The following is a 55,632-nucleotide window of genomic DNA, read 5'->3' as shown; positions in this document are numbered from 1 at the left end:
GGCCCGAGCGCCACACTTCGACGAAGTCGTTCGGGTCGACGGCGCCCTTGGCGACTTCCTTGTGGAAGGTGCCGGAGGTGTAGCCGTTCTTGAAATCGCCGATGCCGGAGGAATCGTCCACCGCCACGTCGACCTTGCCGTCGCGCACGGCCAGCACGTTGTTCTCATGGCCGCCGTTGAACTGGGTCGAGGCGAAGTAGGTTTCGTTGGAAGCGCCGGTGTCCTTCGGAATCTGGGTCAGCGGGATCAGATAGCCGGAGGTCGAATCCGGATCGGCATAGCCGAGCTTCTTGCCCTTGGCCGACTTGATGTCGGTGATGCCGGAAGACTTCAGCGCCAGGCCGATCGAGTAGTAGCCGGTCGAGCCGTCGGTCTGCTTGGTGGTGAGGATCGGCGTGACCGCCTTCGGGTCCTTGAGATAGACGCTGGCGTAACCGGAAGCGCCGAGCTCGGCGAAGTCGAGCGTGCCGCCGAGCAGGCCCTGGATAACGCCGTCATAGTCGGCGGCCGGGAACAGCGACACCTTTTCGAAGCCGAATTCCGACTTCAGGTGATCGGCGAGGCACTGGTAGTTGCGCAGGCGGTCGGTCTCGTTCTCACCGCCGAGGATGCCGACGCGGAATTCCTTGATATCAGCGGCATGCGCGGCGCTGGCCGCCATGGCGAGCAGCGAAACCGCCCCAAAAACCATCTTCCTGAACATTTTGTCTCTCTCCTGTTGCTCCGGCTGCGCGCCGGCGGCGTTCTGATTTTTTCAAGTCTTGCCTTTGACGCTGGCGGGCGATCCGGGTTGCTCTGCTGAAATCCACGATTTGCCCGCACCGGCTGGGGCCGGGACGGTGGATTCAGTAGCCAGGAAAGGCTGGTTCAAGCGGTCCGGCGGATGCGGTGATCTTCGGCTTGATGGTCACGGCGGTCGACGTGATGGCTTCCGAGATCTCGGCGCCGCTGGCATCGGCGCCATAGACCGTGCGCACGGCATCGCGGTCGAGGTCTTCCGGAGCGCCGTCGAAGACGACCTTGCCGGCGGCCATGCCGATGATACGGGTGCAATAGGCGCGCGCCGTGTCCAGCGTGTGCAGGTTGGTGACGACGGTGATGCCTTCGCGCAGATTGATGTCGCGCAGCGAATCCATCACCACCTTGGCGTTGAGCGGGTCGAGCGAGGCGATCGGCTCGTCTGCCAGAATCACCTTCGGCTGCTGCATCATGGCGCGGGCGATCGCCACGCGCTGCTGCTGGCCGCCCGACAGCGTGCCGGCCGGCTGCAGCGCGGTGCGGGCGATGTCGAGGCGCTCGAGCGCGGCCACGGCCTCGGCGCATTCGATGCGCGTGAACATGCCGAGCAGATTGGAAATCGTCGAGCGATGGTTGAGGCGCCCGAGCAGCACGTTGGTCAGCACGTCGAGACGTGGCACGAGGTTGAACTGCTGGAAGATCATGGCGCAGTCGCGCTGCCAGCGGCGCAGCGGCGAGCCCTGCAGGCTGGAAACCTCCGCGCCCTCAAAAAAAATCGACCCCTGGCTCGGATCGATGAGACGGTTGATCATGCGCAAAAGCGTCGACTTACCGGCGCCGGAACGGCCGATGATGCCGACCATCTGGCCGCGCGGGATCGAGATGTTGATATCGCTGACGGCGGTGTTCTTGCCAAATCGTCGGGTTACGCCGCGGATCTCAAGCGTGGCCGATGATGCTGACATACCAAAACTCCAGTCCGTCGCGCTTTTGCAGGTCTGTTAACCTTCGCTAGCGCAGGCCGATGAAGCTGGGGTGTCGGATTGATGTCAGTTTTGTTACGAGTCACAGGCTTGGAGATTCAGCAATTCCTCGAAATGCTTCATGTCCTTGAAGCTGCAGAAGGCCGGAGGCTCGAGCTCGATCACAGGAGCCTCGCGTTCGAGGAACGACAGGCAGTCATCGAACAGATCCTGCCAGGCTGCGGCTCGCTCGTCGGCTAGACGGCGGATCTGATAGGCGAAGGTGATGTGGAAGACATAAGCGTCGTGGTCCGGATGGCGGTAGCCGAACGGCACCGACAAGGCGTCGCGCCACAGGCGCAGGATGCGCTCGTCCTCAGCGGAAGCACCGGCAACCGTAAGGCCGTTCGGCGTGATGCCGACGGTCTTGATACGAAACGGAGGGCAGGCCTCGAAGCCCTCCAGGCGCTGCAGATAGAGGCGGGTCATGTCGTCGATGCTGGTGTCGGGCGGCACGTCGGAGGGCCAGTAGGGGAGCCGGCGCCGGTATTCGATGATGCCCTGGAACAGGGTCATGTGCAGGCTTGAGACCGGCGTGAAGGCGAGGCGGTCCGCGTCCGGCATGGCGCGGATGCGCTCGCGCACCTCGATGATCGCAGCTTGCGAAGGCGAGCCGCCGACGAGGTGACTGACGACCGTGTTGCCGGGCTCGGGGAGGAAGTTGCCCGAGGTATCGTAACGGGTGCCGAGATGCACCGGCGCCGTCGGGTTGGTGCCTTCGAAAAATCCGGCGAGCGAGGGTCTGACTGTGGCGAGCATCGCGATCTCCTTGGGGAGATGGCGTCCTGTCCGAGTCATGTGTCAACGGTGTGAATGGTGAATGGTGAATGGTGAATGGTGAGAAAGAAGGGCTTCGTTGCATTCACTATTGACCATTCACCGCGCCTAGCCGCCATGCTTCTCCAAAAACGCCTCCGCCGACAGCTCGCGGAAATCGTCGAGCGCGGCGCGCAGCCTTGCATGGTCCCAGTCCCACCAGGCTAAAGCCTGGTAGCGCTCGGCGGTGCGGCGGTCGAAGCGCTCGCGGATCGGCTTCGCCGGCACGCCGCCGACGATTGTGTAGGGCGCGACGTCCTTTGTCACCACGGCGCCCGCGCCGACGGCCGCGCCATCGCCGACGGTGACGCCGGGCAGGATGGTCGAGCCATGGCCGAGCCAGGTGTCGTGGCCGATGGTGACGCGTTTGGCGCGGCGCTCGGCGAAGAACGCGCTTTCATGCTCGGCGTCGTCCCAATAGTCCGATGCGCGGTAGGTGAAGTGGTGCAGCGTCGGCCGCCATGTCGGGTGATTGGTGGCGTTGATGCGCACGCTTGCCGCGATGTTGGAGAACTTGCCAATGGTCGCGCACCACACGGCGCAGTCCTGCATCATATAGGAATAGTCGCCGAGCTCGCATTCGGCGACGCGGCTGCGCTCGGCGATCTCGGTCCAGCGGCCGAGCGTCGAGTTCTCGACCTGCGCCGTTGGATGGATCAGCGGCGCCTCCGAAAGCTTCTTCATGCGGCGATCTTTCCGGCGGCGAAGGCGGTTACGTCGATGACGCGGTCGGCGACAGCCTCACGCACGTCGAGGTCGTGAAAGATGCCGAGCAGGGCAACGCCCGCCGCCTTCTTGGCGGCGATGAGCTCGACCACGACATCGCGGTTCTTCGCGTCGAGCGAAGCGGTCGGCTCGTCGAGCAGCAGGATCGGATGCTCGGTGATGAAGCCGCGCGCGATGTTGACGCGCTGCTGCTCGCCGCCCGAGAAGGTCGCGGGCGGCAAGGCCCAGAGCTTTTCCGGCAGGTTGAGCTGCGCCAACAGGGCACGCGCTCTCGCCCGCGCGGTCTCGCGATCCTCGCCGCGCTCGACCAGCGGCTCGGCGACGACGTCGAGCGCGGAAACGCGCGGGACGGTGCGCAGGAACTGGCTGACATAGCCGATGGTATGGCGGCGCACGGAAAGCACGGTGCGCGGGCTGGCCGAGGCGAGGTCGATCAGCCCGCCCCCATGCTGGACGATGATCTGGCCTTCATCGACGGCGTAGTTGCCGTAGAGCATCTTCAGGATCGAGCTTTTTCCGGCACCCGACGGACCGCCGAGCACCGCGCACTCGCCGGCGCGGATCGAGAAGGAGACACCCGTCATCACCGGCAGCGTGACGCCGTCGCGTAGATGCATGGTGAAGCTTTTGGCGACATCGGAGACAACGAGAGGAGTGGCCATCATCACACCTGCAGGATGGAAGAAACGAGAAGCTGCGTATAAGGCGCGCGCGGATCGTCGAGCACGCGGTCGGTGAGGCCGCTTTCGACGACGCGCCCGTCCTTCATCACCATCATGCGTTGCGACAGGAGCCGCGCCACGGCGAGGTCGTGGGTGACGACGATCGCCGCCAGCCCGAGATCGGTGACCAGCCCGCGCAACAGGTCGAGCAGGCGGGCCTGCACCGAGACGTCGAGGCCGCCGGTCGGCTCGTCCATGAAGACGAGGCGCGGTCCGGTGACCAGGTTGCGGGCGATCTGCAGGCGCTGGCGCATGCCGCCGGAAAAGGCGCGCGGCTCATCGTCGATGCGGTCCTCATCGATCTCGACGCGCGAAAGCCAATCGACGGCGGTGGCGCGGATCCTGCCGTAGTGGCGGTCGCCGACCGCCATCAGCCGCTCGCCGACATTGGCGCCGGCCGACACTGTCATGCGCAGCCCGTCCGCCGGGTTCTGGTGGACGAAGCCCCAGTCGGTGCGCATCAGGAAGCGGCGCTCGGCCTCGCTCATGCGGTAGAGCTCGCGCCATTGGCCGTCGCGCATGCGATAGCTGGCCGTGCCGGAGGAGGGCAGCAGGCGGGTCGACAGGCAGTTGAGCAGCGTGGTCTTGCCGGAGCCGGATTCGCCGACCACCGCCAGAACCTCGCCCGGCCAGAGGTCGAAGGTGACGTTCTCGCAGCCGATGCGCGAGCCGTAGAATTTGGACAGCGCCGAGACGCGGAGCAGCGGTTCGTCGGTCATTCGGCCTCCTTACCCTCCCCCTTGTGGGGAGGATCGGCGCGCACCGCCGGGGTGGGGATTGAAGAAAGAGAAGATTGGCCGTTTTCCCCACCGGCGCCTTCGGCGCGACCTCCCCACGAGGGGGAGGTAGAGTCGGCGCGGCGCTTCTCGCAATGGTCGGTATCGGAGCAGACGAACATGTGGCCGCCATGGTCGTCGAGGATGACCTCGTCGAGATAGACATTCCCGGCGCCGCAGAGCGCGCAGGGCTGGTCGAAGGTCTGCACCTCGAAGGGATGGTCCTCGAAGTCGAGGCTGACGACGTCGGTGAAGGGCGGCACCGCATAGATGCGTTTCTCGCGGCCGGCGCCGAACAATTGCAAGGCGGGCGAGCGGTGCATCTTCGGATTGTCGAATTTCGGCGTCGGCGAAGGATCCATCACGTAGCGGCCCTCGACCTTGACCGGATAGGCGTAGGTGGTGGCGATGCGGCCGTGCCTGGCAATGTCCTCATAGAGCTTCACATGCATGAGGCCGTATTCCTCCAGCGCGTGCATCTTGCGCGTCTCGGTCTCGCGCGGCTCGAGGAAGCGCAGCGGCTCTGGGATCGGCACCTGGAAGACCAGCACCTGGCCCGCGGTCAGCGGATGCTCGGGGATGCGGTGGCGGGTCTGGATGATGGTGGCGGTTGCCGTGTCGGTGGTGACGGCGACATTGGCGACCTTCTTGAAGAAGGCGCGGATCGAGACGGCGTTGGTGGTGTCGTCGGCGCCCTGGTCGATGACCTTGAGCACGTCGTCGGGGCCAATGATCGAAGCGGTGACCTGCACGCCACCGGTGCCCCAGCCATAAGGCATCGGCATCTCGCGCGAGGCGAAGGGCACCTGGTAGCCGGGAATGGCGATGCCCTTCAGGATGGCGCGGCGGATCATCCGCTTGGTCTGTTCGTCGAGATAGGCGAAGTTGTAGGTGGCGATGTCGGTCATGGCGATCACGTCCGCTCTCTGCTATGAAATTGGCGCCCAAGACGCGGAAGGACGCCCGAATGGACTCTACCGGTTGGTTGCATCTTGGCGTGCTGCTGCTGGTGTTCGCCGGCTTCGCGACCTTTGCGCTGCGGAAAATGGTTCTCCCCGCGCCAAGGGAACCTCCGTACGGCGAGTCCTTCGGTGGCGGCGACTATACTGGCGGCTTCGACGGCGGGCATTCCGGTAGCGGACACTGAAGTCATTCCGCCGCCTCGCGCTTCTCCTCGGCGGCCTTGTCCTCGTTTTCCCGCGCTTCGTATTCGGCGCGCATGCGGCGAACCAGGCCGAGCTCGGCCTGGAAGTCGACATAATGCGGCAGCTTCAGATGCTCGACGAAACCGGTGGCCTGGACATTGTCGGAATGCGAGATGACGAATTCCTCGTCCTGCGCGGCGGCGACGACATCCTCGCCAAGCTCCGTGGCGCGCAGCGCCCGGTCGCACAGCGCCATCGCCATCGCCTTGCGCTCGCTCTGGCCGAAGACCAGGCCGTAGCCGCGCGTGAACTGCGGCGGCGCCTTGGCCGAGCCCTTGAACTGGTTGACCATCTGGCATTCGGTGACGCGGATGGAGCCGAGCGGCACGGCGAAGGGCAGCTCCGGCACGTCGAGCTCCAGCTCGACCTCGCCGATGCGTATCTCGCCGACAAAGGGATGGTTGCGGGCGTAGCCGCGCTGCGTCGAATAGCCGAGCGCCAGCAGAAAACCTTCGTCGCCGCGCGACAACGCCTGCAGGCGGATGTCGCGCGCCATCGGGAATTGCAGCGGCTCGCGCGTGATGTCGCCGGGCACGTAGTCAAGCGGCATCTCGCCATCGGCCTCGATCAGGCCTTCATGGGCGAGGATCGCCGAAACGCGCGGCATGGACTCCGGTTCGGCCGGACGCTGCGCCGGCATCTCGACCTCGGCGCCGGCGGCAAGCTCTGGATCGAGCAGGCGGTGCGTATAGTCGAAGGTCGGGCCGAGCACCTGGCCGCCCGGCAGGTCCTTGTAGGTGGCCGAGACACGACGCTCGACCTGCATGGCGCCGGTGTCGACCGGATTGGTGTAGCCGAAGCGCGGCAGCGTGGTGCGGTAGGCGCGCACCAGAAAGATCGCCTCGATCATATCGCCGCGCGCCTGGGTAACGGCGAGAGCCGCGAGCTCGCGATCATAGAGCGAGCCTTCGCTCATCACCCGGTCGACGCCGAGCGCCAGCTGCTCGACGATCTGGTCGAGGCGCAGCGCCGGTACCGAGCGGTCGCCGCGGCGGCGGTCGGCAAGCAGGCGATGCGCATTGGCAATGGCGGCTTCGCCGCCTTTCACCGCGACATACATGTCATGCCTCCATCGTCTTGATGCGGGTGGTGCGCGGCAGGCAGGCGAGGCTGCCGGGCGCCGCCAGAATGATGTCGACGCCGCGCGGGAAACGCTGGTTGTTCTGCTTCCACTGCTCGACGAAATGGCGCGGCATGCCAGGAGGCGCGATCATCGACGTCTTTTCGATCCCCGGACCTTCGAGCAGCAGCGACGGGCCCGAGGCAAGATCGTCGACCAAGAGGATCAGCGTCGTCGAGCGGTCGGGATATTCTTGCGTGCCTTGCGCAAAACCATCGAGCGCCGCCATCTCCTTCGGATTGGCGATCAGGGCGAAATGTGCGTCGGCCGGCGTGTTTGCCGAGGGCGCGCCGGTGTGGAAGCCGAGCCAGGCCTTGACCGCGGCTTCCGTCTGCAGCGGCGGGTCGAGCCAGACCGGCGTGTCGTTGTCGCAGAGCGAGAGCGCCACGGCGCCGGCCGTCGCCGACAGCGGCGCCGGCGGGCGGGCGAGCTGCGGCAGCGGCTGGACGGTGCCAGGGCGGGCCATCGCGTCCATGATGGCGCGGAACACCGCCTGGGCGTTGAAGACCGGCTCCGCGAAGCCGCCGTCGATCGATTGCGTGGCGATATCCATCAGTCCTCTCCGCGCACCATGGTGAAGAAATCCACTTTCGTGGCCGCCGTTTCGACGCGCTTTGTCTCGCGCGCCGCAGCAAGCGCCGCGCGCAAGGGCGCGGCGAGCTTTGTCTCGACCGCTTCGCGGTGCGCTGGGTCCTGCCACAGCGCGTCGGCGATCGCCGCTAGCTTGGCTTTTCCCTTGTCGCGGCCAAGCCCATAGGAGTGGCCGACCTGGCCGGAGGGCAGCCGCACCGTGGCGCGGGTGACCGTCGCTTCGCCGACATTGAACGGTGCGCCACCGCCGCCGATCCGCCCGCGCACCGTCACCAGTCCGGTTTCGGGACCGCGCAAAAGCTCGGCTTCGGAGGGCAGGTCCGACTCGTTCCACAGGCGGGCGATCTCGTCGGCCGCGGCATGCGCCAGCGTCACCATCAAGGCTTTCCGCCCGGCCTGCTCGCGCGCTTCCTGTCCTCGCATGGCATCGCTCCTTGCAGAGAGAAATTTGTCTATTGATATAGACAACTATACAAATTATACTCACTTGGTATCGGGAGTCCATGACGGGTGGATGACAACGGGTGCAAAAGATAAGGGTGAGGACGTTGGGGGCGGGGAAATGACCGGGCTGGCAAGCAGCATCGAGAGGCGCAACGGCGTATCGCTATGGCGGCAGATCGCCGACAGGATCCTGCAGGCGATCGCCAATGGCGATTTCGCCGAGAATGCCGCGCTGCCGCCTGAAGTCGCGCTGGCCGAGCGCTACGGTGTCAACCGCCATACGGTGCGCAGCGCCATTGCAGCACTGGTGCAGGAAGGCGTGCTGAGGGCCGAGCAGGGACGCGGCACCTTCGTGTTGTCGCGCAAGCGGCTGTCCTATCCGATCGGCGCGCGGACGCGCTTCTCGACCGGGCTGCAGGGGCAGACGAGCGAGCGGCATATCGCGCTGCTGTCGTCGTCGACCGAGCCGGCCGGCCGGCGCATCGCCGAGGCGCTGGGCATCGCCAAAGGCGCTGCCGTCATCCGCCTGGAGACGCGCGGCGAGGCCGACGGTCATGCGGTGTCGCGCGCGACGACCTGGTTCGATGCCAAGCGCTTCGCCGGAATCGAGGCGGCAATGGCGGAAACGGGATCGATCACCGCCTCACTGAAGCGCTTCGGCATCAACGATTATCTCAGGCATTCGACCGTGCTGTCGGCGCGCCACGCCGATGCCGACGACCTTGCAGCCCTCGATCTGCAGCCCGGCGCGATCGTGCTGGTCACCGTCGCCGTCAACGTCACGCTCGACGGTGAGCCGATCCAATTCGCGGAATCGCGCTTTCCCGCGGAGCGGGTGGAGCTTAGGCTGTCGGCCGGCGATTAGGTCTACGATGTCTTCGGACGGCAATCCAGGAGGTCGTCATCCACGGGCGGAGCGACGCGAAGCGGAGCGCAGACCCGAGGATCCATTCCGTAACCTCGATCGTAGAGCGCAGCGGAGCAGAATTCTGGATCGCTGCAACGCGTCGGCGTCACGGAATGGATCCTCGGGTCTGCGCTGCGTCGCTACGCTCCTTGCTCCGCCCGTGGATGACGAAGGGGATAGGCGCTTCGGCCAATCACCAAGACTGCAATTTGCTAGGGCGGACAACGGTCCAATTCGTGAAACCTGGACGCGGGCCTTCCTCACCCGACCTCAATGACCGCCTTGATCAGTCCTGACTTCTCGTGCGTCCATCGGGCAAGGTCGCGCGGCGTTCCGGCGAGCGTGGTGCGATGGGTGACGAGCTTGTTCAACGGCACGGCGCCGTTGCGGATCGAATCTGCGACATGGTCGAAATCGGACTTCAGCGCGTTGCGGCTGCCGACCAGCATCATCTCGCGCTTATGGAATTCAGGGTCGGAGAAGGTGATGTCGTCCTTGACGACGCTGACCAGCACCAGCGTGCCGCCATGCGCGACGTGGGCGAAGGCCGACTGCACGGACTGGGTGTTGCCAGTCGCGTCGAACACGAGGTCGAACCCTTCGCCGGCTGTTGCCTGTTGGACCAGCTCGGCAGCCGGCGTCTTCGAGCTGTCCAGCGGGGCAAAGCCGAGCTGCTTCTCGGCGAATCCGAGACGTTCGGCGCTCATGTCGAGCAGGCTGACATCCAGACCGGCAATGCGCGCGAAGATCGCCGTGCCGAGACCGATCGGGCCGGCGCCGATGACCAGCGTGCGCTGGCCGGGCAGCCCGAGCGATCGGCGCACGGCATGCGCGCCGATGGCCAGGAATTCGACCGCCGCGGCGTCGGCCAGCGACAGGCCGTTCGTCGGGTAGAGGTTCTGCGCCGGCACCAGGATTTCGTCGCACATGGCGCCGTCGCGATGGACGCCCAGCACCTCGATCTTCACGCAGCAGTTCGGCTTGCCGCGCCGGCAGGCAATGCATTTGCCGCATGAAAGATAGGGGTTGATGACGACCGGCTCGCCGACGCTGATCTCGACGCCTTCGCCCTTCTCGACGATCGTGCCGGCAACCTCATGGCCCATGATGCGCGGATAGGCCAGAAACGGGTGCTTGCCTTCGAAGATGTGGTAGTCGGTTCCGCAGATGCCGACATGGCTGACCGCAACGCGCGCCCAGCCGGGCGGCGGTGCGCCGGGCCCGGCGCGGTCTTCGAGGATAAGCTCGCCGGGCGAACGGCAGACAACGGCTTTCATATCGCAAATCCAGGCAAAGAGCGCCGGCGCCGCTCGAGCGGGGCCGGCGCGTTAGTTTCACGTAGGAGTCATTTGCCGCGACGACGCAGGCCGTCGAAGTAGACGATGACGATGATCAGCAGGCCGGTGATGACGCGCTGCCAGAAGGTGTTGACGTTGAGCAGGTTGGCGCCGTTGTTGATCGTCGAAAGGATGAAGGAGCCGATCAGCGGTCCATGCACGGAGCCGATGGCGCCGAACAGCGACGTGCCGCCGATCACCGACGAGGCGATGGCCTGAAGCTCATAGGTGTCGCCCTGCGTCGGATTACCGATGCCGATGCGCGAGGCCAAGAGCACGCCGACGATGGCGGCAAGCAGGCCGGACAGGACGTAGGCCATGAAGATGGTGCGCGGCACGTTGACGCCGGACAGGCGCGCGGCCTCGGCGTTGGAGCCGACCGAGAACAGGTAGCGGCCCCAGCGCGTATGGTGCAGGAACACGTAGGACGGGATGGCGACCAGGATCACCATCCAGAACAGGTAGGGAATGCCCGCGAGCGAGCCGCGCGAGAAAGCCTGGAACGAGTCGCTGTTGATGGAGATCGAGTTGCCGTTCGTCATCAGGAGGCCGATGCCGCGCAGCGAGGTCATGGTGGCCAAGGTGATGATGAAGGGCGGCAGGCCCATCTTGACGATGCCGAAGCCGTGGAAGAGGCCGATGGCGACGCCCACCAGCAGCGTGATCAGCACCGCGGCCCAGATCGGCCAGCCGGCGTTGATCAAAAGCGCGACAATGACGGTGGTGAAGCCGACCACCGCGCCGACCGACAGATCGATGCCGCCGGTGATGATGACGAAGGTCTGGCCGACGGCGAGGATGGCGATCAGCGATCCCTGACGCAGAAGGTTGGTGATGTTGAGCGTCGTGGCGAAGGACGGCGTGGCGACGGCCAGCACGATCCACATCAGGAGCAAAAGGCCAAGCAGCGTCAGGCCGAACAGGGCGTTGAAATTGCGCTTGGGTTTTTCGGCGGGGATCGCCTCGGTGCTCATTTTTGTCCTCCCGACTTTTCTTGTTTCTCGGCCAGTGCCTGACCCAAAATGTCCTCGTGGCTGGCGGTGCGGAAACCATGGGTCGCGACCAGCTTGCCGCGCCGGAACACGTGCAGCGTGTCTGCAAGCTCATAGACTTCCGGCAGATAGGACGAGATCAGGATGATGCCGGCGCCCTTGGACAGGAGCGTCGAGAACAGGCGGTAGATCTCGGCCTTAGTGCCGACATCGACGCCCACCGTCGGCTCGTCGAAGATGAACAGCTTGGCGCCATGCGCCAGCCATTTGCCGATGACGATCTTCTGCTGGTTGCCGCCTGAGAGGCTGGAGGCGAGCGCATTGCGCGTCGGCGTCTTGATGCGCAGGTCGGCGATCTGGCGGTCGGCCTCGGCTTTCTCCTTGGCGCCGGAAATCAGAAAATTGCTGGAGATGCGCTTGTAGATCGGCAGGTTGAGGTTCGTGCCGACCGGCAAATTGAGGCACAGGCCCTGGTCGCGGCGGCTTTCCGGAGCCAGCGCCATGCCGAGCCGGATCGCGTCGTGCTCGGAGTTGACCTGGACCTCCTTGCCTTGCCAGAGAATCTGGCCGGCCGACTTCCTGTGGCGGCCGTAAAGCGTGGTGACGAACTCGCTGCGGCCGGCGCCGATCAGGCCGTAGAGGCCGACGATCTCGCCGGCACGGACGGTCACCGAGACATTCTCGAAGCCTTTGCCCGAAAGGTTCTTCGTCTCGACAATCGTGGCGCCGGGGGTGAAATGCTCCTTGTGGTAGATCTGCTCGATCGAGCGGTTGATCATCAGCTTGACCAGTTCGGGCTCGTCGGTCTCGGCGATGTTGCGGGTGCCGACCAGAGTGCCGTCGCGCAGCACGGAAACGCGGTCGGCGAGCTCGAACACTTCCTCCATGCGGTGGCTGATATAGATGATGGTGACGCCTTCGCCTTTGAGCCGACGGATCAGCTTGAAGAGCTGGTCGGCCTCCTTGCGGGTGAGGTAGGCGGTCGGTTCGTCGAAGATCAGAAATTTCGTGCCGCGCACCGTAGCGCGGGCGGCGGCGATCAGCTGCTGCTGGCCGATGGTGAGATCGCCGAGCATGACATGCGCTGGCAAGTCGAAGCCCAGCCCGTCAATGATCTTCTGCGCGTCCTTCACCATGGCGCGCTGCTGCAGCAGGCCGAAGCGTGACTCCTCCTCGCCGAGGAACATGTTGGCGGCGACGGTGAGATGGCGGCACAGCACCACCTCCTGGTGGACGGCGTTGATGCCCAGCGCCATCGCCTCATGCGGCGTGGCCAAGGCGGTCGGCTTGCCTTCCCAGATCACCTCGCCGGAGGTGCGCGGCATGACGCCGGTCAGGAGTTTTATCAGGGTCGACTTGCCGGCGCCGTTCTCGCCGACGATGGCGTGGATCTCGCCCGCCTTGAAGGCAAGGTGCACGGGCTTCAGCGCATGCGTGCCGGGATAGCGCTTTTCCAGGCCGTTGAGCTCGAGGATCGTCCTGCCCGGTTCCAGCGTGGGGGCCGGATGCAATTCCTGCGCCGTCGACGTCATGACAATCCTCCCAGATTGGCCTCAACCATTGGGTACGCAGCGATGCGTCTGGCGCGCATCTTGAAGGCGGAGCCTAAATCGGGCCGGCGAATTTCCAAATAGCCCCGATGGATGTTTCCGGGGCGCGAGGCCCCGGAAACGACTGTCGCGATGCTGCTCACTTGAGCTTCGGGTTGAGCAGCGCGTCGATCTTGGGATCCTTCATGTTGTCCTTGGTGACGAGGTTCGCGCCGGTGTCGACATTGGCCTCGACCTTCTCGCCCTTCGAGGCGGCCAAGGCGGTCTTGATGCCGTCATACCCCATCCGGTACGGATCCTGGACGACCAGGCCCGAGATGACGCCGTCATTGAGGAACTTGATCAGCTTCTCGTCGCTGTCGAAGCCGATCAGCGCCACCTTGCCGCCGAGATTGTTTTCGGCGATCGCCTGGCCGACGCCCTGCGCCATGATCAGGTTCGAGGCGAAGATGCCCTTGAGGTCCGGATTGGCGGTGATCAGATCGGTCGCGATGTTGAGGCCGGTGGTGGCCTGGCCGTCGGCATATTTGTCGGCGACAAGCTCGAGGCCAGGATATTTGGCCTTGATCTGTTCGATGAAGCCTTGCTTGCGCTGCTCGAGCGAGCCGGCACCGGGAAGTGCCGTGATCAGAGCGACCTTGCCTTCCACCTTGCCGCCGTTGGCGGCGCCGATGGCGGCGGCGAGGCCGTCAGCGGCGACGCGGCCGCCCTGCACGTTGTCGGTGGTCAGGAAGGAGGTGAAGGCCTTGGAATCGGCGCCGGAGTCGATGCCGATGACCTTGACCTTGGAGGCAGCCTCGTCGATCGGCTTGCCGAGCGCCTTGAACTCGGTCGGCGAGATGACGACAGCCGCCGGGTTGCTGGCGACGGCGTTTTCCAGGATCGAGATCTGGCCATTGACGTCGGTTTCGGCCTGGGCGCCGAGTTCCGGCACGTTGACGCCGAGATCCTTGCCGGCCTTGCGGGCGCCGGCCAGAACGATCTGCCAGTAGAAGGATGTGGTATCCTTGACGATGATCGGAATGGTCACGTCGGCCGCCGAGGCGGGCGCGGAATGCATCGCGCCGGCGAGCATCGAAGCGGCGGCCAAAGCCACGAAGGCGCGGCGGTTGAGAAGGCTGGTCACGAATTTCATTAGGTTCCTCCCTAAGTCGCCTGGTGAAGGTTGCGGAAGCTCCATCTGGATAGGCGCGGCCCAAACAGAACTTTATCAATAAAAAACAGATACCGTTTTTTGATAGAGCATTGCCGTGACCGATGCAAGCGATGTCTGCTGTCGTGCGCGATGCGGGCTAGGGTCCGTTCGGCTCTTCCCTGGCAGTGCTCGGATGCTCCCGTTCCTCCTTATCGACATGGAACAATAATTTCATAATTCTGTCAACATGGAATATTTATTCCATGAAAAAAGCCTGCACTGTAGTGAAGGTCGCCTCCTGTTGTCGGTGGCGCTTCCGACGCGATAACTGCGTTTGATTAAAGCGTCGCGCCGAGATGCCACGGCACGAATTCGTTGTCGCCGTAGCCGAACGCCTCGCTCTTGGTCTTGCGGCCGGACGCCGTCTCGATGATCAGCTCGAAGATCTCGCGGCCCATGCCGGCGATGGTCTTCTCGCCCGAGGCGATAACCCCGCAATTGACGTCCATGTCCTCTTCCATCTGGTGATACATGGTCGAATTGGTGGCGACCTTGATCGACGGCGTCGGCCGGCAGCCAAAGCAGGAGCCGCGGCCGGTGGTGAAGACGATGACATTGGCGCCGCCGGCGACCTGGCCGGTGGCCGAAACCGGGTCGTAGCCGGGCGTGTCCATGAACACCAGGCCGCTGCCTGAGACTTTCTCGGCATAGCCGAAAACGCCGTTGAGCGGCGTCTGGCCGCCCTTGGCGACCGCGCCCAGTGATTTCTCGAGGATCGTGGTCAGGCCGCCGCGCTTGTTGCCGGGCGAGGGATTGTTGTCGATCGAGGCGCCGTGCTTGGCGGTATGGTCCTCCCACCACTTCACAAAGCCGTCAAGCTTGGCGGCGATTTCGGGTGAGGCGGCGCGGTAGGCCAGCAGATGCTCGGCGCCGTAGATCTCGGTCGTCTCCGACAAGATGCCGATGCCGCCGCAGTCTGCCAGGATATCGACGGCGGCGCCCAATGCCGGATTTGCCGTGATGCCGGACATGCCGTCCGAGCCGCCGCATTGCAGCCCGACGACGATCTCCGAGACCGGGATCGGCTCACGCTGCAGCTGGCCCACTTCCTCGGCGATCTCGGCCAGAACGCCCATCGCGCGCTCGACCGATTTGCGCGAGCCGCCGGCTTCCTGGATGTTGAAATGCCGCTTTCCCGCGGCCACGCCCTTCTGGCCGTAAAGCGTGAGCTGGTTGACCTCGCAGCCCAGGCCCACCATCAGCACGCCGCCGAAATTCGGATGGCGCGCATAGCCGGCTAAAGTGCGGTGCAGAACCATCATGCCGTCGCCGGTGGCGCTCATGCCGCAGCCCTGGCCGTGCACGATCGGCACGAAGCCGTCGATGCCGGGATATTTCGGCAGAAGCGTGCGGTTGGCTTCGTCCGCAATGGCATGGCAGACGGTCGACGAGCAATTGACGCTGGCGATGATGCCGATGAAGTTGCGCGTGCCGGAGCGCCCGTCGGCGCGGCGGTAGCCCATGAAGGTGCGCTTGCGGTCGGCCTCGGTGGCATGCTCGGCCTCGCTCGGCGGCACCACCGGCAAGCGGCCGCTCTCGAAAACCAGATTGTGCGAATGAACATGCTCGCCGGGCGCAATGTCTTGCGTGGCGCGGCCGATCGCCTGCGCGTATTTCACAACCGCTTCGCCCGCCGGGATCGGCTTGATCGCCACCTTGTGGCCCGGCTCGATCACGGCAGTCGCGGTTGCGCCGCCCGGCAATTGCGTTCCAATCTCGATGCGCCCGTTGGCAACGGCGACATTATCGGAGGGTGAGAGAAGGATGGTGTTTGCAACGTTCACGGGCGGCTGTCCTGGGTGATCCTGGGAATGCGGGCGGATTGACTTGCGCCCGTTTAAAGGTAATGTCTTTTATCGGGAAAAAACAATTTTGCGTCAATTGTTTTTTCGCTCGGTTGGCGCTCGTCTTTTGGACGCCCGCGCCGCCCGTTCGGCAAGCCGGCGAAAAACGTTCCGCTTTCGGAGGCTTGCGCCAGAGCAATTCCAGGAAAAGTGCGTAGCGGCTTTCCGTCCGGAATTGCGCAGAAACAAAGATTTAGCGCAGTTCGGCGATTCCGAGAAACGCTGAGCTGCTCTAGGAACACCGATCATATCGCGTTTCCGGCAGGCCGCCGCAAGCGTTGGGGGATACGGGGCATGTCGAAAAGCAACAATGTCTACAAGGACGCCTTCAACCGCTGCCTCAGGTTGCTCGACGAGACCAAGAGCCTGCCTTCGGAACCGGAACTCGGCACGCTGCTCGGCGTCAGCCGCACCACGGTGCGCAGCATCCTTGCGCGCATGGAAGAAACCGGCCTGATCGACTGGAACAAGCGCAACAAGACGGTGCTCAGGGCGCCGCGGCCGGAGGATTTCTTCCCCGAGGAGGAGACCGACTCGCTGGCGGAGATCATCGAGCGCTCCTTCATGCGTCGCCTGCTTGCGGGCGGCGCGGAAGCCGGCATGCAGATCAACGAGCTGGAGCTGGCGCGCGAGATCGGCGTCGGCACCACCAGCGTGCGCGAATTCCTGATCCGCTTCTCGCGCTTCGGACTAATCGAGAAGCGGCGCAACAGCCACTGGGTGCTGAAGGGTTTCACACGCGCCTTCGCGCTGGAGCTGACCGAGATCCGCGAGATTTTCGAGCTGCGTTCGGCGGCGGCTTTCGCCGCCCTGCCGGAAGATAGCGCTGTATGGGCCGATCTTGACCGGCTGGAGCTCGAGCATCGCCAGCTCGCGAGCGAGATCGCCACGCGCTTCAACGAATTCTCCGAGCTCGACGAGCGCTTCCACCGGCTGATCCACCGCGCCTCGCACAATCGCTTCATCGTCGACTTCTACGATGTCATCGCTATGATCTTCCACTACCACTATCAGTGGAACAAGGCTGAGGAGCGCCAGCGCAACGAGGTCGCTATCCAGGAGCATCTCGCCTATATCGCGGCGCTGAAATCGCGCGATCCCGGCAAGGTGGACGCCGCCTGTCGCAAGCACCTGAAGTCGGCGCGCCAGACGCTGCTGACCTCAATTCCCGAAGGGCGGCAGATGCAGCCCGCCTGACAGGCCGGCCGCGATCCACGACGACTTATCGCGCCGCGTTGCCGCAGCGCGGTTTTGCCGATTTCCCGCGCGCATTCCCCGTGCTACCGTCGACGCGTTTCCGGGAGAGGCTTTGCGTTGCATATCCGGCTGAGACGATGGAGCATGCCGGCCGCGTTCGTCGCGGCGCTGCTTCTATTGCTTCAGTCCTCTCTCGGCGCTTTCGCCTTCGGCGCGTCTTCGCAGGTCGACGCCTTCGGCAACGTCATCTGCACGCATGAAGGGGCTGTAAAACTCCCCGGCGGCGATCCCCACCAACAACATCTGCCGGCCTGCTGCTCGCTCGGCTGCAACACGGTTTCGGCGGCGCATCTGCCGCCGCCGGAGGCCGGCGCCCTGGCCAGGATCCAGCTTTTCGAGGCCGTCGCCTTCCAGCTTCCGGCCTTCCGGCACCAGGATTTCGCCCGCGACCGCTCTCCGGCCAATCCGCGCGCGCCGCCGGCGATGGTCTGATCCGCGGAACCTTCCGCAGACCTATTCATCCAAAGATCAGACTGTTCGCGGCCGCATTCCGGCGCGATCCCGTACTCATGGAGCAACCATGTCCAATCTTCTTCCCAAGGCGGAAGCCTTCGCCCTTCGCGGCGCGCCGCCGTTTCACCTCCCGCTGCGCGTTTGCCTTGCCGTGCTCAGCCTTTTTCTTCTCCTGGCCTGCATTCCCGCCGCCTTGGCGCATGAGTTCAAGATCGGCGATCTCGAGATCGAGCATCCCTGGTCGCGGGCGACGCCGCCGGGCGCCAAGGTGGGCGGCGGCTATTTCACCGTGATCAACAAGGGCAGCGCGCAGGACCGGCTGCTGTCGATCTCCTCCGACATCTCCGAAAAGGCTGAACTGCATGAGATGGGCGTCAAGGACGGCGTCATGACCATGCGGCCGGTCGAGGGCGGGCTGGAGATCCCGGCCGGCGGCAAGGTCGCGCTGAAGCCGGGCGCTTATCACCTGATGTTCACCGGCCTGAAGCGGCAGCCGAAGCAGGGCGAGAAATTCCCCGCGACGCTGACCTTCGAGAAGGCGGGCAGCGTCAACGTCGAGTTCGCCGTCGAAGGCATCGGCGAGACGGGCAGTGGCGATATGGGCGACATGGATCACGCCGAGTAATCCGCCAATTCGAAATCAGAGGCACAATTTATGAAAAAGTATATTTTGGCGGCGGGCGCGCTTTGCGCGCTCGGGACCAACGCCGCGCTCGCCCACATCACGCTCGAAACGCAGGAAGCGGCCGTCGGCTCGACCTACAAGGCCGTCTTGCGCGTGCCGCATGGCTGCGAGGGCAAGGCAACGACCGCGGTGCGTGTGCAGATCCCCGAAGGCGTCATCGCGGTGAAGCCGATGCCCAAGCCCGGCTGGACGCTGCAGGTCAAGAAGGGCAAATACGAGAAATCCTACCAGCTCTATGGCGAGGCCTTGACCACCGGCGTGAAGGAAGTCGACTGGAGCGGCGGCAATCTGCCGGACGAATTCTATGACGAATTCGTCTTCCGCGCCTCGCTGGCGGCCGATCTGCCGGCCGGCCAGATGCTCTATTTCCCGGTGGTGCAGGAATGCGGCGATGCCGCCGAGCGCTGGATCGAGATCCCGGCGGCCGGCCAGGACGAGGACGCCTTGGAAACGCCTGCGCCCGGCATCAAATTGCTGCCGAAGAAATGATCTCTGTTGGCGCGCTCCCTCGGGGCGCGCCACCATTTCCAGTCATGACGGCATGAACGCAGCACTGCCTTCCTCGATGAACCGCATGCTTGCCGGCTCGCTTGCCTGGCTCGCGGCAATGCTCGTGGCGATGGTGCTGCTCGTCGTGCCCGGCCGCGCTTTGGCGCATGCGGCGCTGGTCGCAACCGATCCGGCCGACGGCGCCGTGCTGACGCAAAGTCCCGGCAAATTCTCGCTGACCTTCAGCGAGCCCGTCTCGCCGCTGGTGCTGACGCTTGTGCGGCCGGACGGCTCGCAGCTTACGCTGACGTCCTTCCGTCTCAAGGACCAGACGGTCGAGATCGACAATCCCGAAACGCTCAAATCCGGCACGCATGTGCTGAGTTGGCGGGTCGTTTCGGTCGACGGTCATCCGGTCGGCGGCTCGGCGCTGTTTTCAATGGGCGCGCCAAGCGCGGCACCAGTGGCGGGTGAGGCCGTCGACTGGACGCTGCGGGCAGCGATCTGGCTCGGCAAGCTGTTTCTCTATGCCGGACTTTTTCTGGGCATCGGCGGCGCGTTCGCACTTGCCTGGCTCGCCGAGGACCGGCGCCGCGGCCAACGCTTCGTCATCGCGGCCCTTCTTATCGGTCTCGTCGGAGCGCCGCTTTCGCTCGGCCTGCAGGGGCTGGATGCGCTCGGCGCGCCGCTCGCCCGGTTTGCGACACCGGCTGTCTGGAAGACCGCGCTCGAGACGAGCTTCGTCTGGACGGTGCTGCTCGGCCTGATCGCGCTCGGCTCGGCTTTGCTTTCTCTTGCCGGACCGTCGGGCTTGCGCAAGCTGGCGGCGTCCGTAGCACTGCTCGGTGTTGGCGCGGCCCTTGCCGCGAGCGGTCACGCCAGCGCCGCCGAACCGCAATGGCTGACGCGGCCGCTGGTATTCCTGCACGGCACCGCGATCGCCTTCTGGGCGGGTGCGCTGGCGCCGCTCGGCCTCGCGCTGCGGCAGCAGCCGGCGAAAGCGAAGGTCTTTCTGAGGCACTTCTCGCGCGCGATCCTGCCGGTCGTGGCTGTCCTTGCCGCCAGCGGCATCGTGCTGGCGATCATCCAAGTGCAGCAGCCGGCGGCGCTGATCCATACCGCTTATGGCCGGCTGCTGCTGCTCAAGCTCACCCTGCTGCTCTTCCTGTTCACGTTGGCCTCCATCAACCGCTGGACGTTGACCGCCCCGGCTGTGGCCGGCGACACCGAGGTGCAGCGGCGGATGGTGCGCTCGATCGGCATCGAGGTGGTCATCGTGCTCGCCATCTTCGGCGTCGCCGCCGGCTGGCGCTTCACCCCGCCGCCACGCGCGCTGGCGATCGCCGCCGCGCAACCGGTTTCGATCCACATCCACACGCTGAAGGCGATGGCCGATCTCGGCATCACGCCGGGCCATGCCGGCGAGGTTGCCGCTTCGATGATGATCATGACCGGCGAATTCGGGCCGCTCGACGCCAAGGAGGTGACGCTGGTGCTGTCGAAGCCGGATTCCGGCATCGAGCCGATCAAGCGGCCGGCGAGAAAATCCGGCGACGGCACCTGGCGTATCGACAATCTCGTCATCCCGCTGCCGGGCCGCTGGGACGCCCGGCTCGATATTCTCGTTTCGGACTTCGAGGTGGTGAAGATCGAGGCGCCGATCGATATCCGCGCAGAGTGAAATTAAGAGTGAAGGTGAATAGTGAATGGTGAATAGCAGGCGATTTTCGTTTCCGCGTCGCGACGGCGTTCGCCTGTCCATTTCACTATTCACCATTCACCATTCGCCCTCTGTCTTCACCTCGGTCTCACCGACCTCGACACAATTCGGCGAGACGGTTGACGCAGCCGCCAAGGCCCGTCATTCATCTGGGAAAGGCGTTCTCCAGGACGCAACCCACAACAAGCATCCGAACGCAGGGAAGAAACGATGGAAAAAGCCGAAATCGGCCTGATCGGCCTTGGCACGATGGGTTCCAACCTGGCGCTCAACATCGCCGAGCACGGGCACCGCATCGCCGTCTTCAACCGCACGCCGTCGCGCACCGACGCCTTTGTCGACAGTGCCGGTTCGCTGAAGGACATGGTCGTTCCCTGCTACAGCCTGGAGGAGCTCGCCGCCGCGATCCGGCCTCCGCGGCCGATCATCATCATGGTGCTGGCCGGCAAGCCGGTCGACGAGCAGATCGCGGCGCTGCGCGGCGTGCTGTCGGCCAACGACATCGTGATCGATGCCGGCAACGCCAATTTCCGCGACACGATGCGCCGCTTCTCGGAGCTGTCCGGCTCGGGCCTGACCTTTATCGGCATGGGCGTGTCGGGCGGCGAGGAGGGCGCGCGGCACGGCCCCTCGATCATGGTCGGCGGCACTGAGGAGTCCTGGAAGCGCGTCGAGAAAGTGCTGACGGCGATCTCGGCCAAGTTCAAGGGCGAGCCCTGCGCCGCCTGGCTCGGCACCGACGGCGCCGGCCATTTCGTCAAGACCATCCACAACGGCATCGAATATGCCGACATGCAGATGATCGCCGAGATCTACGGCATCTTGCGCGACGGCCTCGGCATGGCGCCGAAGGAGATCGGCAAGGTCTTCGAAGAATGGAACAAGGGCCGGCTCAATTCCTACCTGATCGAGATCACCGCAAAAGTTCTCGCCGCCGACGATCCCAAGACCGGCAAGCCGGTTGCCGACATCATCCTCGACCGCGCCGGGCAGAAGGGCACCGGCAAATGGTCGGTCATCGAAGCGCAGCAGCTCGGCATTCCGGCGACGGCGATCGAGGCGGCGGTCGCGGCGCGCGTGCTGTCCTCGATCAAGGATGAGCGGCAGGCGGCGGAAAAGGCCTATGGCAATATCGGCGTCGAAAAGATTTCCGGCGACAGCGGCGCGCTGCTCAAGGACCTGGAGTTGGCATTGTTCGCCGGCAAGATCGCGGCTTACGCGCAAGGTTTCGCGGTGATGAGCGGCGCCTCCAAGGAATTCAACTGGAATCTGCCCATGCCGACCATCGCCAAGATCTGGCGCGCCGGCTGCATCATCCGCTCGCAGATGCTGGACACGATGGCCGAGGCCTTCGGCTCAGGCAGCGCTTCCACCAATCTGCTGATGGCGCCGGCCTTCATCGCCATGATGAAGGAGGCGCATCCGTCGCTGAGGCGCATCGTGGCGCGCGCCTCCGAGGCCGGCTCGCCGGTGCCGGCGCTGTCGTCGGCGCTCGCCTATTTCGACAGCTACCGCCAAGGACGCGGCACCTCGAACCTGATTCAGGCGCAGCGCGACTTCTTCGGCGCGCACGGCTTCGAGCGCATCGGGGAAGAGGGGGCGTTTCATGGCCCATGGGGCAGTGGGGCCGCCTAGGGCCAGGTGAGGCCGGCCTGCAAATGGCGGCTTCCTGCGCTTCCGGTGCTCACGTACTTTAAATACGCTCCGCTCCGGTTCTCGGAAGCCACCATTTTCGACTCGGCCTGACCTGCCCCTCAAGTCGCGCCAGTCAGCCGCGATAGGGCAAAACCTCGCTCGGCGTGCTGAGCGATTGCAGCGTGCCTGGATCGGCGCCACCGATCCAGCCGAGCACGGCGCGGGCGAGCTCGGAGCCGGCGAGCCGGAAGTTCTCGTTGACGACAAGCAGCTCCCGCCGGAACAGATGCAGCAGTTCCGACGATTGTTTCGACACCACGTCGACGTCGCGGCCGAGCTTCAGCCCGGCGTCCTCTATGCCGGCCACGATGGCGAGCGTGGCGGCGGCGGCGCTGCTGACGAAGCCGTCCGGACGGTCCTTGCGCCGCATCAATTGCGCGGTCCGCATCCTGATCTGCTCGATCGACTGATCGATGGAGACGGTGTTGAACGGCACCTCGCTGGCACCCACCTCGCTCAGCGCATCGGCAAAGCCGGCGACCGTATGGCCGTGATAGGTGAGGCCGACCGGGGGCGTCACCAGGGCAAGCCGGTTGCGGCCCCTGCCGGCGAGGTAGCGGACGGCTTCGCCGGCAAAGGCATAATTGTCGAAGTCGTGATAGGGATGCACCAGCCCCATGTCGGTGCGACCATGCGTGGCGAAGGGAATGCCGCGCTCCAGCATATAGCGCGCCCGTGGATCGTTGGGCTGGGTGCGCGAGATGATGACGCCGTCGGCCGAGCCCGTCTCGACCAGATAGCGCACGGGGTCCAGCGGATCCTGCGAGCGCGAATAGGGCGTGACGATCAGATGGTAGGGCGTGTCGGCGATCACCTCGGTGACGCCGTAGATGATGTCCGAGACGAAGCTCATGAGCTCGTGCTCGGTGTTCAGCACAAGCGATATCACGTTGGTCTTGCCGGTTCTCAAGCGCACGCCGGCGCGGTTCGGGCGATAGCCGATCTGCTTGGCGACGAGCTGGACGCGACGCCTGGTCTCGGCGCCGATCTCGGGCGCATCCTTCAGCGCCCGCGAGACTGTCGTGACGCCCAGCCCGGTCATGAAGGCAAGCGTCTTCAACGTCGGCCGTTCCTTGCCCGACGTGTCGTCGTCGCCCTTCTTCGTTATCCGTCTATCCATCGTCCCGCCCGTCAGGCGCATAGCAGTCGCGGGGCCGACCGGCAATCGTGCGGCGGTGACATTTGCGCGACCTTCAGTTTGCGGCTCGGCTCAATATACTGAAACGTTACAGATTGCCAATCTTCGTGATCAATCGGCGAGATCGCGCCATCGGCATCGTGGATGCGGAGAGGGGCCGAAAGTCGCTGGAATCACAAAGAAATGTCGGCCCGAGCCTGCTTTTGGCATCAATCGACTGATCCGACACCGGCATTGCCACTTAGGAAGAAAGATTTTGTTCGCGTCGCGAAAAAATCTTGGCCGGCCTCAAGGCGAGGGGTTGCCTAGGCGGATCATTTGCCGTATCGAAAATCTGTAACGTTTCAGATTCTGGGAGGAGCCGAAATGCGATACAAATTCCTGACTGCCGCCTTTGCCGCGACAGTTGCGCTCAATTTCGCCGGTCCGGCGGCCGCAACCGACCTGGAAGTCACCCATTGGTGGACTTCCGGCGGCGAGGCGGCAGCGGTGGCCGAGCTTGCCAAGGCATTCGACGCGACGGGCAACCACTGGGTCGACGGCGCCATTGCAGGCTCCGGCGGCACGGCGCGGCCGATCATGATCAGCCGCATCACCGGGGGCGATCCAATGGGCGCAACCCAGTTCAACCACGGCCGCCAGGCGGAGGAACTGGTGCAGGCCGGGCTGATGCGCGACCTCACCGATATCGCCACCAAGGACAAGTGGACGGAGATCGTGCGGCCGAAGAGCCTGCTCGATAGTTGCACCATCGACGGCAAGATCTATTGCGTGCCGGTCAATATCCATTCCTGGCAGTGGCTGTGGCTGTCCAACGAGGCCTTCCAGAAGGCCGGCCTGCCTGTGCCGAAGGACTGGAATGAATTCGTGGCGGATGCGCCGGCGCTGGAAAAGGCGGGCATCATTCCGCTCGCGGTCGGCGGACAGGCCTGGCAAGCCTCGGGCGCCTTCGACGTGCTGATGGCCGCGACCGGGGGCACCGACACGTTCCTCAAGGTCTACAAGGACAAGGACGCCACCTTCGCGGCAGGCCCGGAGATCGCCAAGGTGTTCAAGGCGGCGGACGACGCCCGCAAGATGGCCAAGAACACCAATGTGCAGGACTGGAACCAGGCCACCAATCTGGTCATCACCGGCAAGGCCGCCGGCCAGATCATGGGCGACTGGGCGCAGGGCGAGTTCCAGGTTGCCGGCAAGACGGCCGGCAAGGACTATACCTGCCTGCCCGGCCTCGGCCTGAACGAAGTCATCGCCACGGGCGGCGACGCCTTCTACTTCCCGCTGCTGAAAGATGCCGACAAGTCCAAGGCGCAGGCGGTGCTCGCCGAGACCTTGCTCGATCCGAAGACCCAGGTCGCCTTCAACCTCAAGAAGGGCTCGCTGCCGGTGCGTGGCGACGTCGACCTCAACGCGGCGAACGACTGCATGAAGAAGGGCCTCGCCATCCTCGCCAAGGGCGCCGTCATGCCGTGGACGGACCAACTGCTTTCGCAGGACAGCCAGAAGCAGAAGGAGGACCTGTTCTCCGAGTTCTTCGCCAAACCGGACATGACAGTCGAAGAAGCGCAGAAGCGCTTCGCCGCCATCATCGCTTCGGCCGATTGATCTACCGGCGCCCCGCCAGCTCCCGGTCCCTGCCTAACGGGGGTCGGGAGCATGATGTCCTCATTGCCCCAGCCCGGCTGTCGAGATGAGCAATAGCGAACGTCCCAACCAGCTTTTCCGTAACCTCAATGCGAAGATCGCATCGATTCCGATGGTGCTCACCGCGCTTGTGGTGTTCGTCGGCGGCACGGCCTGGACGGTTCTCTACTCCTTCACCAATTCGAAGCTGCTGCCACGGCTCAACTTCGTCGGCCTCGACCAGTATCATCGGTTGTGGGCGACGCCGCGCTGGCTGATCTCGATCGAGAACCTCCTGATCTACGGCGTGATCTCGCTGGTGTTCTCGCTGGTGATCGGCTTCGTCCTGGCGGCGCTCCTCGACCAGAAGATCCGCTTCGAGGATACGTTCCGCACCATCTTCCTCTATCCCTTCGCGCTCTCCTTCATCGTCACCGGGCTGGTCTGGCAATGGCTGCTCAACCCGGATTTCGGCATCCAGCGCGTCGTGCGCGACCTTGGCTGGACGAGCTTCAGCTTCGACCCGCTTTATAATTCCAGCATCGTCATCTACGGCATTTCCATCGCCGCGCTCTGGCAGGGCACGGGGTTGATCATGTGCCTGATGCTTGCCGGCCTGCGCGGCATCGACGAAGACATATGGAAGGCGGCGCGGGTGGACGGCATCCCGATGTGGAAGACCTACCTGTTCATCGTCATCCCGATGATGCGGCCGGTCTTCATCACCACGCTGGTCATCATCGCCGCCGGCATCGTCAAGGTCTATGACCTCGTCGTGGCGCAGACCAGCGGCGGGCCGGGAATCGCCTCCGAAGTGCCGGCAAAATACGTCTACGACTACATGTTCTTCGCCCAGAATCTCGGCCAGGGTTTCGCCGCCTCGACCATGATGCTGCTCTCGGTGATGATCGTCATCGTGCCATGGGCCTATCTCGAATTCGGAGGCCGCCGGCGTGGTTGATGTCGCTGCCTCCCCATCCGATGCGGGCGTCCTTCGGCGCGACGAAGCCGGGCCTGCCGGCGCGAAGCCGCGGCATGCGCTCTCGCGCCGCAACATCTTTCTCTACGGCACGCTGATCGTCGTGGCGCTCTATTACCTTTTGCCGCTCTACGTGATGATCGTCACGTCGCTGAAGGGCATGCCGGAAATCCGCCTCGGCAACATCTTCTCGCCGCCGGTGGAAATCACCTTCGAACCCTGGGTGAAAGCCTGGGCGACCGCCTGCACCGGCCTCAACTGCGACGGGCTCTCGCGCGGTTTCTGGAATTCGGTGCGCATCACCGTGCCGTCGGTGCTGCTGTCGATCGCGATCGCCTCGGTGAACGGCTATGCCTTGGCCAACTGGCGCTTCAAGGGCGCCGACACCTTCTTCATCATCCTGATCGTCGGCGCCTTCATCCCCTACCAGGTGATGATCTACCCGATCGTCATCATCCTGCGCGAGATCGGCATATACGGCACCCTGACCGGCCTTGTGATCGTGCATTCGATCTTCGGCATGCCGATCCTGACGCTCTTGTTCCGCAACTATTTCACGTCGATGCCGGAGGAACTGTTCCGCGCGGCGCGCGTCGACGGCGCCGGCTTCTGGGGCATTTATCTGCGCATCATGCTGCCGATGTCGCTGCCGATCTTCGTCGTCGCCATCATCCTGCAGGTCACCGGCATCTGGAACGACTTCCTGTTCGGCGTCGTCTACACGCGCCCCGACACCTATCCGATGACGGTGCAGCTCAACAACATCGTCAATTCGGTGCAAGGCGTGAAGGAATACAATGTCAACATGGCGGCCACCATCCTGACCGGCCTTGTGCCGCTCATGGTCTATTTCATTTCCGGCAAGCTCTTCGTGCGCGGCATCGCGGCCGGCGCAGTGAAAGGATGATGATGGCAGCGGCAATCGCCAATCCCAGCGTTTCAATCCAGGACCTGTCGCTCAATTTCGGTGTGATGTCGGTGCTGAAGACGCTCAATCTCGACGTCGCCGAGGGCGAGTTCATCGTGCTTCTGGGACCGTCCGGCTGCGGCAAATCCACCTTGCTCAACTGCATAGCCGGCCTGCTCGACATTTCGGAAGGTCGCATCTTCATCAAGGGCAAGAACGTCACCTGGGAGGAGCCTAAGGACCGCGGCATCGGCATGGTGTTCCAGTCCTACGCGCTCTATCCGCAGATGACGGTCGAGAAGAACCTGTCCTTCGGTCTGCGCGTTGCCGGCCTGGCCAAGGACGAGATCGCCAAGCGCATCGCACGCGCCGCCGAGATCCTGCAGATCGAGCCGCTGTTGCAGCGCAAGCCCTCGGCGCTCTCCGGCGGCCAGCGGCAGCGCGTGGCGATCGGGCGCGCGCTGGTGCGCGACGTCGACGTCTTCCTGTTCGACGAGCCGCTCTCCAATCTCGATGCCAAGCTGCGGGCGGAACTGCGGGTCGAGATCAAGCTGCTGCACCGCAAGCTCGAAAACACCATGATCTACGTCACCCACGATCAGATTGAGGCAATGACGCTCGCCGACCGCATCGCCGTGATGAAGGGCGGCGTCATCCAGCAGCTCGACGCGCCGCAGACCATCTACAACCGTCCGGTCAATCGCTTCGTTGCCGGCTTCCTCGGCTCGCCGGCGATGAACTTTGTCGACGGCCATTTGGAAAACGCGGATGGCGGCTGGCATTTTCTCGCCGATGGTCTGAAGATTCCACTCAGTACCTATAATTTCGATCGGCAGCCGGAACCCGGACCAGCCGTGTTCGGCATCAGGCCCGAACATGTGAGTCTGAACAGCGGCGCCGGCTGGCCATTCTCGGCGGCCAGCAAAGTCGAAGTGGTGGAACCTATGGGCTCCGACACGCTGGTCTGGCTGCAGCTCGCCCAACAGAAATTCAGCGTCCGGGTTACCTCGGAGCGCACGCCCCGGAATGATGAGGCGGTGACCGTCGGCTTCGATCCGATGCGCGCTTCGCTCTTCGATGCCCAGACCGGCAACCGCCTTTAACCTCCCAAGCAGAACGGACAGGACATGAACTGGTCATTCCAACTCTACAGCGCTCGCAATTTTCAACCATGGAACGACGTGGTGAAAATGCTCGGCGAGCTCGGCTACAGCCAGGTCGAAGGCTTTGGCGGCGTCTATGACGACCCGAAGGCGTTTCGCGCCGAGCTCGACAAGAACGGGCTTGCGATGCCGACCGGGCATTTCTCGATCGAGGCGCTGGAGAACGATTTCGACGGCGTGCGCAAGATCGCCGACGCGCTCGGCATCAGGCTTGTGATCTGCCCCTATCTGATGCCCGATCAGCGCCCGTCCGACGCCGCCGGCTGGCGCGGCTTCGGCGAGCGCCTCGCCAAGGTGGGCGAGGTGGCAAAAAAGGCCGGCTACGGCTTTGCCTGGCACAACCATGATTTCGAGTTCAAGGCGCTTGCGGACGGCTCGCTGCCGCAGGACCACATCCTGTCCGCGGCACCGGACATCGGCTGGGAAATGGACGTCGCCTGGGTGGTGCGCGGCGGCGCCGATCCGCTGCCCTGGATCGAGAAGCATGGCAAGCGGATCGTTGCCGTCCACGTCAAGGACATGGCGAAGCCGGGCGAGGGGCTGGACGAGGACGGCTGGTCCGATGTCGGTCACGGCACGATCGACTGGGCGGGCCTGTTCAAGACGTTGCGCGCCAAGAGCGCGGCGCAGTATTTCGTCATGGAGCAGGACAACCCCAACGACATCGAGCGCTATGCCCGCCGCTCAATCGCAGCAGCCAAGAGCTGGCAGGAGTAATCGAAATGGCAGAGAAACTTGGCATCGGCGTCATTGGCTGCGGCAACATCTCGAAGGCGTATTTTTCGCTGGCGCCGCTGTTCCGCGGCATCAAGATGCGCGCCTGCGCGGATATCAACATGGAGGCCGCGAAAGCGCGGGCGAAGGAGTTCAAGCTGCGCGCCGAGACGGTCAACGACCTGCTCAAGGACGACGAGATCGACATCATCGTCAACCTGACGGTTCCGGCGGTGCACTACGAAATCTCCAAAGCAGTGCTCGACGCCGGCAAGCATGTCTATTCAGAAAAGCCGTTCGTCTTGTCGATCGAGGAAGGGCTCGATCTCAAGAAACGGGCCGAGAAGAAGGGCCTGCGCATCGGTTCGGCGCCGGATACGTTCCTCGGCGGCGCGCACCAACTGGTCCGCGATCTCATCGATAGCGGCAAGCTGGGCGCGATCACAAGCGGCACCTGCCATGTGATGGGCCACGGCATGGAGCACTGGCACCCCAACCCGGATTTCTTCTTCCAGCCGGGCGCCGGCCCGGTACTCGACATCGGGCCATACTATGTCACCAACCTGATCCAGTTGATCGGGCCGGTGAAGCAGGTGGCCGCCTTCGCAACGACGCCGGCCAAGGAGCGCACCATCAGCTCCAAACCGCGGGCGGGCGAGAAGATCCCGGTGAACACGCCGACCACCATCCATGCGCTGCTCGAATTCGCGAATGGCGCGGTGATCACGCTCAACACCTCCTGGGACGTCTGGAGCCATGGCCACGCGCCGATGGAGCTCTACGGAGAATTGGGCACCGTCTTCGTGCCGGATCCGAATTTCTTCGGCGGCGATGTACGCTTCACCGACTCGGCCAAGCCGGTGAAGAAGCTGCCCAAGTGGAACCATCCGTTCGGCGTGCCGAACGAGATGCACGGCCAGGGCATGATGGCTAATTATCGCACCGCCGGCCTTGCCGACATGGCAATCGCGATTGGCGAAGGGCGGCCGCACCGCTGCTCGATGGAGCTGGCGCTGCACGCCGTCGATGTCATGACCGGCATCCTGCGCTCGGGCGAAAGCGGCAAATATGTCGCCATGCAGACGACCTGCGAGCGGCCGGCCGCGCTGGGCGTCAAGGACGCGAAGACGTTGCTGGCGAAGAAAAAGTAGGTGGCAACCCCTCTCCCCGTTCAGGCGGGGAGAGGGTAAGGGTTAGGGGCAAGCATCGATTCAAATCAGGTTGGCGATGGTCGCCGCGCCGTTTCGATCCCAAGGATTCCCTATGCCCTATGTCGCCGCCGAAAACCGCTACGAGAAGATGATCTATAACCGCTGCGGACGGTCCGGCCTGAAGCTGCCGGCGATCTCGCTTGGGCTATGGCACAATTTCGGCAACGATACGCCGCACAGGACCAAGCAGGCGATCGTGCGCAAGGCCTTCGACCTCGGCATCACGCATTTCGACCTCGCCAACAATTACGGCCCGCCGCCCGGCTCGGCGGAAACCGCGTTCGGCGAGATTCTGCGCACCGATTTCGCCGCCTACCGCGACGAGATGATCATCTCGACCAAGGCCGGTTACGAGATGTGGGCCGGTCCGTACGGCGAATGGGGCAGCCGCAAATATGTGCTCGCCAGCCTCGACCAGAGCCTCAAGCGCATGGGGCTCGACTATGTCGACATCTTCTATTCGCACCGTTTCGATCCCGAGACGCCGCTCGAAGAAACGATGGGCGCGCTCGACCACGCGGTGCGCTCGGGCAAGGCGCTCTATGCCGGCATCTCGTCCTACAATTCGCAGCGCACGCGGGAAGCAGCCGACATTTTGCGCCAGCTCGGCACGCCATGCCTCATCCACCAGCCGAGCTATTCGATGCTCAACCGCTGGGTCGAGGAGGATGGGCTGCTCGACACGCTGGAGGGGCTCGGCATCGGCTCGATCGTGTTCTCGCCGCTGGCGCAGGGCATGCTGACCGACAAATATCTCGGCGGCATCCCCGAGGGCAGCCGCGCATCCCAGGGCAAGTCGTTGCGACCGGCCTTCATCAACGACAAGTCGATCGCCAACATCAAGGCGCTCAACGCCATTGCCGGCCGCCGCGGCCAGACCTTGGCACAGATGGCGCTGGCCTGGGTGCTGCGCAAAGGCCGCGTGACCACGGCGCTGATCGGGGCCAGCCGGCCGGAACAGGTCGAGGATTGCGTCGGCTCGCTCAAGGCGCTCGAGTTCTCCGACGCCGAGCTCGCCGAGATCGACAGCCACGCCCGCGAGTCCGACATCAACCTCTGGGCGGCTTCGGCCGAACGCAAGGGGCGGCCGCGCAAGTAGCGATCAGCTGGCGAACCATCTCGTCGGGGCGCGCATCAGAAGGGATGCGCAGCTGCGGAAACAGTGGCAAAATCGCTAGTTCGTCGTTATCTCAGGGGAATTGAAGTCGTTCGCGAGATCTGCCGCGAGCGTCGATTGGGCGAACAAGATGACGGCAAGAGATGCGCTGACCAAGAACCAGCTCTGCGTGCTCGAGAAGCTCGAGGCGTCCAGCGGACCGCTCAGCGCCTATACTTTGCTCGACCAGCTGCGCGAGCGCGGTTTCCGCGCGCCGCTGCAGGTCTACCGGGCGCTCGACACGCTGGTGAAGTCCGGCTTCGTGCACCGGCTCGAAAGCCTAAACTCCTTCGTCGCCTGCGCCGAGCCGCACGACCACAGTCATTCAATGACGGCCTTCGCCATCTGCGACAATTGCGGCCAGGTGACCGAGATGTCCGACCACGATGTCGATCACCGGCTGGACGAATGGGTGCGCTCGACGGGATTTGCCGCCAAGAAGGCGGTGATCGAGTTTCGCGGTGTGTGCGCCAAGTGCAGGGCTGAGGCTGCTTGAGGCTCAGGTAGCCGGTTGATGCCGGCGCGAGGCACCCCCCTCTGTCCTGCCGGACATCTCCCCCGCAAGGGGGGAGATTAGCTGTCATCTCGGGTTTCGCTAACCTCCAACGTTACAGAACCAGCGGAGCGCGGAAGCTGCCAATCTCCCCCCTTGCGGGGGAGATGGCCGGCAGGCCAGAGGGGGGTGTGAAGGATCGCGGCGCTTGTCGCCCGACACCGTTAATGCGCCTCATCCCAATTATCCGCGGCCCGCGCATCGACATGCAGCGGCACCGACATCGAGACCGCCGGCATCGGCGCATTCTCCATCACCTTGCGCACCACGGGGATCGTCGCCTCCACCTCCGCTTCCACCGTCTCGAAGATCAGCTCGTCATGCACCTGCAACAGCATGCGGGCGGAGAGCTTCGCCTTGTCCAGCGCTTCTTCCATATGCACCATGGCGCGGCGAATAATGTCGGCGGCGGTGCCCTGGAGTCTGGCGTTGATCGAGGCGCGCTCGTTGAAAGCGCGCACCGACGGGTTGGAAGCCCTTATCTCCGGATAGTGGATGCGGCGGCCGAAGATCGTCTCGACGAAACCGTTCTCCCGCGCATAGGCCTTGGTCTCCTCGATATAGTCCCGGATGCCCGGAAAACGCTCGAAATAGCGTTTGATGTAGGCGCCCGCCTCCTCGCGCGGGATCGACAGCTGGTTGGCGAGGCCGAAGGCCGAGATGCCGTAGATGATGCCGAAATTGATCGCCTTGGCGCGCCGGCGCACTTCCGAAGGCATGCCTTCGACCGGCACATTGAACATTTCCGACGCGGTGATGGCATGAATGTCGGCGCCGTCGGCGAAGGCCTGCTTGAGCTGTGGGATCTCGGCGACATGGGCAAGCACGCGCAATTCGATCTGGCTGTAGTCGGCCGAGACCAGCTTGTGGCCTTTCTCAGCAATGAAGGCGGTCCTGATCTTGCGGCCTTCCGCCGTGCGCACCGGGATGTTCTGCAGATTGGGATCGGAGGATGACAGCCGCCCGGTGGTGGTTGCTGCCAGCGCATAGGAAGTGTGGACGCGATTGGTGCCGGGGTTGATGAAACCGGGCAGCGCGTCGGTATAGGTCGACTTCAGCTTGGTGAGCTGGCGCCAGTCGACGATCTTGCGCGGCAGCTCGTGGCCCTCGGCGGCGAGATCTTCTAAAAGCTGGGCCGAGGTCGACCATTGGCCGGTCTTGGTCTTCGAGCCGCCTGGCAGCCCCATCTTGCCGAACAATATGTCGCCGAGCTGTTTTGGCGAGCCGATGTTGATGCGCTCGCCGACGATCCCGTAGATCTCTTCCTCGACGCGGGCCGCGCCTTGAGCCAGCTCGCCGGAAAGCCGCGACAGGATCTGGCGGTCGACCGAGATGCCGCGCTGCTCCATGCGGGCAAGCACGGGCACAAGCGGCCTTTCCAGACGCTCATAGACGGAAACGAGGCCCTTGGCGGCAAGCCTCGGCTTCAGCACCCGCCAGAGCTGCAGCGCCAGGTCGGCCTGCTCGGCAGCGTAGGCGGTCGCGCGTTCGATATCGACCTGATCGAAGCCGATGGCGCTCTTGCCCGAGCCGGCGAGCTCCTTCTTCGAGGCCGGCGCGTGGCCGAGCCACTTCTCCGACAGCGAGACGAGGTCGTGACCGCCGGATGTGCCGGCATCGAGCACGTAGGAGATCAGCATCGTGTCGTCGAACGGACCGATCTCGATGCCGTGCCGGCTCATCACGACAATGTCGTATTTCATATCCTGGACGATCTTGAGGACCGATCGGTCCTCAAGCAGCGGCTTCAGCAGCGCCAGCGCCTTGCGGACCGGGATCTGGTTCTCCAGCATGCCGCCGCCGAGCAGGTCGCCATTGCCGCTCTTGTGGGCAAGCGGCACATAGACGGCGCGGCCAGGCGCGAGCGCCATGGACAGGCCGATCAGGTCCGCCCGCATCGGGTCGGACGAGCTGGTCTCGGCGTCGAACGCAAGGACACCGGCCTCGCGGGCTTCGGCTATCCAGGCCTCGAGCGCGGCCGTGTCGCGAATGGGCGCATAGGCCGAAGGGTCGATCTTGCGGGCGGCTGCCTGCTCCAGCCGCAGGGCAGAGAGGAGCGATGGGGTATCGCCTTGCGGCGGCGCGTCCTCGCCCCTGACCGGCGCAGCCGGTTTTATGGCGTCGCCCTGTGTGGACGCGATCGGCCTTGGCACCGGCGGCGCGCCGGCGCCGACATCGGGGCCATGCGCGGTATCGGCGCGCTCGATGGTGACGGCGGTGGCCTGGACGTCGCCAATGTCGGTTGCGGTCGCTTCGGCGACGCGTCGGGTCAGTGTGGTGAACTCCATCGTCTTCAGGAAGCCGATCAGCTTCGGGCCATCCGGCGCATGCAGGACAAGATCGTCCAGCCCTTCCTTCAGCGGCACGTCGTTCTTCAACGTCACCAACTCGCGCGAGATGCGCGCCTTGTCGGCATTGGCGATGATGGTCTCGCGCCGTTTCTCCTGCTTGATCTCCGAAGCGCGCGCCAGCAGCCCGTCAAGGTCGCCGAACTGTTCCAGCAATTGCGCCGCGGTCTTCGGGCCGATACCCGGCACCCCCGGAACATTGTCGACCGAGTCGCCGGTCAGCGCCTGCAGGTCGATCATCTTTTCGGGCGGCACGCCCCATTTCTCGATCACCTCGGGAATGCCGATCTGGCGATCCTTCATCGGGTCGTACATGCCGACCGTCGGACCGACCAACTGCATCAGATCCTTGTCGGAGGAGATGATGGTGGTATCAGCGCCGGCTTCGCAAGCCAGCCGGCAATAAGTCGCGATGATATCGTCGGCTTCAAAACCCTCTGTCTCTATGCAAGGGACATTGAAGGCTGCGGTCGCCTGGCGGATCAGCCCGAATTGCGGGATCAGGTCTTCCGGCGGCGCAGAGCGGTTGGCCTTGTATTCGGGGTAGAGATCGCTGCGGAAGGTTTTCGACGAATAATCGAAGATGACGGCGAAATGCGTCGGCACCACGCCGACATCGGTGTTGCGGGCGTCCTGCATCAGCTTCCACACCATGTTGCAGAAGCCGAGCACGGCGCTGGTCGGCAGGCCGTCGGATTTGCGGTTGAGCGGCGGCAGCGCGTGATAGGCGCGGAAAATGTAGCCGGAGCCGTCGACGAGGAAGAGGTGATCGCCTTTTTTCATGCCGGCAGGGATAGCGCGGCCCGGCTTCGCGGTCCATGGCTAAGGCTGTGGAACCCACCGGTTCGGGCAACACCCCTGACACATCCTGTCCGGCTGGAAATTTGCCGCTCACGGGTATGTTACAAAAGTGTAATTTTCGTGCCCTTGAATCGCCATGTTCACAGACCCAAATACACGTCATCGGCAGTTTTTCGCCGAAGTCCGGAGTAAGGCCCGTCCCCCGCCTATCCCGGGCAAACTGCGGCAGCCTATCCCCCCTCTCCGGGCTGCCGCAACGTTTCGAGTAGAGACCGCCGTGGTTCCCCCTCCACCACGGCGGTTCTTTTTTGCCTTCATGCAAGCCTTTGCCGCTTGGTCCAATGATCGCGGGCTTTTCGTTTTCGGCATGGCCCTTTAGGGTCTGCCCAAAATCGAAAGGCAAAAAGCATGTCCAGAATTTCCCCCGTCCTCGACCGTCTCGACCAGAATCTCGACCAGAGCCTGGAGCGGCTGTTCGGCCTGCTCGGCATCAAGTCGATCTCCACCGATCCGGCCTTTGCCGCCGATTGCCGCGCGGGCGCCGAATGGCTGGTCGCCGAGCTCAAGCTGATCGGCTTCGACGCCAGTGTGCGCGATACGCCCGGACATCCGATGGTGGTGGCGCATCATGAGGGACCGGCGGGCGCGCCGCATGTGCTGTTCTACGGCCACTATGACGTCCAGCCGGTCGATCCGATCGAATTGTGGGAAACCGATCCGTTCGCGCCGTCGATCAAGGAGATCGAGCCCGGCCGCAAAGTGATCACCGGCCGCGGCTCGGCCGACGACAAGGGGCAGCTGATGACCTTCGTCGAGGCCTGCCGCGCGTGGAAGCAGGTGCATGGCAACCTGCCTTGCCGCGTCACCATCCTGTTCGAAGGCGAGGAGGAATCCGGCTCGCCGTCGCTGAAGCCGTTCCTAGAAGCCAACGCGGCCGAGCTGAAGGCGGATTTCGCGCTGGTCTGCGACACCAGCATGTGGAACCGCGAGACGCCGTCGATCTGCGTGTCGCTGCGCGGCATGGTTGGCGAGGAGATCACCGTCAAGGCGGCCAACCGCGACCTGCATTCGGGCCTCTATGGCGGTCCCGCCGCCAATCCGATCCGCATCCTGGCCAAGGTGTTGGCCGACATCCACGACAAGGACGGTCGCGTCACCATTGCGGGCTTCTATGACGGCGTCGAGGAGACGCCTTCGCAGGTGCTGAAATCCTGGGACGGGCTCGGCGAGACGGCCGAGACCTTCCTCGGACCGGTCGGCCTCTCCATTCCGGCCGGCGAAAAGGGACGCTCGGTGCTCGAGCTCACCTGGGCGCGGCCGACGGCGGAATTCAACGGCATCATCGGCGGTTATACCGGCAAGGGTTTCAAGACGGTGATCGCGGCGCAAGCGTCGGCGAAAGTGTCGTTCCGGCTCGTTCACAAGCAGGATCCGAAGAAGATCCGCGCCGCCTTCCAGACCTTCGTGCGCGAGCGCATCCCGGCCGATTGCTCGGTCGAATTCCACCCGCATGGCGGCTCGCCGGCGATCCAGCTTTCCTACGACTCTCCATTCCTAGCCAAGGCCAAGGATGCGCTGTCCGACGAATGGGAGAAGCAGGCGGTCACCACCGGCGGCGGCGGCTCCATTCCCGTGGTCGGCGATTTCCAGACCTATCTCGGCATGGAATCGCTGCTGGTCGGCTTCGGCCTCGACGACGACCGCATCCATTCGCCGAACGAGAAGTATGAGCTGACCTCGTTCCATAAGGGGCAGCGGTCCTGGGCGCGCATTCTCGACGCGCTGACCCGCTGAGCGAAAATCACGAAAACCTTGAAATTCAACTTTCTGTTGATTTTTCTTCGGATCGCGGCGAGGACGAATTAGCTAGCGCGAAGTGCCGCGGCGTTGCGAGGATGCGCAACGCCGCAGCCGCGACCGGGAGAAGAGAATGACCGATATCCGTTTCCACAAAAACGATCTGCCCGACCTGTCGCGATACAATGTCGGGGCGGTGGCCATCGACACGGAAACGCTGGGGCTCAACCCGCATCGCGACCGGCTCTGTGTGGTGCAGATTTCGCCCGGCGACGGCAGCGCCGATGTCATCCAGATCGCACCAGGCCAGAAGGAGGCGCCGAACCTCGCCAGCCTGCTGCGAAACAACACGATCACCAAGCTGTTTCACTATGGCCGCTTCGACATCGCCGTGCTCTACCATGCCTTCGGCGTGATGGCCGAGCCGGTGTTCTGCACCAAGATCGCCTCACGGCTCACCCGCACCTATACCGACCGCCACGGGCTGAAGGATCTCTGTGGCGAACTGCTCGGCATCGGGCTGTCCAAGGTGCAGCAATCCTCCGACTGGGCGGCCGAGACGCTCTCGCCCGAACAGCTCGAATATGCCGCCTCGGACGTGCTCTACCTGCACAGGTTGCGCGAGGTGCTGGGCGCGCGCCTGGCGCGCGAGAACCGCACCAAGGAGGCGGACGCCTGCTTCCGTTTCCTGCCGACGCGCGCCAAGCTCGACCTGATGGGCTGGGCGGAGGAAGATATTTTCGCGCATAGTTGAGGGACGAAGGTCCGTCGACCCAGCCCGTGGAGAAGTGAAATGGCAGAGCGCAAACCGATCGCGAGCGCGCCCAAGGACGGCTCCAAGGTAACGATCATGTGGAAGGACCGCGACGGCGTCGTCAACGAATCCGTCGGGCAATATCGCGACGGCGGCTGGTGGGTCTACACCGACAGCGACACGCAGAAGAAAGTCGAACCGACGAGCTGGCGGCCGGCAACCGATGATGGGGACGACGGCCAGTAGGCGATCCTCACCTGACAATTTCAGGGCGGGTGCGAGGCTTGGCCGCAACAAGGGGGCGCAATGAGACAGAACACGCTCTATCTCATCATCGGGGCGCTGGTCGCGGTTGTCATCGCGCTCGGCATCTATGTCTATCGCGAGCAGACCAGGCCGAAAGGCGTCGAGCTCAAGATCGACGACAAAGGCATTTCGATCCAGCAGAATTGACCATGTGGCCAGCCGGGAGACCGGCGCGGTGAGGGGCTAGACCGGCTTTGCGAGACGACATTGCGCCGGGGGGATTTCGGCCGGAGATACAGGGGCTGCGCGGGCTTGCCGTCGCCTTTGTGGTGATTTTCCACATCTGGCCGGCAGCGCTTCCCGGCGGCTATGTCGGGGTCGATATCTTCTTCGTCATCTCCGGCTTCCTCATCACCGGCCTGCTCACCCGCATGGCGCTCAGCGAAGACGGCATCTCGCTGGTCGGCTTTTACACGCGTCGGGTCAGGCGGCTGCTGCCGGCGGCGATCGTCGCGCTCCTGGTCACGCTCGCTGGAACGCTGCTGTTCGTGTCGGACGCATGGTGGGAAGAAACCGCCAAACAAGTGATCGCAAGCGCGCTCTACATGCAGAACTGGCGGCTTGCCGAACAGGCCGTGGATTATCTCGGCGCCGAGGACGCGCCGAGCCCCGTGCAGCATTTCTGGTCGCTGTCGATCGAGGAGCAGTTCTACATCGTCTGGCCGCTGCTGATGATGACGGCGCTGTGGTGGGCCAGGCGTCGCGGATATTCGCCGATGCAGACGCTCGTCTTTCTGCTCGGCGTGGTCATGGCGGGCTCGCTCGCGGCTTCCGTCGCTCTCACCCGATCCGATCCGGCTTGGGCCTATTTCGTCACCCACACGCGGGTCTGGGAGCTGGCCCTCGGCGGGCTGCTGGCGCTGACCTCCGACCGCTTCCGGCCAAACGGCCGCGTGCGGACAGCGATGGTTCTCGCCGGCATCTTGGCGGCGCTCGCATCGGCGATGCTGTTTTCAAGGTCGACCGATTTTCCGGGTTTCAAGGCGCTGCTGCCGACACTCGGCACGATCTTGATCATTGCGGCCGGCAGCGTACGCATGGGCCGCTTCCGCGGCCTCGACATCGCCATGCTGCGCTATATCGGCGATCGCTCCTATTCGATCTACCTGTGGCATTGGCCGCTGATCATTTTTTACGCCGCGCAGCGCGGCGCGATCGGCCTTGTTGATGGTGTTCTGCTGATCGTCGTCACCCTGATGGTTTCCGAACTCTCCTACCGCTTCGTCGAACAGCCCTATCGCCATTCGCGCTCGTCCCGGGCATGGCGGCCACTGATCGACGGCACGGTGGCGGTGGGGTTGTGCGTGGCGGTGGCCGGCGGACTCGTCTACGCGATCGACCGGCAGCCCATCGACACCAACCTGATCGGAACGCCGAATTATCCGGGACCTGCGGCCTTGCTGGCGAACGCTGTCGTCCCCCAGGGCGTCAAGCCGCTGCCGCCTTTGAGCAAGATCGGCAGCGACGTGCCCGTCATCTACAGGATGAAGTGTCATCAGCAGCAGAAGGGAACCGACGCGACCGGTTGCCTGCTCGGCGACCCGGCGGGGACGAGGACCATTGTCGTGATGGGCGATTCCCACGCGGCGCAATGGGTGCCGGCTGTCGACAAAATCGCCAAAGACAGAAAATGGAGGCTCGTCACCTTCACCAAGGCGGCATGCCCGGTAACCCGGGTCACCATCCTTGAAGACGGCAAGCCGTATCAGCAATGCGCGCTGTGGCGGGAGAAAGTTCTCGCCGAAATCGCCAAATTGAAGCCCGATTTCGTGATCACCAGCCAGAGCAACTATACCAGCGTTGCCCAGGATGCGATGATTGAGGGATTGCGCAGCGTCTGGGGCGAGCTCACAAGTCAGGGCGTGCGCGTCGTCGCCATCCGCAACACGCCTTTCAGCCTGTTCGACCCGCGCACCTGCCTGGGCACGGACCCGGCCAAATGCATCAATCCGCGCGCGGAGGTCGAACGGGAAAACATCTACGCGCTCGCCGCCCGGTCAATGGCCGGGGTGACCTTGGTCGACATGAACGATGCGCTATGCAGCAAGGACAGCTGCCCGGCGGTGGTCGGCAACATCGTCGTGCTGCGCGACAACCATCACCTAACGGCAACCTACGCGCTGGCGCTGGCTCCCTACCTGGCCAAGGCAGCTGGATTTTGAGCAACGTCGCAATGAGACTGCCGCAGGGCCGTCGACCTGGCTGCGAACGACACCGCGAGACCGTTGGATTCAGAAAATCCTAAGGGTTTTCAAAAGGCTGCATAAACCCTGCTTTAACCCGCCCTTAAATCGCCGCATCTAGTCTTCAACCCGAACGCCATCGGCACCCGGGGGCAGGCTAGCAAGAGCGCATGGCGAACCGCAGAGACAGTCGCATCGAACCGAGCTTCGAGGGGGCGCCGCGGGCGAAATCCTCCGAAGGCTTTTCGGTGAGCGAGGAGGATCGCGTCGTGCCGCGCAGCCGTAAATCCACTGCAAAGGGCAGATCCGCAAAGAAATCACGCGGTCGCGGCCGCGACCGCAGCCGGCGGGGCTTGCTCGGCATCGCCACCCGCCTGGTCTACTGGTGCTTCGTGTTCTGTATCTGGGGCGGCATCGCGGCTGCCGGCATCGTCGTCTATTACGGCGCCAAGATGCCGGCGGCGACCACCTGGTCGATCCCCGACCGCGCGCCCAACATCAAGATCGTGTCGGTCGATGGCGGGCTGATCGCCAATCGCGGCATGTCGGGCGGCGAGGCCGTCGGCCTGCACGAAATGTCGCCTTATATCCCCGAGGCGGTCGTCGCCATCGAGGACCGCCGCTTCTATTCGCATTTCGGCATCGATCCGATCGGGCTTTCACGCGCCATGGTCACCAACGTTCTCGGCGGCCATTTCTCGCAGGGCGGCTCGACGCTGACGCAGCAGTTGGCCAAGAACCTGTTCCTGACGCCGGACCGCACGCTGGAGCGCAAGGTGCAGGAAGTGCTGCTCGCGCTCTGGCTCGAACACAAGCACAGCAAGGACCAGATCCTCGAAATGTACCTCAACCGGGTCTATTTCGGATCCGGCGCCTATGGCGTGGAAGCGGCTTCGCGGCGCTATTTCGGCAAGAGCGCGCGCGACGTGAGCCTTTCGGAGGCAGCACTGCTGGCGGGGCTGCTCAAGGCACCGTCCAAGCTTTCGCCGGCGCGCGACCCGAAGGCGGCCGAGGAGCGGGCGCAGCTCGTGCTCGCGGCCATGCGCGCGGAAGGCAAGATCAGCGACAAGGAATACAAGGTGGCGCTGAGCGCGCCGGCGACGCGCGCGCCGTCCTACTGGACCGGCTCCGAGAATTATGTCGCCGACACAGTGATGGAGGAGCTTCCCGATCTCATCGGCGACGTGCGCGGCGACATCATCGTCGACACCACTGTCGACTTGACCCTGCAGAAGCTTGCCGAACAGTCGATCCGCCGGCTGATCGACGAAAGCGGCAAGAAGCTCAACGTCAGCCAAGGCGCGCTGGTGTCGATCGACGATTCCGGCGCGGTGCGCGCCATGGTCGGCGGCTATGATTATTCCACCAGCCAGTTCGACCGCGCCTCGGAAGCGCGCCGGCAGCCGGGCTCGGCCTTCAAGCCGTTCGTCTACATGGCGGCGCTGGAGGCCGGCCGCACGCCGGACAGCATCCGCAACGACGCGCCGATCAAAATCGGCAAATGGACGCCGGACAATTACGGCGGCAAATATTACGGCAAGGTGACGCTGGCGACGGCGCTGGCCAAGTCGCTGAACTCAGTGGCGGCGCAGCTCACCATGGAAGTCGGGCCCGACGCGGTGGTGGAAGCCGCGCATCGCATGGGCATCCAGTCCGACCTGCAGGCCAACACCTCGATCGCGCTCGGCACCTCGGAGGTGACGCCGCTGGAGCTGACTTCCGCCTACGTTCCGTTCGCCAATGGCGGCTACAAGCCGGACGTCCATTTCATCCGCCGCATCACCACCGGCGAGGGCAAGGTGCTTTACGAGAACAGCGGCGGCAGCGCGCCGCGCGTCGTCAAGGCCGACACCGTCGGCATGATGAATTCGATGATGACTGGCACGGTCGAGATCGGCACCGCCAAGAAGGCGGCCTTCAATTGGCCGTCGGCCGGCAAGACCGGCACCAGCCAGAACTCGCGCGACGCCTGGTTCGTCGGCTACACCGCCAATCTCACGACGGGCGTGTGGTTCGGCAATGACGACGGCAGCCCGATGAAGAAGGTCACCGGCGGCGCCCTGCCGGCGCAGGCCTGGCACGAATTCATGGTGGCCGCGCATGAGGGCGTGCCGGTGCGGCCGCTGCCCGGCACCTGGAAGTCGACGCCATCCGACACGATCGTGCCGGACGAGATCCCGTCGGCGGACGCCTCGCAGCCGCCGCCTGCGCCGCCGGCGGCCGTCGGCCAGTCACAGCCTGCTGCTCGATCGCAGCCTGTCGCCCAGGCGCCCGCACGCCCAGTGCGGACCGCGCGACCTGCCGAGACGGTCGATGCCGCCGGCTTCGATATGCCGAGCGACAGCGGCGAGACCGCCTCGATCAAGCATCCGGTGCCGCCTGGCAATGTCGGCGGCCCGACGAAAAAGCGCCAGACTTCGATCCTCGATATTCTGGGCGGCGGTTAGAGCGGCAACTTCACCTCTCGCAATGGCAAGCGCCTTCGGCTACATGTCCGGCCGGAGACAAAACCATGGCCGAGACCGACAGCAGAAAAACAATCGTGCTCACCGGCGCCAGCCGCGGCATCGGCCATGCGACGGTGAAGCGCTTTTCGCGCGAGGGCTGGCGCGTCATCACCTGCTCGCGCCAGGCCTTCGCCGAGGATTGCCCGTGGCCGGCCGGTCCCGAGGACCACATCAAGGTCGACCTCGCCGACCAGGAGGATGTCGGCATCGCCGTTTCGGAAATTCGTCACCGGCTGGAGGCGCATGGCGGGCAGCTGCACGCCCTGGTCAACAACGCCGGCATTTCGCCGAAGCTGAAAGACGGCAGGCGCATGGACTCGATCGAGACGCCGATGCATGTCTGGCGCGACGTGTTCCAGGTCAATTTCTTCGCGCCGATCATGCTGGCAAGGGGGCTGTTCAAGGAACTCGCCGCTGCCAAGGGCTCGATCGTCAATGTCACCTCGATCGCCGGCACACGTGTGCATCCGTTCGCCGGCACGGCCTATGCCACATCGAAAGCGGCGCTCGGCTCGCTGACGCGCGAGATGGCGCATGATTTCGGCCCGCACGGCATCCGCGTCAACGCGATCGCGCCGGGCGAGATCGACACCGCGATCCTTTCGCCCGGCACCGACAGAATAGTCGAGACGATCCCGCTGAGACGGCTGGGCGCCACTTCGGAAGTGGCCGACATCATCTTCTTCCTGTGCTCGGGCCAGGCGTCCTACGTGACCGGCTCGGAAATCCACATCAATGGCGGCCAGCACGTTTGATTGGCTGACTTCAGGTCATGGTGACAACGGCCTTGCCGCTGAAGCTGCGTTGCCGCAACGCGTCCAGGGCCCGGCCGATCTCCGTCCACGGCACGGTCATGGCCACGCGCGTTTCGAGCCTGCCGGCCGCGACAAGATCGAGCAGCGCGGCGATGTCGGCGCCGATGGCTGAACCGGACGTGTAATAGGCGAAGGTCTGAAGCCTCGCGCCTTCGTGGCCCGGAACGAACTGACGGAAACCGATCGGCGTGAGCTCGCCGCTGCTCGAACCGAACATGACGATGGTCCCGCCGGGCGCGATGCGTTCGATCGCATCGGCGAGGCTTTTGCCGCCGACCGATTCGGTGATCAGCGAAAAGGATCCCTCGGCCAGTTCGATCGACTCGACGACCTGCCCGGCGCCCAGATCGCGAAGGTCATCGTGATGCCGCGCCGAAGCGACCGCTGTCACTGAAGCGCCTTGCTCGCTGGCGATCTGGACCTGGAAGCGGCCGACCGCGCCGCTTGAGCCGGTGATCAGGACCTGCTGTCCGGCGAGATCGCCGCCATGGCGCAAGGTTCTCAGCGCCGTCGTGCCCGCGACCGGAAGCGTGGCTGCGGACGCGAAGCTGACCGCGTCCGGCATAACGGCAAGACAATCGGTCGGAACCGCGACCCGTTCGGCCCAGCCGGCCTGGTCGACCAAGGCGGCAACGCGCGTGCCCGCGGTCGGGCCCGAGCCATCGGCCGCCGCGCGCTCGACAATGCCGGCGATGTCCTGGCCAGGTATCCACCCGTCAGGTCGGATGCCGAGCAGGCGCAGCTCGCCACGATTTAACGATGTTGCATGAACTGCCACCAACGCTTCATTTCCATTGCAGTTTGGGTGATCGACCTCGGTGAGCTTCAGCCGGTCGGAGCTGTCGGAAGAGATGGCGAGAGCGAGCATGGGCCCATCCTTTTGAAACTGGCGTTTGGGAGTCGCGATCGATTGACGAATTGGCTGGAGCCTATCGACTTTCCTGGTTGAAGAATTTAGAGATAAGGCCAGATGATCGCTGAAAGCAGTCAAGGATAGACAGCCGCTTCGCTGGCCCTGGCTGGATTTCGACGTCGACGACGTGGCTGCGCCGGCGATGGCCGTTGGCGTCGATGTCACCGAGACCAGGGCCGAGGCGCGTGAGCATTGGCACCGCAAGGGGCAGCTCGTCTTCGCGCTCGGCGGCGGCGTCACCTGCCGCGTTCCGAGCGGGCTTTGGATGGTGCCGCCGCATTGCGGGGTGTGGGTGCCGAGCCGCATGGAACACAGCAACATCGCGACGGCGAATGCGCGGATTTTCTTCGTCTATATCGAGCCCGGCGCCGCCGACCTGCCGGACCGGTGCTGCACGCTTTCGATCTCGCCGCTGCTGCGCGAGTTGATCATCGAACTGTCGGAGTGCGCGCCGAACGATGCACGCGGCAACTTCCTGGGAAGCGTGCTGCTCGCGGAACTGCCGCGTATGCCTGTGCAGCAATTGCATTTGCCGATCTCGGCCGAGCCGCGGCTGCGGCGGATCGCCGAAGCGCTGGCCGACGACCCCGCCGATCGCAGCACGTTGGCGCAATGGGCCGGCCGCGTCGCGCTCAGCGAGAGCAGCCTGGCGCGGCTCGTTGTGAAGGAGACGGGCCTGAGTTTCGGACGCTGGCGCCAGCAGCTGCATCTGATCGTGGCACTTAGGGAGTTGTCTTCCGGCGCCAGCGTGCAGCAGGTGTCGGGCGATCTCGGCTATGAATCCGTGACCGCTTTCATCACCATGTTCAAAAAGGCGCTGGGCAAGCCGCCGGCAAAATACCTCAGCGACATCGCGCAGAATGGCGGCTTTGCGTTCCTGGCCTGACATCCATCAAGCAGGCTGCGGGTTGATCTCCATGCCAGGCCCGGCCGGATCCGTGGTCTTGCCGGTCACCACCTCGACGACCCCGCGGGCGATCTCGCGCTCGCCCATGATCACGGTGTCGGCGCCGAGTCCTTTCAGATGCTCGACCTCGGCGTCGGAATGAGCGCGGGCAATGATGCTGATCGCCGGATTGGCGGCTCGGGCCCGAAGCACGATCTGGCCGGCCTCGAAGGCATTGGGGATGGCGAGGATCAGCCGCTTGGCGTCTTCCGGGTTGGCGGCCGCGAAGACGTCCGCATTGGCGGCGTTGCCGGCGATGGTCTCGACGCCGTCGTCGCGCAGCTTGGCCAGCGTCTTGTCGGCATCCTCGATGACCAGGAAGGGCAGGGCGGCTTTTTTCAACGCCGCGCCCACCAGGCTGCCGACGCGGCCGTAGCCAATCAGGATGGAATGGCCGGCAAGCGCGGTTTTGGGCGGCGGGCCATCTTCCTTGCCGGGAGCCGCCTGGACCGACGCGACCTGGCCGGGCTCGGTCGCCGGGCCGATAGGCCTTTGCTCTTCGGCCGGCGCGGCCTTGCCGGCGTGCTTTTCCAGCCACGGCTTCACCCAGTCGACAACGAGGAACATCAGCGGATTGAGCAGAATCGAGAGAATGGCGCCAGCCAGGATCAGGTCGCGGCCCTGTTCGGGCAACAGTTTCAGGCCGACGCCAAGCTCGGCCAGGATGAAGGAGAATTCGCCGATCTGGGCAAGGCTCGCCGAAATCATCAGCGCGGTCGCGATCGGATAGCGGAAGACAATGACGATGACGAAAGCGGCGATCGACTTGCCGATGACGATGATGGCCAAGGTGGCGAGGATCGGCAGGCCGTTGCTGATCAGGCTGAACGGGTCGAACAGCATGCCGACCGAGACGAAGAACAGCACCGAGAAAGCGTCGCGCAGCGGCAGCGATTCTTCCGCCGCGCGGTGGCTGAGCTCGGATTCGCTCATGATCATGCCGGCGAAGAAGGCGCCGAGCGCCAGCGAGACGCCGAACAGCTTCGCCGCGCCGAAGGCGACGCCGAGCGCGATGGCCAGCACCGCGAGCCGGAACAATTCCCGGGAGCCGGTGTGAGCGACGTAATGCAGGATCCACGGAATGACCCTGCGGCCGACCACCAGCATGACGACGACGAAGGCGGCGACCTTGGCGAGCGTGACGCCGACCACGCCCCAAATGCCGTAGCTGGCGGGCAGCGAAAGCAGGCTCGCATGGTCGTCGACCTGGGGCTGGCCCCCGAGCACGCCGGCGAGCGCCGGCAAGAGCACCAGCGTCAGCACCATGGCGAGATCCTCGACGATCAGCCAGCCGACGGCGATGCGGCCGCGCTCGGTCTCGATCAGCCGCCGCTCCTGCATGGCGCGCAAAAGCACCACGGTCGAGGCGACCGAAAGCGCCAGGCCAAAGACCAGGCCGGCGCCAAGCGACCAGCCGAGCAGCCAGGCAAGTCCGACGCCGAGCAGGGTCGCAAAGCCGATCTGCACGATGGCGCCCGGCACCGCGATGGCGCGGACGGACAGAAGGTCCTTCAGCGAAAAATGCAGGCCGACGCCGAACATCAAAAGGATGACGCCGATTTCCGCGAGTTCATTGGCGAGGCTGGCGTCTGCGACGAAGCCGGGCGTGTTGGGACCGACAAGGACGCCAGCGACAAGATAGCCGACGAGCGGCGGGATGCGGAAGCGGTTGGTTAACGCCCCGAAGACGAATGCAAGCCCCAGACCGGCGACGATGGTGGCGATAAGGGGCGTGTCATGCGGCATTGTCTTTTGCGCGCCTTTCGAAAATTCACGATGTCGGATGGGCCGAGGCCGTCGCCTTCGGCAATATGATGGACGCAGCGGCGATGATGCAACCGCCGCCGCGCAGAATTCGACGCTGAAGGCGACGCGCACCGGAAATCGGCGCCGCGCCGACAAAGAGACGGCTTCGGGACGCGACCCAGCCTCGAAGCCGCTTTTTTTCGGCGCCTTATGCCGCTTGCAACAGGTTCTCGATGTCGGGAATCGTATGGTTCGTGAGTGTCTTCGGGATTTCCGCCTGCACCTTCTCGCAAACCTCCTTGTGCAGTTTCTGACGCATCTCGCCAAGCACCTGCGGCGGCGCGATCAGCACGACCGCGTCGAACGCGCCGCGATGCGCCAGCTTGTAGAGCCGGTCGGCAATCTCGACGGCGAAGCGCTCCTTGCCGAGACGGTGCCAGTCGGTTTCCTCGACGGCGCTGCGGGGACCCTCGTTGCTCTGGCGGCCCGGCTTGTCGCTGCCTTGCTCACGCGTGGCGGGGTTCTCCTGCTCCATCTCCTGCACCACTTCGAGGTTCGGGAACTTGGCGTCGCCCTGGTTGCGCAGGAAAAGCGCCTTTTCGCCATCAGCCACGATGACCCACAGTCCGTGTTTCAGCTTGATGCTCATGGCGTTCCTCCTTGCTTGCTGCTTGCCGATAGATGGAGCTTGGGATCCGCAAATGGATTGCTAGGCAAACGAGCCGCGAGGCATGATTGTTCCGATCCGGCGATGGCGTCTCGATCGCTTCCGGCAGACTCGGTCGAGCGCCTATCCCGCAGGGTCAGCTTTAATCTATTAACTTAGTAGAATTTAGAATAAACTGTTTTGCGGCTTTCTCGGTCAGGCGCTAAAAATTACGACGGATCAAGGCTGTTTCTTATGCCGCTCCGGCCGTCTCACCGTCAAAGTAGAATTTTGTTCTCTTGGCCTTCGCAGTTGCGAAAAAGCGATTGCCTGCCGTTCGGCGACGCGCGAGTGCTTGCCTTCTGATTTTGGGCGTAGCCGCGTAAAACTGCCAAACTATTCCAATATTGCTCATTGCCATGTCGTCAGCCAACGCCAAGCTCAATGCCTTTCCCGTCTTCATGCGGGTCGACGGCGAAGCCGTAGCCATCATCGGCAATGGCGAGGAGGCGCTCGCCAAGGCGCGGCTGCTTTCGCAATCGAGCGCGGTGTTGCGCATCGTTGCCGACGATGCCAGCGACGGCCTGCTGGATTTCATCGCGTCGGCCGGCGCTGTTCACATCAACGCAGCCTATGAGGCCGCGCATCTCCAAGGTGCCGCCCTGGTGTTCGCCGCCAGCGGCGAAGAGGCGCTCGATCGCCGCGTCGTCGAGGACGCGCGGCGGCTGGGCATTGCGGTCAACGCCGTGGATCGTCCGGAGCTGTGCGATTTCCTCACGCCCGCATTGGTCAACCGGGCGCCGGTGGCGATCGCCATCGGCACAGAGGGCGCCGGACCGGTTTTGGCGCAGATGCTGCGCGGGCGCATCGACCGCATGCTGTCGCCGTCGCTCGGCCGGCTGGCGGCACTTGCCGCGTCCTTCCGCGCCGCCGCCGAGAGCCTGCCGAAGGGCAATCGGCGCCGCCGCTTCTGGAGCGATTTCTTCGCCGGTTCGCCGGCCAAGGCCATCGAAGCCGGCGACCTCGCCGAGGCGCATGGCGCGGCGCTCGAGCTCTTGGCCCAGGATGCTCCGGTTACCGGACACATCGCGCTGGTCGGCGCCGGTCCGGGTGCGGAGGACCTTTTGACCTTGCGCGCGCATCGCCTGCTGTTGGAGGCCGACGCCATCGTCTACGACGCGCTGGTGCCGGAGGCGATCGTCGCCATGGGCCGCCGCGACGCCGAGCGCCTGCCGGTGGGAAAACGCAAGGGCTGCCATTCCAAGAGCCAGGAAGAGATCAACGCGCTGCTCATCGAGCTGGGCCGCGCCGGCAAGCGCGTGGTGCGGCTGAAGTCCGGCGATCCGCTGGTGTTCGGCCGTGCCGGCGAAGAGATGGCGGCGCTGCGCGAGGCCGGGATCGCCTATGAAGTGGTTCCGGGCGTCACCGCCGCCTTCGCCGCCGCCGCCGACTTCGAGCTGCCGCTGACGCTGCGCGGCGTTTCGTCTTCGATGGTGTTTACCACCGGCCACGACCTCAAGGGCAACTCGCTGCCCGACTGGGCCAAGCTTGCCATTTCGGGCGCGACCGTTGCCGTCTATATGGGCCGTTCGGTCGCGGCGGAAGTCGCCGGCCGGCTGATCGAAGGGGGACTGTCGCCGGATACTGCCGTTGCCGTCGTCGAGAATGCCAGCCTCGGCAACCGCCGCCGTTTCCACGGCACGCTTGCCGACCTGCCGTCGCTGGAGGAGCGCGCCGATCTCACCGGACCGGTGATGACGATCATCGGCGACGCCGTCGCCGGCGCCAATTTTGAACAATCCGAGCCGCTCGCGGCACGTAAGCATGAGGGCGCGGCTTCAGCCGTCGCCGAAGGAGTTGAGCAATGAAGGTTCTCACCGCGAACAGGCTCTCCGACGGCATCGCCGTCTGGTACGCCGCCGGCGGCTGGGCGGAGACGGTCGGTCACGCCGATATCGCGCATGACAAGACGGCGGAGGACCGGCTGGAAGCGATCGGCGCCGCGGCTGGCGCCAACAATGAGGTGGTCGACGTCAACCTGATCGACGTCACGGTGGTCGATGGCCTGGTCGAGCCGGTGCGGCTGCGCGAAAAGATCCGCGCCGCGGGCCCGACCATCCGCACCGATCTCGGCAAGCAGGCGAGCCCGGAAGCGGCACGGGCGGCTTAACCCCAAGAAAAGCAGCGGGCGGACGCGCCCTGAAAGACGAAGCATGTACCGTTACGACGAGTTCGACCAGGATTTCGTACAGGCCCGTGTCGCCGAGTTCAGCGACCAGGTGCAGCGCCGGCTTGCCGGCGAGATCACCGAGGACCAGTTCCGGCCGCTCAGGCTGATGAACGGCGTCTATCTGCAGCTGCACGCCTATATGCTGCGCATCGCCGTGCCCTACGGCACGTTGAACAGCAGGCAATTGCGCATGCTCGGCCACATCGCGCGCAAATACGACAAGGGCTACGGCCATTTCACCACGCGCCAGAACATCCAGTTCAACTGGCCGGCGCTGTCGGACATCCCTGCGATCCTCGCCGATCTGGCGAGCGTCGAGATGCACGCCATCCAGACCAGCGGCAACTGCATCCGCAACGTCACCGCCGACCATTTCGCCGGAGCCGCCGCCGACGAGGTCGCCGATCCGCGCCCCTATGCGGAAATCCTGCGCCAATGGTCGTCGGTGCATCCCGAGTTCTCGTACCTGCCGCGCAAGTTCAAGATCGCGGTGACCGGCGCCGAGCGCGACCGCGCCGCCATCCAGACGCATGACATCGGTCTGCATCTGAAAAAGAACGCCGCCGGCGAGCTGGGCTTTGCCGTCTACGTAGGCGGCGGCCAGGGCCGCACGCCGATGGTGGCGAGAAAGATCCGCGACTTCCTGCCGGAGGCGGAGTTGCTGTCCTACTGCACGGCCATCCTGCGCGTGTACAACCTCTACGGCCGTCGCGACAACAAGTTCAAGGCGCGCATCAAGATCCTGGTGCACGAGACCGGCGTGGAGGAGATCACCCGCCAGGTCGAGGCCGAGTGGCAGGCGCTGAGGGACGCCGAGCTCAAGCTGCCGGAAGCCGATATCCAGGCGATCAACGCCTATTTCGCGCCGCCGGCGCTGGTTTCCCGTCCGGAAGGCGATGATGCGGTGAAACAGGCCAGGCTCGATTCCAAGAGCTTTTCGGAATGGCTCGACCAGAATGTCGTGACGCATCGCCATCCCGACTATGCGGCGGTGACGATCTCGCTCAAGGGCATCGGCGAGGTGCCCGGCGACGCAACGGACAGCCAGATGGAAGCGGTTGCCGACATCGCCGAAAAATACGCCTTCGACGAATTGCGCGTCAGCCACGAACAGAACCTGATCCTGCCGCATGTGGCGCGCGCCGACCTCAAGGCGGTCTACGACGCGCTGGTCGAGATCGGCCTGGCGACAGCCAATTCCAATCTGATCAGCGACATAATCTCCTGCCCGGGCCTCGATTATTGCGCGCTGGCCACGGCGCGCTCGATTCCGGTGGCGCAGGAAATCTCGCGCCGCTTCGCCTCGCTGGAGCGGCAGCGCGAAATCGGCGAGTTGAAGCTGAAGATCTCCGGCTGCATCAATGCCTGCGGCCACCACCATGTCGGCCATATCGGCATTCTGGGCGTGGAGAAGAAAGGCACCGAGCTCTATCAGGTGACGCTTGGCGGTTCGGCCGACGAAAACACCTCCGTCGGCGAGATCATCGGCCGCGGCTTCTCCTCTGATGAGATCACCGATGCCATCGAGCAGATCGTCGATACCTATCTCGGCCTTCGGCTCAGTCCTGACGAACGTTTCATCGACGCCTACCGCCGTGTCGGTCCCGCGCCGTTCAAGGAGGCGCTTTATGCTGGCGAAACCAAGGCCGCTTGACCGGACAGGCGAAGTCGAGACCGGCGTTGCCGCCGAGGCAGCGGGGCTCGACGCGCTGTTAGGCCATCTGAAGCCGATCGAGATCATCGAACGGTCGGCGCACGAATTCCGCGGCGCGGTCGCCGCGGTGTCTTCCTTCGGCGCGGACTCCGCCGTGCTGCTGCACATGATTTCGGAGATCGACCGCGCGCTGCCGGTCATCTTCCTCGACACCGGCAAGCATTTCGAGGAGACGCTCGGCTATCGCGACGCGCTGGTCGCCGATTTCGGCCTCACCGACATCAGGGTGATTAAGCCGGAAGAGACCGCGCTCCAACGCGTCGATCCGACCGGCAGGCTGCACGAGACCGACACCGATTCCTGCTGCAATGTGCGCAAGGTCGAGCCGCTGGCGCGCGGCGTCGAACCGTTCCGCGCCTGGTTCACGGGGCGCAAGCGCTTCCAGGCTTCGACGCGCACGGCTTTGCCCGTCTTCGAGGCCGTCGGCTCACGCATCCGCATCAATCCGCTGGCGCATTGGACGACATCGGACCAGGCCGACTATATGCGGGCGCATGCGCTGCGCGAAAATCCGCTGGTCGCCTATGGCTATCTCTCGATCGGCTGCTTCCCTTGCACGCAGCCGGTGCAGCCGGGCGAGGATGCGCGCAGCGGCCGCTGGGCGGGCCACGCCAAGACCGAGTGCGGTATTCACCTCTCCGGTTTGGAGAAGTCGCTGACCGACGCCTCGCTTTAGGGTATATCGCTATTCACGTGATGCCGGTCCGCAAGCGGCTTCCGGTTGCTGGCGGCCTGCCGGCTCGCCTCGAGATTTTGTGACTTTGGGATTTTTGATGACAGGATCGACGACAGCGGGGACCCGCCTCTGGACCCGTGACGGTTTTCGCGAGGATGAGTGGACCCACGCCGAAAGCGCCGAGGCGCTTGCCGGCAACGGCCGTTTCATCCTGCCTCTGCAGGCTTTTCTCGGGCTGGATGAAGACGTTCGCAAATCGGCCAAGGAGCGTCTCGGCGTCCTGCTGCAGCCCGGCGACGAGCTGGACAAGATAACTGGCCTGCTCGACCAGCTGTCGTTGGTGGCGCTGGCCTTCCCGGCCTTCAATGACGGCCGCTCTTTTTCCAAGGGCGAATTGCTGCGCGCCCGGCATCAATTCAAGGGCGCGGTGCGCGCGACCGGGCAGGTGCTGGTCGACCAGCTGCCGCATATGCTGCGGCTCGGCTTCGACGAGTTTGAGGTCTCCAATCCGGTGCTCTTGAAGCGGCTGGAGGAAGGCCGCACCGGCGGCTTGCCGCTTTACTATCAGCCGGCGGTCGAACCGGAGGCCAAGGGTCCAAAATATTCCTGGCGGCGCAAGCGTCCCAGCTGACGCGGCATTTCATAGGGCAAATGAAATCGCTGTGGTCCGACCAGCGTCACGCATTTTGTTGGTCAGCCCAGCTCAAGATAGGTTTGGAAAGCGCGCTGCGCTGGTCTGGTCAGACCACATTGGCGATTCGGGCTTCCGCTTCGGCCGACCTGCCCTTAGGATAGGCCGTTACTTCGTACCACGAAATAATGGCCAGCTAAGGGAGGAAGCAGCATGGCAGGCAAGAAGATATTGATGCTCGTTGGCGAGTTCAGCGAGGAATACGAGATTTTCGTCTTCGAGCAGGCCATGCACGCGGTCGGCCACACCGTCCATGTCGTGTGCCCGGACAAGAAGGCCGGCGACGTGCTCAAGACCTCGTTGCACGACTTCGAGGGCCACCAGACCTATACCGAAAAACCTGGTCACGATTACATCCTCAACAAGACCTTCGCCGAAGTGAACCCAGCCGACTACGATGCTGTCTATGCGGCGGGCGGCCGCGGGCCGGAATATATCCGCATCGACAAGCGCGTGCAGGCGCTGGTTAGGCATTTCCATGAAACCGGCAAGCCGATCTTCACCATCTGTCACGGCGCGCAGATCCTGATCGCGGTCGACGGCGTGGTGCGCGGCAAGGAAGTGGCGGCGCTGCATTATTGCGAGCCGGAAGTGACGCTTGCCGGCGGCATCTATATCGATGTCGCGCCGACCGGCGCCCATGTCGACGGCAATCTGGTTTCAGCCAAGGGCTGGCCGGGCCTAGCCGCCTTCATGCGGGAATGCCTGAAGGTGCTCGGCACCGAGATCCGTCACGGCGAAGTGCTGATGCGCGACGACAGGAAGGCGGCCTGAAACTTGTCAGTTGCGGCGCGCGGCTACTGACGCCGCGGGTCGTCCGCGTTCTCCGCCTCGGCGCCGTCGAGGCGGTCAAGCAGGTCGGTCAACTGCCGGGGCATCTCCCTTTCCAGGCGAAATACCGGCAAGGTGCGCAGAAAGCGCTTCGTCGCTTCGCTGCCCGCCTGCCGCCTGATATCGTTGGCCAATTCGGCGCGCCTGTTGCCGTTGTTGCCGTTCATCGTCCCAAAATCCTGTGTCGGCTTCGAAACTCCCGCGGGCGGTTCATGGTTCCCGTGCCAGTGCTCGAGAGCAAGCAAAGCTGCGTGATACGGTAAAGTTTGAATTAATTTGGAACGGCAGCCTGCCACCAGCCGCCTGCGCTTGCCCCTTGATTTTTGCCCTCCAAACCTCGATATCGGGCGCAAATCCAGAGCAATTCGAAATGACGGGAAACGCGATGAGCGACCAGGCAAAAGACGAACGCACGCCCGAAGAGATGGAAGCCGCCGAGGCTTCCGGCGAGCGTGCGGAGGGCGGCGTCGACGGCGACTATGAAGCGCTGGTGCGGCTGCTGAAGGAAAACGAGGAACTGAAGGACCGCGCACTGCGCGCGGCGGCCGAAATGGAGAATTTGCGGCGGCGCACCGCGCGCGACGTCCAGGACGCCCGCGCCTATGCCGTCGCCAATTTCGCGCGCGACATGCTGTCGGTGTCCGACAATCTGCGCCGCGCGCTGGACGCGATTCCCGCCGAGGCAAAGGCCAGCGGCGACGCCGGCTTCAAATCGCTGATCGAAGGGGTCGACCTTACCGAGCGCGCCATGCTTTCGGCGCTGGAGCGCCACGGGGTGAAGAGACTCGCGCCCGAAGGCGAGAAGTTCGATCCGAACTTCCACCAGGCGATGTTCGAGGTCCCCAATCCGGATGTTCCCGCAGGCACTGTCGTCCAGGTTGTGCAGCCAGGCTATTCGATCGGCGAGCGCGTGCTGCGGCCAGCGATGGTCGGCGTCGCCAAGGGCGGCCCGAAGGCGGCCGCCGAGGCCAAGGTCGAGCCGGGCCCGGTGAACGAGCAGGCCGAGAAGGATGCGTGAGAGAGAGTAGCGAATAGGAAGTAGTGAGTAGGGGCTGATATTTATCCCCGGCTTCGTGCTATTTCCCTACTCTATTCGCTACTCACTACTCGCTCGCCCATGAACCCCATCGCGTCGCTCGACTATGCCGGCGTGGCCGTCTTCGCGGCGACGGGCGCGCTTGCCGCATCGCGCAAAGAACTCGACATCATCGGCTTTCTGTTCCTGGCCAGCGTCACCGGCATCGGCGGCGGGACGCTGCGCGACGTCATCCTCAACCTGCCGGTGTTCTGGGTCGCCAACAGCGGTTATGTACTGATCTGCGCCGTCGTCGCGGTGCTGGTCTTCTTCAGCGCCCACCGGTTCGAATCCCGCTACAAGCTGCTGCTGTGGCTCGATGCCGTCGGCCTTGCCGCTTTTTCGGTGATGGGCGCGGCCAAGGGGCTGGCGATCACCGGCTCGCCCGTCGTGTCGGTCATCACCGGCGTCTTGACGGCGACCTTCGGCGGTATTCTGCGCGACCTGCTTGCCGGCGAGCCATCGGTGCTGCTCAGGCCCGAGATCTATGTCACGGCCGCGCTTGCCGGCGCCGCCATCTTCACCCTTGGCGATCTTGCCGGCCTGCCGGCGCTGGCGTCCAGCCTGCTCGGCTTCGCGGGCGCATTCGCGGTGCGCGCGGAGCGCTTAAATTCGGCTGGTCGTTTCCGGCCTATAAAAGCCGGCCGGGGCGAAGGCCGGAGGATATTCCCTGAGGGAGCGAGTAGCGAATAGGGAGTAGCGAATAGGGGTTGAACGGAACAGATCCCGCCGCTTTCTTCTATTCGCTATTCGCTATTCGCTATTCGCTATTCGCTATTCGCTATTCGCTATTCGCTATTCGCTATTCGCTATTCGCTATGCCGCGAAACGCTGCCCTTCGCCGCCATAGTAGTTGACGTAGCGGGCGCCGATCTCCTTGACCGGCATGACGACGAAGACGTCGACGGTCGAGAATTCGTGGTCG

53 protein-coding genes and 2 pseudogenes (2 of these 55 cut by a window edge) are annotated in these 55,632 nt (G+C 64.3%); 33 read left to right on the top strand and 22 right to left on the bottom strand.

Going from position 1 to position 55,632, the window contains the following annotated elements; translation table 11 throughout:
• The 7 genes and pseudogenes from phnD to LB535_RS22015 form a co-directional block, all read right to left on the bottom strand.
• Positions 1-703, bottom strand: partial view of a phosphonate ABC transporter substrate-binding protein gene (phnD, locus tag LB535_RS22045; RefSeq protein WP_095769301.1) — the 5' portion only. 206 nt of this gene lie to the left of the window's left edge; the window shows 703 of its 909 coding nt (coding positions 1-703); its start codon is at positions 701-703; its stop codon lies beyond the left edge, outside the window.
• Positions 704-845: 142 nt separating this feature from the next.
• Positions 846-1,703 carry a phosphonate ABC transporter ATP-binding protein gene (phnC, locus tag LB535_RS22040; RefSeq protein WP_224633671.1) on the bottom strand — a complete coding sequence of 286 codons (858 nt, stop codon included), beginning with the start codon at positions 1,701-1,703 and terminating at the stop codon, positions 846-848.
• A 93-nt stretch (positions 1,704-1,796) separates the two neighbouring features.
• Positions 1,797-2,519: a DUF1868 domain-containing protein gene (locus LB535_RS22035; protein ID WP_224633670.1), complete on the bottom strand. Its 723-nt coding sequence runs from the start codon at positions 2,517-2,519 to the stop codon at positions 1,797-1,799.
• A gap of 126 nt (positions 2,520-2,645) precedes the next feature.
• Positions 2,646-3,260 (bottom strand): DapH/DapD/GlmU-related protein, encoded by a 615-nt coding sequence (locus tag LB535_RS22030; protein WP_224633669.1) that lies wholly within the window; start codon positions 3,258-3,260, stop codon positions 2,646-2,648.
• Positions 3,257-3,964, bottom strand: a complete 708-nt coding sequence (gene phnL, locus LB535_RS22025) for a phosphonate C-P lyase system protein PhnL (RefSeq protein WP_224633764.1) — start codon at positions 3,962-3,964, stop codon at positions 3,257-3,259. The genes LB535_RS22030 and phnL overlap by 4 nt, the downstream gene beginning before the upstream one ends.
• Before the next feature lie 2 nt (positions 3,965-3,966).
• Positions 3,967-4,743: a phosphonate C-P lyase system protein PhnK gene (gene phnK, locus LB535_RS22020; RefSeq protein ID WP_224610823.1), complete on the bottom strand. Its 777-nt coding sequence runs from the start codon at positions 4,741-4,743 to the stop codon at positions 3,967-3,969.
• Between the two features lie 131 nt (positions 4,744-4,874).
• Positions 4,875-5,708, bottom strand: a pseudogene (locus LB535_RS22015) (alpha-D-ribose 1-methylphosphonate 5-phosphate C-P-lyase PhnJ); the annotation flags it as partial.
• A 59-nt stretch (positions 5,709-5,767) separates the two neighbouring features.
• Between LB535_RS22015 and LB535_RS22010 the strand changes: the two are divergent.
• Positions 5,768-5,947: a hypothetical protein gene (locus LB535_RS22010; RefSeq protein WP_224633668.1), complete on the top strand. Its 180-nt coding sequence runs from the start codon at positions 5,768-5,770 to the stop codon at positions 5,945-5,947.
• 2 nt (positions 5,948-5,949) lie between these two features.
• Here LB535_RS22010 and LB535_RS22005 read toward each other — a convergent pair whose 3' ends face one another.
• Genes LB535_RS22005 through phnG form a run of 3 tightly spaced genes read right to left on the bottom strand, consistent with a single transcriptional unit; the run spans position 5,950 to position 8,139 of the window.
• A complete protein-coding gene (locus LB535_RS22005; protein ID WP_224633667.1) occupies positions 5,950-7,065 on the bottom strand; it encodes a carbon-phosphorus lyase complex subunit PhnI in 1,116 nt (371 codons plus the stop codon).
• Between the two features lies 1 nt (position 7,066).
• Positions 7,067-7,678 carry a phosphonate C-P lyase system protein PhnH gene (gene phnH, locus LB535_RS22000; protein ID WP_224633666.1) on the bottom strand — a complete coding sequence of 204 codons (612 nt, stop codon included), beginning with the start codon at positions 7,676-7,678 and terminating at the stop codon, positions 7,067-7,069.
• Positions 7,678-8,139: a phosphonate C-P lyase system protein PhnG gene (gene phnG, locus LB535_RS21995; RefSeq protein WP_224633665.1), complete on the bottom strand. Its 462-nt coding sequence runs from the start codon at positions 8,137-8,139 to the stop codon at positions 7,678-7,680. The genes phnH and phnG overlap by 1 nt, the downstream gene beginning before the upstream one ends.
• 139 nt (positions 8,140-8,278) lie before the next feature.
• Here phnG and phnF point away from each other — a divergent pair, with 139 nt between their 5' ends.
• Positions 8,279-9,025, top strand: coding sequence for a phosphonate metabolism transcriptional regulator PhnF (gene phnF / locus LB535_RS21990; RefSeq protein ID WP_140845187.1), 747 nt, complete (start codon positions 8,279-8,281; stop codon positions 9,023-9,025).
• A gap of 302 nt (positions 9,026-9,327) precedes the next feature.
• Here phnF and LB535_RS21985 read toward each other — a convergent pair whose 3' ends face one another.
• The 5 genes from LB535_RS21985 to LB535_RS21965 all read right to left on the bottom strand — a co-directional run bounded on the left by LB535_RS21985 (position 9,328) and on the right by LB535_RS21965 (position 15,925).
• Positions 9,328-10,344 (bottom strand): zinc-binding alcohol dehydrogenase family protein, encoded by a 1,017-nt coding sequence (locus LB535_RS21985; protein WP_224633664.1) that lies wholly within the window; start codon positions 10,342-10,344, stop codon positions 9,328-9,330.
• A gap of 68 nt (positions 10,345-10,412) precedes the next feature.
• Positions 10,413-11,378: an ABC transporter permease gene (locus tag LB535_RS21980; protein ID WP_095769218.1), complete on the bottom strand. Its 966-nt coding sequence runs from the start codon at positions 11,376-11,378 to the stop codon at positions 10,413-10,415.
• Positions 11,375-12,928, bottom strand: a complete 1,554-nt coding sequence (locus LB535_RS21975) for a sugar ABC transporter ATP-binding protein (RefSeq protein WP_224633663.1) — start codon at positions 12,926-12,928, stop codon at positions 11,375-11,377. The genes LB535_RS21980 and LB535_RS21975 overlap by 4 nt, the downstream gene beginning before the upstream one ends.
• Positions 12,929-13,085: 157 nt before the next feature.
• Positions 13,086-14,081 carry an ABC transporter substrate-binding protein gene (locus tag LB535_RS21970; RefSeq protein ID WP_095769220.1) on the bottom strand — a complete coding sequence of 332 codons (996 nt, stop codon included), beginning with the start codon at positions 14,079-14,081 and terminating at the stop codon, positions 13,086-13,088.
• Positions 14,082-14,419: 338 nt separating this feature from the next.
• On the bottom strand, positions 14,420-15,925 hold the full coding sequence (locus LB535_RS21965) for a UxaA family hydrolase (protein WP_224633662.1): 1,506 nt from the start codon (positions 15,923-15,925) through the stop codon (positions 14,420-14,422).
• A gap of 43 nt (positions 15,926-15,968) precedes the next feature.
• Between LB535_RS21965 and LB535_RS21960 the strand changes: the two genes are divergently transcribed.
• The 7 genes from LB535_RS21960 (at position 15,969) to gndA (ending at position 22,224) form a co-directional block, all read left to right on the top strand.
• A complete protein-coding gene (locus LB535_RS21960) occupies positions 15,969-16,211 on the top strand; it encodes a hypothetical protein (RefSeq protein ID WP_181174870.1) in 243 nt (80 codons plus the stop codon).
• A gap of 68 nt (positions 16,212-16,279) precedes the next feature.
• A complete protein-coding gene (locus LB535_RS21955) occupies positions 16,280-17,182 on the top strand; it encodes a GntR family transcriptional regulator (RefSeq protein WP_224633661.1) in 903 nt (300 codons plus the stop codon).
• Positions 17,183-17,326: 144 nt separating this feature from the next.
• Positions 17,327-17,674 (top strand): DUF2946 family protein, encoded by a 348-nt coding sequence (locus tag LB535_RS21950; protein WP_224633660.1) that lies wholly within the window; start codon positions 17,327-17,329, stop codon positions 17,672-17,674.
• An 88-nt stretch (positions 17,675-17,762) separates the two neighbouring features.
• Positions 17,763-18,320 carry a copper chaperone PCu(A)C gene (locus LB535_RS21945; protein ID WP_224633659.1) on the top strand — a complete coding sequence of 186 codons (558 nt, stop codon included), beginning with the start codon at positions 17,763-17,765 and terminating at the stop codon, positions 18,318-18,320.
• A gap of 30 nt (positions 18,321-18,350) precedes the next feature.
• The gene (locus LB535_RS21940) at positions 18,351-18,869 is read left to right on the top strand and encodes a YcnI family protein (protein WP_095769225.1); all 519 of its coding nucleotides are present in this window, start codon (positions 18,351-18,353) and stop codon (positions 18,867-18,869) included.
• 52 nt (positions 18,870-18,921) lie between these two features.
• Positions 18,922-20,550, top strand: a complete 1,629-nt coding sequence (locus LB535_RS21935) for a copper resistance CopC/CopD family protein (RefSeq protein WP_224633658.1) — start codon at positions 18,922-18,924, stop codon at positions 20,548-20,550.
• A 186-nt stretch (positions 20,551-20,736) separates the two neighbouring features.
• Positions 20,737-22,224: an NADP-dependent phosphogluconate dehydrogenase gene (gene gndA, locus LB535_RS21930; protein ID WP_318012333.1), complete on the top strand. Its 1,488-nt coding sequence runs from the start codon at positions 20,737-20,739 to the stop codon at positions 22,222-22,224.
• A 133-nt stretch (positions 22,225-22,357) separates the two neighbouring features.
• Here the strand turns inward: gndA and LB535_RS21925 are convergent, their stop codons facing one another.
• A complete protein-coding gene (locus LB535_RS21925) occupies positions 22,358-23,404 on the bottom strand; it encodes a LacI family transcriptional regulator (RefSeq protein WP_095769304.1) in 1,047 nt (348 codons plus the stop codon).
• Positions 23,405-23,788: 384 nt separating this feature from the next.
• Here LB535_RS21925 and LB535_RS21920 point away from each other — a divergent pair, with 384 nt between their 5' ends.
• The 8 genes from LB535_RS21920 to LB535_RS21885 all read left to right on the top strand — a co-directional run bounded on the left by LB535_RS21920 (position 23,789) and on the right by LB535_RS21885 (position 31,671).
• Positions 23,789-25,027 carry an ABC transporter substrate-binding protein gene (locus LB535_RS21920; protein ID WP_224633656.1) on the top strand — a complete coding sequence of 413 codons (1,239 nt, stop codon included), beginning with the start codon at positions 23,789-23,791 and terminating at the stop codon, positions 25,025-25,027.
• Between the two features lie 85 nt (positions 25,028-25,112).
• The gene (locus tag LB535_RS21915; protein ID WP_140544557.1) at positions 25,113-26,006 is read left to right on the top strand and encodes a carbohydrate ABC transporter permease; all 894 of its coding nucleotides are present in this window, start codon (positions 25,113-25,115) and stop codon (positions 26,004-26,006) included.
• Complete coding sequence (locus LB535_RS21910) at positions 25,999-26,931, top strand: carbohydrate ABC transporter permease (protein WP_224633655.1); 933 nt, start codon at positions 25,999-26,001, stop codon at positions 26,929-26,931. Before LB535_RS21915 ends, LB535_RS21910 begins: the two co-directional genes overlap by 8 nt.
• Positions 26,932-26,933: 2 nt before the next feature.
• Positions 26,934-28,034: an ABC transporter ATP-binding protein gene (locus LB535_RS21905; RefSeq protein WP_224633762.1), complete on the top strand. Its 1,101-nt coding sequence runs from the start codon at positions 26,934-26,936 to the stop codon at positions 28,032-28,034.
• 24 nt (positions 28,035-28,058) lie between these two features.
• The gene (locus LB535_RS21900) at positions 28,059-28,811 is read left to right on the top strand and encodes a sugar phosphate isomerase/epimerase family protein (protein ID WP_224633654.1); all 753 of its coding nucleotides are present in this window, start codon (positions 28,059-28,061) and stop codon (positions 28,809-28,811) included.
• A gap of 5 nt (positions 28,812-28,816) precedes the next feature.
• Positions 28,817-29,959: a Gfo/Idh/MocA family protein gene (locus LB535_RS21895; protein ID WP_224633653.1), complete on the top strand. Its 1,143-nt coding sequence runs from the start codon at positions 28,817-28,819 to the stop codon at positions 29,957-29,959.
• Positions 29,960-30,071: 112 nt separating this feature from the next.
• Entirely contained in the window at positions 30,072-31,118 is a 1,047-nt protein-coding gene (mgrA, locus tag LB535_RS21890) for an L-glyceraldehyde 3-phosphate reductase (RefSeq protein WP_224633652.1), read from the top strand.
• A 148-nt stretch (positions 31,119-31,266) separates the two neighbouring features.
• Entirely contained in the window at positions 31,267-31,671 is a 405-nt protein-coding gene (locus tag LB535_RS21885) for a Fur family transcriptional regulator (protein ID WP_041003614.1), read from the top strand.
• Between the two features lie 221 nt (positions 31,672-31,892).
• On the opposite strand, the gene polA is transcribed toward LB535_RS21885, so the two are convergent.
• Positions 31,893-34,859: a DNA polymerase I gene (gene polA / locus LB535_RS21880; RefSeq protein ID WP_224630302.1), complete on the bottom strand. Its 2,967-nt coding sequence runs from the start codon at positions 34,857-34,859 to the stop codon at positions 31,893-31,895.
• Positions 34,860-35,285: 426 nt separating this feature from the next.
• Between polA and LB535_RS21875 the strand changes: the two genes are divergently transcribed.
• The 7 genes from LB535_RS21875 (at position 35,286) to LB535_RS21845 (ending at position 43,179) form a co-directional block, all read left to right on the top strand.
• Positions 35,286-36,671 carry a M20/M25/M40 family metallo-hydrolase gene (locus LB535_RS21875; RefSeq protein ID WP_224633651.1) on the top strand — a complete coding sequence of 462 codons (1,386 nt, stop codon included), beginning with the start codon at positions 35,286-35,288 and terminating at the stop codon, positions 36,669-36,671.
• Between the two features lie 136 nt (positions 36,672-36,807).
• A complete protein-coding gene (locus tag LB535_RS21870; protein WP_095769235.1) occupies positions 36,808-37,428 on the top strand; it encodes a ribonuclease D in 621 nt (206 codons plus the stop codon).
• Positions 37,429-37,467: 39 nt separating this feature from the next.
• On the top strand, positions 37,468-37,674 hold the full coding sequence (locus tag LB535_RS21865; RefSeq protein WP_095769236.1) for a hypothetical protein: 207 nt from the start codon (positions 37,468-37,470) through the stop codon (positions 37,672-37,674).
• 60 nt (positions 37,675-37,734) lie between these two features.
• On the top strand, positions 37,735-37,881 hold the full coding sequence (locus LB535_RS21860) for a hypothetical protein (protein WP_140644594.1): 147 nt from the start codon (positions 37,735-37,737) through the stop codon (positions 37,879-37,881).
• 47 nt (positions 37,882-37,928) lie between these two features.
• Positions 37,929-39,896: an acyltransferase family protein gene (locus LB535_RS21855; protein WP_224633650.1), complete on the top strand. Its 1,968-nt coding sequence runs from the start codon at positions 37,929-37,931 to the stop codon at positions 39,894-39,896.
• Between the two features lie 191 nt (positions 39,897-40,087).
• The gene (locus tag LB535_RS21850; RefSeq protein ID WP_224633649.1) at positions 40,088-42,364 is read left to right on the top strand and encodes a transglycosylase domain-containing protein; all 2,277 of its coding nucleotides are present in this window, start codon (positions 40,088-40,090) and stop codon (positions 42,362-42,364) included.
• Positions 42,365-42,429: 65 nt separating this feature from the next.
• Positions 42,430-43,179 carry an SDR family NAD(P)-dependent oxidoreductase gene (locus tag LB535_RS21845; protein ID WP_095769240.1) on the top strand — a complete coding sequence of 250 codons (750 nt, stop codon included), beginning with the start codon at positions 42,430-42,432 and terminating at the stop codon, positions 43,177-43,179.
• A gap of 10 nt (positions 43,180-43,189) precedes the next feature.
• Here the strand turns inward: LB535_RS21845 and LB535_RS21840 are convergent, their stop codons facing one another.
• The gene (locus LB535_RS21840; RefSeq protein ID WP_224633760.1) at positions 43,190-44,107 is read right to left on the bottom strand and encodes a zinc-binding dehydrogenase; all 918 of its coding nucleotides are present in this window, start codon (positions 44,105-44,107) and stop codon (positions 43,190-43,192) included.
• Between the two features lie 187 nt (positions 44,108-44,294).
• Between LB535_RS21840 and LB535_RS21835 the strand changes: the two genes are divergently transcribed.
• Positions 44,295-45,038 carry an AraC family transcriptional regulator gene (locus LB535_RS21835; protein ID WP_224633648.1) on the top strand — a complete coding sequence of 248 codons (744 nt, stop codon included), beginning with the start codon at positions 44,295-44,297 and terminating at the stop codon, positions 45,036-45,038.
• Between the two features lie 6 nt (positions 45,039-45,044).
• Here the strand turns inward: LB535_RS21835 and ybaL are convergent, their stop codons facing one another.
• Both ybaL and LB535_RS21825 read right to left on the bottom strand, forming a co-directional pair.
• Positions 45,045-46,844: a YbaL family putative K(+) efflux transporter gene (ybaL, locus tag LB535_RS21830; protein WP_224633647.1), complete on the bottom strand. Its 1,800-nt coding sequence runs from the start codon at positions 46,842-46,844 to the stop codon at positions 45,045-45,047.
• Between the two features lie 208 nt (positions 46,845-47,052).
• Positions 47,053-47,493, bottom strand: coding sequence for a host attachment family protein (locus tag LB535_RS21825; RefSeq protein WP_095769243.1), 441 nt, complete (start codon positions 47,491-47,493; stop codon positions 47,053-47,055).
• A 416-nt stretch (positions 47,494-47,909) separates the two neighbouring features.
• On the opposite strand from LB535_RS21825, the gene cysG reads away from it, so the two are divergent.
• From cysG to LB535_RS21795, 6 genes are all read left to right on the top strand, one after another.
• Complete coding sequence (gene cysG / locus LB535_RS21820; protein WP_224633646.1) at positions 47,910-49,358, top strand: siroheme synthase CysG; 1,449 nt, start codon at positions 47,910-47,912, stop codon at positions 49,356-49,358.
• A complete protein-coding gene (locus LB535_RS21815) occupies positions 49,355-49,660 on the top strand; it encodes a DUF2849 domain-containing protein (RefSeq protein WP_095769245.1) in 306 nt (101 codons plus the stop codon). Before cysG ends, LB535_RS21815 begins: the two co-directional genes overlap by 4 nt.
• A gap of 43 nt (positions 49,661-49,703) precedes the next feature.
• Positions 49,704-51,374: a nitrite/sulfite reductase gene (locus LB535_RS21810; RefSeq protein ID WP_224633645.1), complete on the top strand. Its 1,671-nt coding sequence runs from the start codon at positions 49,704-49,706 to the stop codon at positions 51,372-51,374.
• The gene (locus LB535_RS21805; RefSeq protein ID WP_095769247.1) at positions 51,349-52,110 is read left to right on the top strand and encodes a phosphoadenylyl-sulfate reductase; all 762 of its coding nucleotides are present in this window, start codon (positions 51,349-51,351) and stop codon (positions 52,108-52,110) included. Before LB535_RS21810 ends, LB535_RS21805 begins: the two co-directional genes overlap by 26 nt.
• A gap of 97 nt (positions 52,111-52,207) precedes the next feature.
• Positions 52,208-52,741 carry a DUF934 domain-containing protein gene (locus tag LB535_RS21800; protein WP_095769248.1) on the top strand — a complete coding sequence of 178 codons (534 nt, stop codon included), beginning with the start codon at positions 52,208-52,210 and terminating at the stop codon, positions 52,739-52,741.
• Positions 52,742-52,954: 213 nt separating this feature from the next.
• Positions 52,955-53,575: a DJ-1/PfpI family protein gene (locus tag LB535_RS21795; protein ID WP_095769249.1), complete on the top strand. Its 621-nt coding sequence runs from the start codon at positions 52,955-52,957 to the stop codon at positions 53,573-53,575.
• Between the two features lie 23 nt (positions 53,576-53,598).
• Here LB535_RS21795 and LB535_RS21790 read toward each other — a convergent pair whose 3' ends face one another.
• Complete coding sequence (locus LB535_RS21790; RefSeq protein WP_140845241.1) at positions 53,599-53,799, bottom strand: hypothetical protein; 201 nt, start codon at positions 53,797-53,799, stop codon at positions 53,599-53,601.
• Positions 53,800-54,017: 218 nt separating this feature from the next.
• Here LB535_RS21790 and grpE point away from each other — a divergent pair, with 218 nt between their 5' ends.
• Entirely contained in the window at positions 54,018-54,650 is a 633-nt protein-coding gene (grpE, locus tag LB535_RS21785) for a nucleotide exchange factor GrpE (protein ID WP_224633644.1), read from the top strand.
• Positions 54,651-54,749: 99 nt separating this feature from the next.
• Positions 54,750-55,381: pseudogene (locus LB535_RS21780) on the top strand (trimeric intracellular cation channel family protein).
• Between the two features lie 142 nt (positions 55,382-55,523).
• Here the strand turns inward: LB535_RS21780 and LB535_RS21775 are convergent.
• Positions 55,524-55,632, bottom strand: partial view of a GNAT family N-acetyltransferase gene (locus tag LB535_RS21775; protein WP_095769253.1) — the final stretch only. The gene runs 779 nt beyond the window's last position; only the last 109 of its 888 coding nucleotides appear in the window; its start codon lies off the right edge, out of view; its stop codon occupies positions 55,524-55,526.

It is taken from the genome of Mesorhizobium sp. CA10 (assembly GCF_020165285.1).
Classification (GTDB): domain Bacteria; phylum Pseudomonadota; class Alphaproteobacteria; order Rhizobiales; family Rhizobiaceae; genus Mesorhizobium.
Note: the sequence above shows the minus strand (reverse complement) of the source record. Positions and strands in the feature narration are given on the sequence as shown.

What these genes read in the sequence shown, in the direction of transcription:
- LB535_RS21920 (WP_224633656.1), top strand. Translation starts at nt 23,789, where the DNA reads ATGCGATACAAATTCCTGACTGCCGCCTTTGCCGCGACAGTTGCGCTC.
- phnL (WP_224633764.1), bottom strand. Translation starts at nt 3,964, where the DNA reads ATGGCCACTCCTCTCGTTGTCTCCGATGTCGCCAAAAGCTTCACCATG.
- LB535_RS21875 (WP_224633651.1), top strand. Translation starts at nt 35,286, where the DNA reads ATGTCCAGAATTTCCCCCGTCCTCGACCGTCTCGACCAGAATCTCGAC.
- phnC (WP_224633671.1), bottom strand. Translation starts at nt 1,703, where the DNA reads ATGTCAGCATCATCGGCCACGCTTGAGATCCGCGGCGTAACCCGACGA.
- LB535_RS21935 (WP_224633658.1), top strand. Translation starts at nt 18,922, where the DNA reads ATGAACGCAGCACTGCCTTCCTCGATGAACCGCATGCTTGCCGGCTCG.
- LB535_RS21860 (WP_140644594.1), top strand. Translation starts at nt 37,735, where the DNA reads ATGAGACAGAACACGCTCTATCTCATCATCGGGGCGCTGGTCGCGGTT.
- LB535_RS21790 (WP_140845241.1), bottom strand. Translation starts at nt 53,799, where the DNA reads ATGAACGGCAACAACGGCAACAGGCGCGCCGAATTGGCCAACGATATC.
- LB535_RS21895 (WP_224633653.1), top strand. Translation starts at nt 28,817, where the DNA reads ATGGCAGAGAAACTTGGCATCGGCGTCATTGGCTGCGGCAACATCTCG.
- LB535_RS21925 (WP_095769304.1), bottom strand. Translation starts at nt 23,404, where the DNA reads ATGGATAGACGGATAACGAAGAAGGGCGACGACGACACGTCGGGCAAG.
- LB535_RS21850 (WP_224633649.1), top strand. Translation starts at nt 40,088, where the DNA reads ATGGCGAACCGCAGAGACAGTCGCATCGAACCGAGCTTCGAGGGGGCG.
- LB535_RS21915 (WP_140544557.1), top strand. Translation starts at nt 25,113, where the DNA reads ATGAGCAATAGCGAACGTCCCAACCAGCTTTTCCGTAACCTCAATGCG.
- LB535_RS21835 (WP_224633648.1), top strand. Translation starts at nt 44,295, where the DNA reads ATGGCCGTTGGCGTCGATGTCACCGAGACCAGGGCCGAGGCGCGTGAG.
- LB535_RS21950 (WP_224633660.1), top strand. Translation starts at nt 17,327, where the DNA reads ATGCCGGCCGCGTTCGTCGCGGCGCTGCTTCTATTGCTTCAGTCCTCT.
- LB535_RS21795 (WP_095769249.1), top strand. Translation starts at nt 52,955, where the DNA reads ATGGCAGGCAAGAAGATATTGATGCTCGTTGGCGAGTTCAGCGAGGAA.
- LB535_RS21825 (WP_095769243.1), bottom strand. Translation starts at nt 47,493, where the DNA reads ATGAGCATCAAGCTGAAACACGGACTGTGGGTCATCGTGGCTGATGGC.
- LB535_RS21810 (WP_224633645.1), top strand. Translation starts at nt 49,704, where the DNA reads ATGTACCGTTACGACGAGTTCGACCAGGATTTCGTACAGGCCCGTGTC.
- LB535_RS21905 (WP_224633762.1), top strand. Translation starts at nt 26,934, where the DNA reads ATGGCAGCGGCAATCGCCAATCCCAGCGTTTCAATCCAGGACCTGTCG.
- LB535_RS21800 (WP_095769248.1), top strand. Translation starts at nt 52,208, where the DNA reads ATGACAGGATCGACGACAGCGGGGACCCGCCTCTGGACCCGTGACGGT.
- LB535_RS21900 (WP_224633654.1), top strand. Translation starts at nt 28,059, where the DNA reads ATGAACTGGTCATTCCAACTCTACAGCGCTCGCAATTTTCAACCATGG.
- cysG (WP_224633646.1), top strand. Translation starts at nt 47,910, where the DNA reads ATGTCGTCAGCCAACGCCAAGCTCAATGCCTTTCCCGTCTTCATGCGG.
- LB535_RS21870 (WP_095769235.1), top strand. Translation starts at nt 36,808, where the DNA reads ATGACCGATATCCGTTTCCACAAAAACGATCTGCCCGACCTGTCGCGA.
- LB535_RS22035 (WP_224633670.1), bottom strand. Translation starts at nt 2,519, where the DNA reads ATGCTCGCCACAGTCAGACCCTCGCTCGCCGGATTTTTCGAAGGCACC.
- phnK (WP_224610823.1), bottom strand. Translation starts at nt 4,743, where the DNA reads ATGACCGACGAACCGCTGCTCCGCGTCTCGGCGCTGTCCAAATTCTAC.
- LB535_RS21970 (WP_095769220.1), bottom strand. Translation starts at nt 14,081, where the DNA reads ATGAAATTCGTGACCAGCCTTCTCAACCGCCGCGCCTTCGTGGCTTTG.
- LB535_RS21985 (WP_224633664.1), bottom strand. Translation starts at nt 10,344, where the DNA reads ATGAAAGCCGTTGTCTGCCGTTCGCCCGGCGAGCTTATCCTCGAAGAC.
- LB535_RS21840 (WP_224633760.1), bottom strand. Translation starts at nt 44,107, where the DNA reads ATGCTCGCTCTCGCCATCTCTTCCGACAGCTCCGACCGGCTGAAGCTC.
- LB535_RS22030 (WP_224633669.1), bottom strand. Translation starts at nt 3,260, where the DNA reads ATGAAGAAGCTTTCGGAGGCGCCGCTGATCCATCCAACGGCGCAGGTC.
- LB535_RS21975 (WP_224633663.1), bottom strand. Translation starts at nt 12,928, where the DNA reads ATGACGTCGACGGCGCAGGAATTGCATCCGGCCCCCACGCTGGAACCG.
- phnG (WP_224633665.1), bottom strand. Translation starts at nt 8,139, where the DNA reads ATGCGAGGACAGGAAGCGCGCGAGCAGGCCGGGCGGAAAGCCTTGATG.
- LB535_RS21980 (WP_095769218.1), bottom strand. Translation starts at nt 11,378, where the DNA reads ATGAGCACCGAGGCGATCCCCGCCGAAAAACCCAAGCGCAATTTCAAC.
- LB535_RS21945 (WP_224633659.1), top strand. Translation starts at nt 17,763, where the DNA reads ATGTCCAATCTTCTTCCCAAGGCGGAAGCCTTCGCCCTTCGCGGCGCG.
- LB535_RS21955 (WP_224633661.1), top strand. Translation starts at nt 16,280, where the DNA reads ATGTCGAAAAGCAACAATGTCTACAAGGACGCCTTCAACCGCTGCCTC.
- LB535_RS22005 (WP_224633667.1), bottom strand. Translation starts at nt 7,065, where the DNA reads ATGTATGTCGCGGTGAAAGGCGGCGAAGCCGCCATTGCCAATGCGCAT.
- LB535_RS21815 (WP_095769245.1), top strand. Translation starts at nt 49,355, where the DNA reads ATGAAGGTTCTCACCGCGAACAGGCTCTCCGACGGCATCGCCGTCTGG.
- phnF (WP_140845187.1), top strand. Translation starts at nt 8,279, where the DNA reads ATGACCGGGCTGGCAAGCAGCATCGAGAGGCGCAACGGCGTATCGCTA.
- LB535_RS21865 (WP_095769236.1), top strand. Translation starts at nt 37,468, where the DNA reads ATGGCAGAGCGCAAACCGATCGCGAGCGCGCCCAAGGACGGCTCCAAG.
- LB535_RS21845 (WP_095769240.1), top strand. Translation starts at nt 42,430, where the DNA reads ATGGCCGAGACCGACAGCAGAAAAACAATCGTGCTCACCGGCGCCAGC.
- LB535_RS21940 (WP_095769225.1), top strand. Translation starts at nt 18,351, where the DNA reads ATGAAAAAGTATATTTTGGCGGCGGGCGCGCTTTGCGCGCTCGGGACC.
- ybaL (WP_224633647.1), bottom strand. Translation starts at nt 46,844, where the DNA reads ATGCCGCATGACACGCCCCTTATCGCCACCATCGTCGCCGGTCTGGGG.
- LB535_RS22010 (WP_224633668.1), top strand. Translation starts at nt 5,768, where the DNA reads ATGGACTCTACCGGTTGGTTGCATCTTGGCGTGCTGCTGCTGGTGTTC.
- phnH (WP_224633666.1), bottom strand. Translation starts at nt 7,678, where the DNA reads ATGGATATCGCCACGCAATCGATCGACGGCGGCTTCGCGGAGCCGGTC.
- grpE (WP_224633644.1), top strand. Translation starts at nt 54,018, where the DNA reads ATGAGCGACCAGGCAAAAGACGAACGCACGCCCGAAGAGATGGAAGCC.
- polA (WP_224630302.1), bottom strand. Translation starts at nt 34,859, where the DNA reads ATGAAAAAAGGCGATCACCTCTTCCTCGTCGACGGCTCCGGCTACATT.
- mgrA (WP_224633652.1), top strand. Translation starts at nt 30,072, where the DNA reads ATGCCCTATGTCGCCGCCGAAAACCGCTACGAGAAGATGATCTATAAC.
- LB535_RS21885 (WP_041003614.1), top strand. Translation starts at nt 31,267, where the DNA reads ATGACGGCAAGAGATGCGCTGACCAAGAACCAGCTCTGCGTGCTCGAG.
- LB535_RS21805 (WP_095769247.1), top strand. Translation starts at nt 51,349, where the DNA reads ATGCTGGCGAAACCAAGGCCGCTTGACCGGACAGGCGAAGTCGAGACC.